The 57671-nt window shown below is 49.2% G+C and carries 42 protein-coding genes, 1 rRNA gene, 6 pseudogenes and 1 riboswitch (1 of these 50 running past the window's edge); of the genes and pseudogenes, 35 read left to right on the forward strand and 14 right to left on the reverse strand.

Features of this window, described 5'->3' with window-relative positions:
* The 6 genes from DWZ16_RS10070 to DWZ16_RS10095 form a co-directional block, all read right to left on the reverse strand.
* Positions 1-212: ribosomal RNA gene (locus DWZ16_RS10070) — 16S ribosomal RNA — on the reverse strand; the annotation flags it as partial.
* Positions 213-749: 537 nt separating this feature from the next.
* Entirely contained in the window at positions 750-1664 is a 915-nt protein-coding gene (gene sdaAA, locus DWZ16_RS10075) for an L-serine ammonia-lyase, iron-sulfur-dependent, subunit alpha (RefSeq protein ID WP_118522740.1), read from the reverse strand.
* Positions 1665-1706: 42 nt separating this feature from the next.
* On the reverse strand, positions 1707-2366 hold the full coding sequence (sdaAB, locus tag DWZ16_RS10080; RefSeq protein ID WP_118494238.1) for an L-serine ammonia-lyase, iron-sulfur-dependent subunit beta: 660 nt from the start codon (positions 2364-2366) through the stop codon (positions 1707-1709).
* Positions 2367-2387: 21 nt separating this feature from the next.
* Entirely contained in the window at positions 2388-3164 is a 777-nt protein-coding gene (locus tag DWZ16_RS10085; RefSeq protein ID WP_118293862.1) for an SDR family oxidoreductase, read from the reverse strand.
* Between the two features lie 200 nt (positions 3165-3364).
* On the reverse strand, positions 3365-4237 hold the full coding sequence (locus DWZ16_RS10090) for a phosphoribosylaminoimidazolesuccinocarboxamide synthase (RefSeq protein ID WP_022359439.1): 873 nt from the start codon (positions 4235-4237) through the stop codon (positions 3365-3367).
* A 348-nt stretch (positions 4238-4585) separates the two neighbouring features.
* Entirely contained in the window at positions 4586-5869 is a 1284-nt protein-coding gene (locus tag DWZ16_RS10095) for an O-acetylhomoserine aminocarboxypropyltransferase/cysteine synthase family protein (protein ID WP_107000465.1), read from the reverse strand.
* A 549-nt stretch (positions 5870-6418) separates the two neighbouring features.
* Here DWZ16_RS10095 and DWZ16_RS10100 point away from each other — a divergent pair.
* Positions 6419-6847 (forward strand): RrF2 family transcriptional regulator, encoded by a 429-nt coding sequence (locus DWZ16_RS10100; protein WP_118293863.1) that lies wholly within the window; start codon positions 6419-6421, stop codon positions 6845-6847.
* A gap of 173 nt (positions 6848-7020) precedes the next feature.
* On the opposite strand, the gene DWZ16_RS10105 is transcribed toward DWZ16_RS10100, so the two are convergent.
* Positions 7021-7539, reverse strand: coding sequence for a MazG nucleotide pyrophosphohydrolase domain-containing protein (locus DWZ16_RS10105; RefSeq protein ID WP_182426224.1), 519 nt, complete (start codon positions 7537-7539; stop codon positions 7021-7023).
* 536 nt (positions 7540-8075) lie between these two features.
* Here DWZ16_RS10105 and DWZ16_RS10110 point away from each other — a divergent pair.
* Positions 8076-9014 (forward strand): DUF4392 domain-containing protein, encoded by a 939-nt coding sequence (locus tag DWZ16_RS10110; protein ID WP_118494235.1) that lies wholly within the window; start codon positions 8076-8078, stop codon positions 9012-9014.
* Between the two features lie 290 nt (positions 9015-9304).
* Here the strand turns inward: DWZ16_RS10110 and DWZ16_RS10115 are convergent, their stop codons facing one another.
* The 6 genes from DWZ16_RS10115 to DWZ16_RS10140 all read right to left on the reverse strand — a co-directional run bounded on the left by DWZ16_RS10115 (position 9305) and on the right by DWZ16_RS10140 (position 30432).
* Positions 9305-10708 (reverse strand): alanine/glycine:cation symporter family protein, encoded by a 1404-nt coding sequence (locus DWZ16_RS10115; RefSeq protein ID WP_022359445.1) that lies wholly within the window; start codon positions 10706-10708, stop codon positions 9305-9307.
* 149 nt (positions 10709-10857) lie between these two features.
* A riboswitch (glycine riboswitch) is annotated at positions 10858-10962 on the reverse strand.
* 120 nt (positions 10963-11082) lie between these two features.
* A complete protein-coding gene (locus tag DWZ16_RS10120) occupies positions 11083-12066 on the reverse strand; it encodes a hypothetical protein (RefSeq protein WP_118494232.1) in 984 nt (327 codons plus the stop codon).
* Positions 12067-12125: 59 nt separating this feature from the next.
* The gene (locus DWZ16_RS10125; protein WP_118522730.1) at positions 12126-19238 is read right to left on the reverse strand and encodes a prealbumin-like fold domain-containing protein; all 7113 of its coding nucleotides are present in this window, start codon (positions 19236-19238) and stop codon (positions 12126-12128) included.
* The gene (locus DWZ16_RS10130) at positions 19181-25603 is read right to left on the reverse strand and encodes a hypothetical protein (RefSeq protein ID WP_118522731.1); all 6423 of its coding nucleotides are present in this window, start codon (positions 25601-25603) and stop codon (positions 19181-19183) included. Before DWZ16_RS10130 ends, DWZ16_RS10125 begins: the two co-directional genes overlap by 58 nt.
* A gap of 60 nt (positions 25604-25663) precedes the next feature.
* Positions 25664-26608: a hypothetical protein gene (locus tag DWZ16_RS10135; protein ID WP_147353415.1), complete on the reverse strand. Its 945-nt coding sequence runs from the start codon at positions 26606-26608 to the stop codon at positions 25664-25666.
* Between the two features lie 83 nt (positions 26609-26691).
* Positions 26692-30432 carry a peptidase A26 gene (locus DWZ16_RS10140; protein ID WP_147353416.1) on the reverse strand — a complete coding sequence of 1247 codons (3741 nt, stop codon included), beginning with the start codon at positions 30430-30432 and terminating at the stop codon, positions 26692-26694.
* 187 nt (positions 30433-30619) lie between these two features.
* On the opposite strand from DWZ16_RS10140, the pseudogene DWZ16_RS10150 reads away from it, so the two are divergent.
* The 24 genes and pseudogenes from DWZ16_RS10150 (at position 30620) to DWZ16_RS10255 (ending at position 50143) form a co-directional block, all read left to right on the forward strand.
* A pseudogene (locus tag DWZ16_RS10150) lies at positions 30620-31998 on the forward strand (ParB/RepB/Spo0J family partition protein).
* Between the two features lie 306 nt (positions 31999-32304).
* Positions 32305-32661, forward strand: coding sequence for a hypothetical protein (locus DWZ16_RS10155; protein ID WP_009901612.1), 357 nt, complete (start codon positions 32305-32307; stop codon positions 32659-32661).
* A pseudogene (locus DWZ16_RS16865) lies at positions 32648-33010 on the forward strand (DNA cytosine methyltransferase); the annotation flags it as partial. The gene DWZ16_RS10155 and the pseudogene DWZ16_RS16865, both read left to right, overlap by 14 nt.
* 16 nt (positions 33011-33026) lie before the next feature.
* On the forward strand, positions 33027-33473 hold the full coding sequence (locus DWZ16_RS16870; RefSeq protein WP_182434588.1) for a hypothetical protein: 447 nt from the start codon (positions 33027-33029) through the stop codon (positions 33471-33473).
* Between the two features lie 8 nt (positions 33474-33481).
* The gene (locus DWZ16_RS16875; protein ID WP_243035821.1) at positions 33482-33730 is read left to right on the forward strand and encodes a DNA cytosine methyltransferase; all 249 of its coding nucleotides are present in this window, start codon (positions 33482-33484) and stop codon (positions 33728-33730) included.
* Between the two features lie 4 nt (positions 33731-33734).
* Entirely contained in the window at positions 33735-34448 is a 714-nt protein-coding gene (locus DWZ16_RS10165; RefSeq protein WP_107001184.1) for an antirestriction protein ArdA, read from the forward strand.
* Between the two features lie 14 nt (positions 34449-34462).
* Positions 34463-35511 (forward strand): annotated as a pseudogene (locus DWZ16_RS10170) (hypothetical protein).
* 91 nt (positions 35512-35602) lie between these two features.
* A complete protein-coding gene (locus tag DWZ16_RS10175; RefSeq protein ID WP_107001182.1) occupies positions 35603-36073 on the forward strand; it encodes a PcfB family protein in 471 nt (156 codons plus the stop codon).
* Positions 36070-37892 (forward strand): annotated as a pseudogene (locus tag DWZ16_RS10180) (type IV secretory system conjugative DNA transfer family protein). Before DWZ16_RS10175 ends, DWZ16_RS10180 begins: the two are co-directional and overlap by 4 nt.
* A gap of 89 nt (positions 37893-37981) precedes the next feature.
* Positions 37982-38110: pseudogene (locus tag DWZ16_RS10185) on the forward strand (Maff2 family protein); the annotation flags it as partial.
* 151 nt (positions 38111-38261) lie between these two features.
* A complete protein-coding gene (locus tag DWZ16_RS10190; protein WP_118522735.1) occupies positions 38262-38636 on the forward strand; it encodes a hypothetical protein in 375 nt (124 codons plus the stop codon).
* 694 nt (positions 38637-39330) lie between these two features.
* Entirely contained in the window at positions 39331-40398 is a 1068-nt protein-coding gene (locus DWZ16_RS16880) for a hypothetical protein (RefSeq protein ID WP_412694330.1), read from the forward strand.
* Positions 40395-41492 (forward strand): 3'-5' exonuclease, encoded by a 1098-nt coding sequence (locus DWZ16_RS16885; RefSeq protein WP_412694331.1) that lies wholly within the window; start codon positions 40395-40397, stop codon positions 41490-41492. The genes DWZ16_RS16880 and DWZ16_RS16885 overlap by 4 nt, the downstream gene beginning before the upstream one ends.
* A 200-nt stretch (positions 41493-41692) precedes the next feature.
* Positions 41693-42118, forward strand: a complete 426-nt coding sequence (locus tag DWZ16_RS10200; protein WP_330423022.1) for a response regulator transcription factor — start codon at positions 41693-41695, stop codon at positions 42116-42118.
* Between the two features lie 420 nt (positions 42119-42538).
* The gene (locus DWZ16_RS10205) at positions 42539-42934 is read left to right on the forward strand and encodes a plasmid mobilization protein (protein WP_109215851.1); all 396 of its coding nucleotides are present in this window, start codon (positions 42539-42541) and stop codon (positions 42932-42934) included.
* Complete coding sequence (locus DWZ16_RS10210; protein WP_109215852.1) at positions 42906-44528, forward strand: relaxase/mobilization nuclease domain-containing protein; 1623 nt, start codon at positions 42906-42908, stop codon at positions 44526-44528. The genes DWZ16_RS10205 and DWZ16_RS10210 overlap by 29 nt, the downstream gene beginning before the upstream one ends.
* Positions 44529-44712: 184 nt before the next feature.
* Positions 44713-44925, forward strand: coding sequence for a hypothetical protein (locus DWZ16_RS10220; RefSeq protein WP_005927784.1), 213 nt, complete (start codon positions 44713-44715; stop codon positions 44923-44925).
* Complete coding sequence (locus DWZ16_RS10225; protein WP_109215853.1) at positions 44915-45658, forward strand: phage replisome organizer N-terminal domain-containing protein; 744 nt, start codon at positions 44915-44917, stop codon at positions 45656-45658. Before DWZ16_RS10220 ends, DWZ16_RS10225 begins: the two co-directional genes overlap by 11 nt.
* A complete protein-coding gene (locus tag DWZ16_RS10230) occupies positions 45655-46512 on the forward strand; it encodes an ATP-binding protein (protein ID WP_098924872.1) in 858 nt (285 codons plus the stop codon). Before DWZ16_RS10225 ends, DWZ16_RS10230 begins: the two co-directional genes overlap by 4 nt.
* Positions 46509-46697 carry a transposon-encoded TnpW family protein gene (locus tag DWZ16_RS10235; protein ID WP_002569233.1) on the forward strand — a complete coding sequence of 63 codons (189 nt, stop codon included), beginning with the start codon at positions 46509-46511 and terminating at the stop codon, positions 46695-46697. The genes DWZ16_RS10230 and DWZ16_RS10235 overlap by 4 nt, the downstream gene beginning before the upstream one ends.
* A 111-nt stretch (positions 46698-46808) precedes the next feature.
* On the forward strand, positions 46809-48419 hold the full coding sequence (locus DWZ16_RS10240; protein WP_098924870.1) for a recombinase family protein: 1611 nt from the start codon (positions 46809-46811) through the stop codon (positions 48417-48419).
* Between the two features lie 262 nt (positions 48420-48681).
* The gene (locus tag DWZ16_RS10245; RefSeq protein WP_015540949.1) at positions 48682-48906 is read left to right on the forward strand and encodes a helix-turn-helix domain-containing protein; all 225 of its coding nucleotides are present in this window, start codon (positions 48682-48684) and stop codon (positions 48904-48906) included.
* 18 nt (positions 48907-48924) lie between these two features.
* Entirely contained in the window at positions 48925-49344 is a 420-nt protein-coding gene (locus DWZ16_RS10250; protein WP_015540950.1) for a nuclear transport factor 2 family protein, read from the forward strand.
* A gap of 34 nt (positions 49345-49378) precedes the next feature.
* Positions 49379-50143: an MBL fold metallo-hydrolase gene (locus DWZ16_RS10255; RefSeq protein WP_015540951.1), complete on the forward strand. Its 765-nt coding sequence runs from the start codon at positions 49379-49381 to the stop codon at positions 50141-50143.
* Between the two features lie 45 nt (positions 50144-50188).
* Here DWZ16_RS10255 and DWZ16_RS10260 read toward each other — a convergent pair whose 3' ends face one another.
* Complete coding sequence (locus DWZ16_RS10260; protein WP_118522736.1) at positions 50189-51010, reverse strand: helix-turn-helix domain-containing protein; 822 nt, start codon at positions 51008-51010, stop codon at positions 50189-50191.
* A gap of 249 nt (positions 51011-51259) precedes the next feature.
* Between DWZ16_RS10260 and DWZ16_RS15485 the strand changes: the two genes are divergently transcribed.
* From DWZ16_RS15485 to DWZ16_RS10305, 9 genes and pseudogenes are all read left to right on the forward strand, one after another.
* Positions 51260-51406 (forward strand): hypothetical protein, encoded by a 147-nt coding sequence (locus DWZ16_RS15485; protein WP_157908598.1) that lies wholly within the window; start codon positions 51260-51262, stop codon positions 51404-51406.
* A 136-nt stretch (positions 51407-51542) separates the two neighbouring features.
* Entirely contained in the window at positions 51543-51734 is a 192-nt protein-coding gene (locus DWZ16_RS15490; protein ID WP_172455309.1) for a hypothetical protein, read from the forward strand.
* Entirely contained in the window at positions 51735-52073 is a 339-nt protein-coding gene (locus DWZ16_RS10275) for a DeoR family transcriptional regulator (RefSeq protein WP_025579728.1), read from the forward strand.
* The gene (locus DWZ16_RS10280) at positions 52070-52384 is read left to right on the forward strand and encodes a DUF3847 domain-containing protein (protein WP_118522737.1); all 315 of its coding nucleotides are present in this window, start codon (positions 52070-52072) and stop codon (positions 52382-52384) included. The genes DWZ16_RS10275 and DWZ16_RS10280 overlap by 4 nt, the downstream gene beginning before the upstream one ends.
* Positions 52385-52755: 371 nt before the next feature.
* Positions 52756-53244, forward strand: a complete 489-nt coding sequence (locus tag DWZ16_RS10285; RefSeq protein WP_118522738.1) for a hypothetical protein — start codon at positions 52756-52758, stop codon at positions 53242-53244.
* A gap of 304 nt (positions 53245-53548) precedes the next feature.
* Positions 53549-54400, forward strand: a complete 852-nt coding sequence (locus DWZ16_RS10290) for a MerR family transcriptional regulator (protein ID WP_117472630.1) — start codon at positions 53549-53551, stop codon at positions 54398-54400.
* Between the two features lie 110 nt (positions 54401-54510).
* A complete protein-coding gene (gene mobQ / locus DWZ16_RS10295) occupies positions 54511-56100 on the forward strand; it encodes a MobQ family relaxase (RefSeq protein ID WP_117472648.1) in 1590 nt (529 codons plus the stop codon).
* A 64-nt stretch (positions 56101-56164) separates the two neighbouring features.
* Positions 56165-56812 (forward strand): CHC2 zinc finger domain-containing protein, encoded by a 648-nt coding sequence (locus tag DWZ16_RS10300; RefSeq protein ID WP_181968568.1) that lies wholly within the window; start codon positions 56165-56167, stop codon positions 56810-56812.
* Positions 56813-56825: 13 nt separating this feature from the next.
* Positions 56826-57671 (forward strand): annotated as a pseudogene (locus DWZ16_RS10305) (virulence-associated E family protein) (it continues 449 nt past the right edge of the window).

Below are 57671 nucleotides of genomic sequence, written 5' to 3' on the forward strand. Positions count from 1 at the left end.
CCATGCGGTCCTGTGCGCTTATGCGGTATTAGCAGTCATTTCTAACTGTTGTCCCCCAGTGTGAGGCAGGTTACCCACGCGTTACTCACCCGTCCGCCACTCAGTCAATTTAACTTCCATCCGAAAACTTCCGCTAAATTGCTTCGTTCGACTTGCATGTGTTAAGCACGCCGCCAGCGTTCATCCTGAGCCAGGATCAAACTCTCATGTTAAAGTTTTGATTCCAGTCAAAATTTCGCTTGGCTAATTTTAACCGTTATTACTGTTGTTTTGGTTTTGTTCTGAATGTTCTCTTAAACTTCAAGGCTTAACCAAAAGCCTTTGTTCTTAGAATTTTCAGGGTTTTACATACTGTTCAGTTTTCAAGGTTCTTTGTTGTTGCCTCAGCAGCAACTTTTATAGTTTATCAAAAAGTTTTTGCTTTTGTCAACACTTTTTTATTTTTTTACAAATCCACGTTTTTTGAAATTTTTCTGACTTCATCAAGAATCTTCAAATCATTTCTTTCGTTTCGTGTTTTGTTTTTGTCCTTGTCTCAAGGACGTATGTTATGATACCAGAGCATTCCCAGAAAGTCAAGCATTTTTCTAAATTTGCTATTTTATATATTTTTTTGTGATTTTTAAGAATATTCTGGTATCATTTAAACAGAGCTTTTTCTATATTGCTGCTCTTTCTTCTACAATTTTATCTTCTCATCAGCAGCCGGAACAGTTCTGACAGGTTCTGCAATCGCGTGCTGTCTGGTTCTATTGATTTTCATTGCTTTCCCGGGTTTTCTTAGCAATGTGTTCCTTCTTTCCCATCCGTTCCGCTATCTTTCTGGCACTCTCGGTCACTGCCAGACCGCCTTCACTCGTCTCGCGTAAAGCAGCCGGAAGCGCATTGCCGATCCGACGCATGGAATCGATGACCTCGTCTGCCGGGATTGCACTCTTGATTCCCGCCATTGCCATCTGCGCACTGACCGCCGCATTGACGGCGCCGGCGGAATTCCGCTTGATACACGGAACTTCAACCAGACCACAGACCGGATCACAGGTTAGTCCCAACATATTTTTGAGGGCAAATGCCGCTGCATTCGCGATACACTCCGCATCGCCGCCCTGCAGATATGCCAGCCCCCCTGCTGCCATCGCACTTGCTGAACCAATCTCCGCCTGGCATCCACCCGATGCACCGGCGATGCTCGCATTTTCTGCAATAACCGCACCGATTCCTGCACTGACAAAGAGTGCCTCGACCATCCGGTTCTCCGTTTCCTTACAATATTCCTCATACGACAAAAATACCGCCGGAATCACCCCGCATGCGCCCGCCGTCGGAGCCGCCACGATTCGTTTCATACAGGCGTTGGACTCTCCCATTTTCACCGCTTTTTCCATCACAAGCCCCATGTATCCGCCCGCCAGGCTGCGACCGGAGGCATTGTATGCGTGCAGTTTTTCTCCGTCGCCGCCCGCCATTCCACTTGCCGAGACGATCGAGCCGTCGTATTCCTGATCTGCCTGGCGCATCGCCTGATACATCTGCCGCATTGTTTCAAACGATTCTTCCACCGTCACCTGGCGTTCCTGCACATCCGCCAGAAGAACCACCTTCCAAAGCGGAATCTGATATTCGTTCGCTAAGCGGATTAGATCATTCACTGAATGATATAACATTTCCATTTTCCCGTTCCATTCCTTTTCTTATATGAACCCTTCCTATCGAAGACTTAAATACGTTACCTTCCTGATGCCCTCCTGGCGGCGCAGCCACACAAGCCCTTCTTCCGGAATCTCTTGATCACACTCAATAACCATCACTGCCATGCCGCCGCGCGCCGCACGGTAGAGCTGCATCGTCGCAATGTTGATCGATTTGTGCGCCAGCATCGCCGTCACATCCGCCACATGTCCCGGCTGATCGTCATTGTGGACAACCAAGGTTGGATAACTGCCGGAAAAATTAGCATCGATCCCATCAACCTTCGCAATATTGATCCGGGAACCGCCCAGTGATTCACCTACTACCGTCAGACTGCGCCCGGAAATGCCCTCAAGCTCCAGTTCCGCCGAATTTGGATGCGCCTCTTTTAAATTGGCTTCATCAAAGGAAAACTCAATCCCCTTCTCCTCTGCCAGGTGGAAGCTGTCCGGAATCCGCATGTCATCCGGCGCCATCCCTAAAAGTCCCGCAATCAGTGCTTTCTGGGTTCCGTGTCCGGTTCCCGTTGCCAGAAATGAGCCGTACAGACCAATCCGTGCCCGCTTAACCGGTTCCCCAAGAAGCTTCTGCGCCACAAATCCAATCCGAACCGCGCCCGCTGTGTGGGAACTGGACGGTCCGACCATCACCGGACCTACTATATCAAATAGATTCATATTTCTTTCCTTTTCTCTCGTTTACTTCGCCAGGTAGCCGCCATCCACCGGGATTACCGCTCCCGTTATATATTCTGCCGCGTCACTCGCTAAAAACACGGTAATTCCTGCCAGATCCTCCGCCTTCCCCCAGCGGTGCATCGGGATCCGCGCCGTTACCTCTTCATACTGACCCGGATTTTTGGCTTTCATATCCGATGTGAGCTTTGTCTCCATATAACCAGGTGCGATCGCATTGACGGTCACACCACGCGACGACCATTCATTAGAGCAGGCTTTCGTGAGCTGCGCCACGCCACCCTTACTTGCCGCGTATGCCGGTATCATCACACTTCCGAAAAAGGATGTCATCGATGCCACATTAATAATTCTGCCGTATCCACGCTGCAGCATATCCCGCGCCGCCAGCTGAGACATCTGGAACATAGCACCTAAATTTACTCGCAGAACCCGATTCCACTCTTCCATCGGAAAATCTTCTGCCACGCACCGGTGCTGAACTCCCGCACAGTTTACCAATATATCCGCCTGACCGTCAAGGCTTTCCACCAGATGATTATAGATATCCGGAACCTCCTCTTCTCTTACCAGATCTCCCACTATTCCGTGAACCACCGCCCCGGTTATCCGTGCAAGCGCATCTGCGCTCTCCCGCACCTTCTCACTTGTTCCCAAAATGGCAACCTCCGCCCCCGCTCTGCACAGTCCCTCTGCCATGCCATAGCCGAGCCCTCTGGTTCCACCCGTGACGATCGCTTTCTTCCCCTTTAAGCTAAACAAATCCATAAAATCGCGCATCTTTCATTTCCCCTTTCAAAAGCACCCATCTGTAAACAGTCCCCCTGCTGCTGAGCGCGAACTATCGATACATTTGTTTTCTATTTTCTATATATAAAAGCTGCCGCGAAACAAGAATTTCATCCTTTTCACAGCAGCTTTTTTTCTTTTATTCAATGCATTTTCTTCCGCTACCTGACCGGCTGCATCGAGCGATCCGCTTATGCCAGCTTTTCGCCGGTCAGCATCTCATAGCTCTGAAGATATTTTTCAATAGTCTTGTCCACAATCTCCTGCGGGAGTGTCCAGTCATTGCCCGGATGAGCGGTCAGCCAATCGCGTGCAAACTGCTTGTCGAAGGACGGCTGGGAATGTCCTGCCTCGTAGCCCTGTGCCGGCCAGAAACGGGAGCTGTCCGGAGTCAGCATCTCATCACCAAGAACGATGTTGCCATTCTCATCCAGACCGAACTCAAACTTGGTATCTGCGATAATGATACCTTTTTCCAGTGCGTACTCCGCACATTTTTTGTAAAGTGCAATCGTGTATTCACGCAGCTTATCTGCATACTCTTTTCCCTTGCCCGGGAAGTATTTTTCCAGATGATCTACGCTCTGCTCATAGGAGATGTTTTCATCATGATCGCCAATCTCTGCCTTAGTGGACGGTGTGTAGATCGGCTCCGGCAGTTTGTCAGACTCTTTTAAGCCTTCCGGCAGTTCAATTCCACAAACCTTTCCGGTCTTCTGGTAGCTTGCCCAGCCGCTTCCTGTGATATAACCGCGGACGATGCACTCAATCGGAAGCATCTCAAGCTTACGGCACATCATGCTCTTTCCTTCGAATTTCTCCTGCTGGAAGAATTCCGGCATGTCTTTTACATCTACGGAAATCATGTGATTCGGGATAATGTCTTTCGTCAGGTCAAACCAGAACTTGGACATCTGTGTCAGTACTTTGCCTTTGTTTGTCACTTCATTATGTAAGATAACATCAAAGCAACTGATACGATCCGTTGCAACCATAATCAGGCTGTCTCCATTGTCATAAATTTCACGGACTTTTCCTTCTTTAATCGGTTTCATCTCCTGCATTTTTTGCACCTCATTCTTAAATTTTATGGTGGAATCCAGAGCCCCCCTATATCACAAATGTACAGCTCTGTATCCTTCTATCTGATAAATTACCACTTACCCGCCCTTATTGTCAAGACTCGCCTCCCCGTTTCCTCCTTAAATCCCAACAATTCAGCATTTTACCCTGTAAAGGGCAGTTTGGCATGAATTTTTCTACGCCGTTTTCTTCCAAAATGGAATAGTAAAAATGCAGCGTTATCTGCCGTTCTTCCCTGCTTAAAGAAGAGTTGGCAGATGACACCGCATTTTATCAATTTACCATTTATTATGTATATGCCTCGGATTCTCAGCCCGACACACTCTTACTTATTTCAGAGCTGCAAATCCACGCTCCAGATCCTCGATGATATCGTCGATATGCTCGGTACCAATGGACAGACGGATGGTGTTCTGCTTAATGCCCTGATCTGCCAGCTCCTCGTCGGTCAGCTGGGAGTGGGTTGTTGTTGCTGGATGGATAACCAGGCTCTTTACATCTGCTACGTTTGCTAACAGGGAAAAGAGCTGCAGGTTGTCGATGAACTTATGAGCTTCTGCCTGTCCGCCCTTGATCTCAAAGGTGAATATAGAAGCGCCGCCGTTCGGGAAATATTTCTCATACAGGGCATGATCCGGATGATTCGGCAGAGACGGATGATTTACGTGCTCTACTAACGGATGTTTGGACAGGTACTCAACAACCTTCTTGGTATTTTCCACATGACGGTCGATACGCAGAGACAATGTCTCAGTTCCCTGAAGAAGCAGGAATGCGTTGAACGGGGAAATCGTAGCGCCCATATCACGCAGAAGGATCGCACGGATGTAGGTAACGAATGCTGCCGGACCTGCTGCCTCTACGAAAGATACGCCGTGGTAGCTCGGATTCGGATCTGCGATTGCCGGATATTTGCCGCTTGCTTTCCAGTCAAATTTACCGGAATCTACGATGATGCCGCCCAGAGTGGTTCCGTGTCCGCCGATGAACTTGGTAGCGGAATGTACGACAATGTCTGCGCCATGCTCGATCGGGCGAATCAGGTACGGTGTACCAAATGTATTGTCAATGACTAACGGAAGTCCGTGTTTGTGTGCAATCTCAGCGATCGCGTCGATGTCCGGGATATCACTATTCGGATTTCCGAGAGTCTCCAGATAGATAGCACGGGTATTTTCCTGAATTGCACCTTCTACCGCTTCCAGATTATGAGCATCTACGAAAGTTGTAGATACACCGAAATGGGAAAGTGTATGCTCTAAAAGGTTATAGCTGCCGCCGTAGATGGTCTTCTGTGCTACGATGTGACCGCCGTCTGCTGCCAGTGCCTCGATTGTATATGTAATAGCAGCTGCGCCGGATGCGGTTGCCAGTGCTGCAACGCCGCCCTCCAGTGCTGCGATTCTCTTCTCAAATACATCCTGTGTGGAGTTGGTCAGACGTCCGTAAATGTTACCGGCATCTGCCAGACCAAAACGTGCTGCCGCATGGGCGGAATTTTTAAATACATAAGAAGTGGTCTGATAAATCGGAACGGCTCTAGAATCGGTTGCCGGATCCGGCTGCTCCTGACCTACGTGTAACTGAAGAGTCTCAAATCTATAGTTTCCCATCTCAAAATACCTCTCTTTCTTTTTCTGGAAGTTTATTTCCTAGTATGTAAATTCGTTTTTATTTTATATTCATTTTTTTATTTGAGCAAGCGTTTTTCCATTTATTTTCAAGCTTTCTATAAAATAATTGCTTTTTCCGCAATATTATATTTGCTTATGCAAATGTATATTTGGCTTTTTGGGTAAATAAAAAGCCGGACCGCTTAATCTTCTTTAAGCTCCCGGGCAAATGGCTTGCATCTTAAATCGTTGTCATTCTCTTGAACGGCAGATATGCAAATTTACCTGACCATATAAAATGCCCGGGAATTACACATTCGACAACAACACATCAGATTTCCGTTCCATAAAATATTCTGTCTTGCCATTGTATCTGCCTCCTTTTCATTTTCATGTTCTTTCCGAACTCGATGGCTTAATGATACTCTTATAAACCAACTTTGTCAATAGGTATTAGGAAAAAACTTTTTTTCTTTGTTTTCCACGCTTTTCTCCTTGAAAGTCCTATTACCTTGCGTTATAATTGGTTAATAGTAAGGAGGTTACCGAATGATATCAACAAAAGGAAGATACGCCCTGCGCGTTATGATCGATCTGGCGGAACAAAATTCTGCTGGATATATACCACTGAATGAAATTGCCACCCGTCAGCAGATTTCTGAAAAGTATCTGGAAATCATCTTGAAGGTTCTGGTCAAAAATAAATTACTGGAAGGACAGCGCGGCAAAGGCGGCGGTTACCGTCTGACCCGTCCGATGAATGAATATACCGCCGGAGAGATTCTGGAACTGACCGAAGGCTCTCTCTCTTCCGTTGCCTGCCTTGCACCGGATGCGCCGCCGTGCGAACGTCAGACAAGCTGTGTGACCCTGCCGATGTGGAAACGCTTTGATCAGGTTGTACACAATTTCTTCTATAATATTACTTTAGAGGATCTCGTAAAGGAAAGTCAGTCTTTGCCGAAAAGTACGAATTAGCATTTATAAATGAACGGGAAATCTTATCATTCATATTGGCATCGTTTGAAAATCCCATCACTTCGCGCTTTACAAGTTTACAAGGATTCAAAAAAGGCATTCCATTTTGACCGAATGCCTTTTTATTATATATAGATTTTTCTATTTATTTCAGATTGAAGGCACCTCAAACATTATTTTTTGATGCCTTTCCGCTCCTCTGCCCGCTCGAGCAGTTTCTCCGCCTCTTCCAGCGCTCCCGGAAGATACGCTTCCGTCCACTCTTTTCCGGCTTTTTCCTGCTTCTTGATTGCATCCCAATCCGTGACCGGTTCTCCCTGTTCGGACAGCATCGACTTACCAAACACGTGCGGATGGCGGCGGATCATTTTTTCACTGGCGCCATCCATGACCTCCCGTATCGTAAACAGTCCTTCTTCCTCCGCGATCTGCGCGTGAAGAAGAATCTGCAGCATTAAATCCCCCAGTTCTTCTTTCAGGTTCTCCGCATCGCCGGTCGCCTCCCAGATATTGATACCGCCAATCACCTCTGCCGCTTCTTCAATGCAGTACGGTTTCAGCGATGTATGCGTCTGCGCCCGATCCCACGGACAGCCGTCCTCGGCACGGAGATGGCGGACTACCTCGCAGAAGCGCATGAACGATGCGGCGCGGTCATTTTCTTTTTTTCTCTCATTTGATTCTCGTTTCATTCTCTCTATCCATTTTCTTGTCTGCTTTTATTTCTGAGCTTGTTTATATGCCTATTTTGTAGCTGTTCAGTACCTTCACAGCCACAAGCAAAAATCCATTAAAAATTGCCTACGGCAATGGGATTTTTGCCTGCTGACCCATATTTTCGTACGGTCAGCGCAGTAAATGCGCTGACCTACTGAACAGTTACCCCATTTTTTTATTATATTCCAAATTTTGCTTTCTGTCAGCCGTAAAATGAATTTGGAATTGACAGTCTGATATTTTTCATTTACAATACAATTATAATAAAATAGATTCTTTTATTTATCGGGACTCCTGCCCGGATGCTCCCTTCGTAAATAAGAGCCATGAATCTTACAGGATACGTGGGTCTTTTTTTATTGCACATGATTCCGATACAGCTACCATACCGGATTGCTGCCAATCTTTTTTGATTTGGAAATTATCCAGTAAATAAGCGCTCGAATCATCCAGATAGAAAATCCCCTGTCAATTTCTGCACAATGCAGTATATACCTGGAGGATTGATACCATGACTTTTTATGAAACTTTAGATTCAATTATGAAACAGGATTTTGGCGGTCGCGGACTTTTAGCATCTCTGCCTGCTTCCCCACTTGCGGCTGTGTCTGCTTCTCTCGCCCATGCGAAAAGAGCCGTTCTTCTGACCGGTTTCCCGGTTCGAATGCCAGACGGTTCTATTACCGGCGAGACGGATGGACCTTCCGGAACTGCCAACCTCGCAGCAGCGCTGACGGCAGCTGGCTGCGGCGTGTCAGTCGTAACCGACTGGTCTTCTTATCCGCATCTGGAAGCGGCTCTCCGCTTCCGCGCTCCGCAGGCAACCTTGATCCGTCTGCCGGAACAGAATACGGATAACTTTATCCGCACCTTTATCCGTGATGCAAAACCGACCCATCTGATCAGCCTGGAGCGCCCAGGCAAAGCTGAAAATGGACATTATCACAGCATGCGCGGTGAACAGCTCGACGACATGATCACGGATTCGGCTCTTTTCCTGTCTGCTGCCAGAGAAGCTGGTGCCACGGTCATTTCCATCGGAGATGGCGGCAACGAGATGGGAATGGGGACCTTCCGCCGTGAAATTCTCTCAGGAGTTCCACATGGCGAACTTATCTGCACCGCAGAAGCAGCAGACCTGACGCTGGCAAGCGGTGTTTCCAACTGGTGGGGCTGGGGCATTGCCTCCCTGCTCTCCCTGAAATTAGGACGAAATCTTCTCCCGTCTGACCGCACCGAGACAGAATTGCTCCGCCGGGTTGTGGCAGCAGGCGGTGTGGATGGATGCACGAAAAAAGCGGAACTGACCGTTGATGCACTCCCTCTGGAGACACATCTGAGAATTTTGCAGTCTGTCCGTAAATTGACTGATGAAATGCTTGAAAAGCAGACAGCAACGAGGGAGACTCCTTGTTTTTGCAGAGAGCGGAAGGTAATGGCAGCTGTTTAGGGACTTTTGGTTTTTTATTTGTTTTCATTTTCATAAAAAAGACCCGCCTATGTATTTCACTACATAAGCAGGTCTTTTTTGAATGATTGTTTAATGCTCGCTTTTTACGCTTACAATTCACTTTTATCGTAACTGTTCAGTACCTTCACAGTCACGCGCAAAAATCCATTAAAAATTGCCTACAGCAATGGGATTTTTGCCTGCTGCCCCATGTTTTCGTACGGTCAGCGCAGTAAATGCGCAGACCTACTGAACAGTTACCTTTTATCTTCTCTTTTTTTTATTTGCTCTTACTTTTCTTCTGCAGCCCGATATGCCTGTGTCACATTTTTCGTGATCGCTTCCGCTTTCCGGTCAGCCGCCACAACCACATGACTCAATGCAAGTAATGCCAAAACGTTCGGAATAACCATCAGCGCGTTGAAGAAATCTGCCAAAGCCCATACTAAATTTACCTTTAACATAGAACCAATGACAATACAAATCACAACGATGAAGGAATAAACCTTTGCCGCGCCCTCGCCGAACAGATATTTCGCATTCGTCAGGCCAAAGAAATGCCATCCCAGAATCGTCGAAAATGCGAAGAACAGCAGGCAGATCGCAATAAAAATAGAACCAAAGTTTCCAAAACTCTGCATGAATGCCGCCTGTGTCAGCGCTGTACCATCCTTGCCGGAGCTCATCGCATCCGTTGTCAGGACTGCAAATACAGTCAGATTTAAAATAACAAATGTATCAATAAAGACACTGATCATCGCACAAAGCCCCTGATGATGCGGGCTTTCTGCTTTCGCACGTGCGTGAGCATGCGGTGTGGAACCCATACCTGCCTCATTGGAGAAAAGTCCTCTCGCTACACCAAAACGGATTGCTTCGCGGACGGTGATACCAGCACCAGCGCCCATTACCGCTTTCGGATCAAATGCGCCCTTGATGATCATCATAAATGCTGTCGGCACGTGATTGATATGAAGACCAATCAGAATCAGGCTTCCTACAATGTAAACGCCTGCCATAACTGGCACAACCTTCTCTACCACAGCTGCCAGACGTTTGGTTCCACCAATGAAAATGAATCCTGCCAGTACTGCCAGCACAAGACCGATCGTGATCGGCGGAATATTGATTCCATATACCTGAAATACCTCTGTAAACGCAGCACCGATCGAGTTGGACTGTACCATATTGCCCATAAACCCAAGTGCTAAAACAATAAAAATAGCAAACAGAGTGGATAATACCTTTCCAAAATTACCTTTAAATGCCGCCTTGATGTAGTAGACAGGTCCGCCTGTCACCTCACCATTTACCTCTGTCTTGTAGGTCTGTGCCAGAACCGCCTCGGAGTAGATGGTCGCCATTCCGAAGAACGCGCTCAGCCACATCCAGAAGATTGCACCCGGACCGCCGCCAAACAGCGCTGTCGCCGCACCTGCCAGGTTACCAGTACCAACCTGTGCTGCGATCGCCGTCATGATCGACTGAAACGGGCTCATTTCCCCTTTTTCATGTTTTTCTCCGTTCAGGCTGAAATGTCCAAACACATGCTTGCAGCCCTCGCCAAATTTTCTTACCTGGATGAATTTGAGACGAATCGTGTAATAGATGCCCGTTCCACACAGCAGAATCAGCAGAAGAAAACTCCACAGAAAATCATTGCCTTTGTTTACCAGTGTCAAAATCGTGTCCATTTTTTATCCTCCTCTATGTTTTCGTTACGATTCCGGCTCTTTTATAAATCCGGGATCGAGTAATAAAATAAGAGCTGATACAAATCAGCTCTCCAAAGAGTAGAACATATGCATACAATAGAACTCATCCCCTGGTTCCATTGTGATTGGTTGTATGCCCTGTCCTTTTGCCTGAGAGATCAACGAATACCATGGACGTGCATCCGTCTTACACCTTCGGCGCTCCTTTTTGGAGACTCTCCAGAGTGTCCCTGCCTGACTGACCTTCGATCACTCGTCAGGACGGTTCAGTAAACAGGAACGAACTTATGTGAGGTATGCTATCACATTTCTTCTGCTTTTTCAACTGATTTTTATAAATTATACGAAAATCCTCAAAATATTACGGTTCGCGACATGGTTTCTCCCTTTTCATTAAACTGCTCATACTTTTCCCCAACCAAAAGAGAATCCATCTGCGGGTATGCACCATCTTTTAAAATATACGATGGAATTTCCCCTTCTGGCTGCCATCCCGGCTTTTTCCCTCCCCATTCTTCCCGGTTTTGAGCTGCCTCTGCCTCCGTCACTTTCCTCCATGCCGATTCTGCTGCCTGACCGCGCTTTCCCTTCTTTGTCAGAGGAATCACTTTAAAATGATATACGCCCGCGGTCTGCATCAACGGTACAAAATCATACTGTTCAGCACTCGTCCGATGCGGATGTCCGACACGCTTTGCATCTCGGTAAAGCATCACCAAATATGCCGAAGCCCCCGGCGCTTTCTTCCACCTGCCAATTCCCCTTTCCGCCCAGTCTGCTGCATCCACCGTTCCTATTATCTCTCCGGCATCCTGTAATTCGATCGTCAAAAGCAATGTAGTGCCATTATCTTTCCGAACTGCCTTGCTGCATACCGCGCCAAGCCCTGAAAACCGGATGTCCTCCTGGCGAAGGACGGAAAACGGATTATCTGCGTCGGATTCCAGTTCTATTTCGTATAGAATTTCCGGGGCAGCTTCTTCTGCATGGATTTCTGCTATCTTTCGTTCTTCTAAAGAAACTTCTTTGGTACCTATGTTTTCAGAGTCGGCTTGTATGCTCCCTTTATATTGTTCATTTTCTTTTTTTCCCACCTCTGCCCCATCCATCGCCGGTCCGCTTGCCGGATCACCGGAGATTCGTTCCACACCAGTGACGCTATATGCCCTGTCCCGGCTTTCCGCCTCCAAAACAGGCATTCCCATTTCATCCAGCTCTTCTGCTGCCAGCCGAATCCTGACCCGATCGATGGATGCCGCGGCAGCGGGGAAACATCCCGCAGCCGCCTGGCTCAGTACGGCTGCTCCGAAGAGCAGCCCTTTCGCCATCTGATCCATAAAATCCCTCCCTTCCCTTTTTCTGCCATCTGATCGATTTTGATTTTTCTCTTATTTTTTTACTCCTCCTTGCCCTTATCATTCCTCTCCATATTCTTTTTTATATTTTCCTCCTTTCTTCGCCGTTCTGCGAGCGCCAGCCCTGCCCCAGCGCTCATACATATCAGTCCAATCACCAGTTTCCACTTCCAAATCAGTGAAATTGCTTCATTCAGACGCTCTTTTTCGTCCTCGACCTGATAAGCACCTTCTACTTCCCAGGTGGCTGATTCTCCATATCCCATCTTCGGAAGCGGCTTCATCTGTCTGCCGTCGAGAACAATTTTCCCCTCTCCACAGATCGACTCTGGCACGTGAACTGTTAAATAGCCCTCTTTCAGCTCTTCTATCACTTTCTTTGGATATTCCGGCTGACCATGTCCCGGTCGCCCTGGCTTCTCCGGCTTCAAACGGTCATACATCCGCACAACCGTCACCGTTCCGTCCTCTGAAACCGTAAATGAAACTGGTTCGGCTTTTTCGTAGCCCTCCGGCGCTTCCAGCTCTTCCAGAATATAGCGGCAGCCCTCCTTTAAAATGCCCTGTATACATTTCTCCTTTTCTTCAGAAATCCATTCCAATATTACCTTTCCAGTCTCATCAGAAATCCTCAGGAGGGCACCTTTTACAAATTCGCTATCTCCTTTCTGCTCCCTCCATTTCCGCTTCTCCACCTGCACTTCCGTCGGTCTGTCATACATCTTCACCTGATCGACTCGACCGTCCAGTGATACCGTAAATGTCACTTTTTCTGCTTTCCAGTACCCATCCGGCGCTGTTTTTTCTACCAGCACATAGTTTTTTCCAGCGTTTAACTTTCCTTTTATCACATGGGCGCCCCGATCAGATACCCACGAATCAACCAAGGTTCCGCCTTCCTTCTCCTCCCAGAGTTCCATCCGCGCCCCCGGCAGTTCCTTTTCTCCCGTCACACTGTATTTTGTGATTTCCACGTGCGTCGGCTTATCCTGCATGGAAATCCGCTCGACCGTTCCATCCTCGGAAACAGTAAACGGAATCTCTTCCGCATACGCAAATCCATCCGGCGCTCCCGTCTCGCGCATTATATAACTCTTTCCCGGTGTCAACGTTCCAATAATCTCATGAGGATGATCCGCAGAAATCCATGATTCGATTACATTTCCAGACTGATCCAGAATCTCTATCTGAGCACCCGGAAGCTCCGTTCCGCCCAGATCTGTCTTTGAAAAGACCAGCTTTGTCGGGGAATCTATCATTCCAATTCCATCTATCTGTGCATCGTCCCCCAGAGAAAAAATCATCTGATTCGACTCCACCTCTTCCGTTTTTCCACCGTCCAGTTCCAGCAGTTCAACCAGGCGGTATCTATTCCCACGTTTGAGCACTTCGCGCACCGACCGATCATTCTGATGAAATTCCCAGAGCACTGTATTTCCCTGCCGGGAGGTCCGTCCCGTGCTTCCTGTACTCTTCCACTCGATCGGCAGTCCATCCGGAGTCTGTGCCGGAACTTGTGCCCGAACCTCATAGTTTGTTCCCCACGGCATTCCTGTCAAAACAACCGATTCGCCACAAGAAAGCGTCAGGCTTCCTCCACTTCGCAGCGTTCCCGATTTAGAACCTGTGTACGAAATCAAGCCTGGAAGCTCTTTTCCCTCCGCATTCTTTAAGTATAACGTATATGTTATATCTACCTGCCTTAACAACGCCGCAGCAGTTCCCGTCACCCGCCCGGCGATAACAATTGCGCCCGGAGATAGAATTGGATGGAAGGATTCATAGCTTTTGCCCGTTTTTCCCCATATCGTTGCCGTTACCGTCATACCAGAATGATTTTCCTGTCCGTTTTCATTTATATGCTCTCCAACCAGAACAGCCACCCGCAAAATGCCTCCTGATCCGGCTGCCACATTCTCTATATTCCAATACCAGGATTCACCTATTTGTTCCGCTCCGCCCATCGAAGCCGCTGTCATTAGTTCACACCCAGCTGGAATTTCCAGTCCAATCTTCATATTTTCTTTTTTATCTGACTGGTTCCGATATGTAATTTCATATACAATTACACTTCCCGGCAGCACCGCTGCTCCGTCTTTTCCAATCGGGGAAACGGCGCGGATGCCACATGGGTCGCTGTATTCCGGATTTCGTATTTCATGGATATATCCCAGGCCATCTCTGTTTTCCGGGATCCAGCTTTCCACTTCCCTGCCATCTGTCTCTTTCTGATGATATTCTTCCAGACGATACCTCGTTCCTTTTAATGTTCGAAGCGTCAGCGGATAATGTCCGTTCTCATCCCAATTCAGACGGAATGTATTTTTTCCTATCGTCCGACGGCTGCCGTCACTGAACTCAATGATCTCCCGCAGTTCGAAACGATGTCCTTCCGCCACCCCCTCTTTTTCACATTTTTCTCGTTCCAGATAAGGCGCAGAAGCTTCCATCAGTGAAGAAAGTACAAATTCTTCCCCACTGTCCAAATCCCACAGTGTTCTCACCAGACGAAGTGCTTTTCTTCCCTGCACCCGCAGAGACGTTATGCTGTCAAATAAACCGTCTGCTGTCTCTGTCTCCAGCGCATTTGCACCATCTCTGGCTGCGTTAATCCCCCTGCCTGTATCTGACACCGTGAAAATCATCGGTTTCTGCACAGTGTATCCATCCGGCGCTTCCAGTTCTTTCAGAAGATACGTGTGCCCGGCAATCAGCTTTCCTTCTATCACGTGTGTTTTCCCATCGCAGATCCAGGATTCCAATGCCTCACCCGCTTCAGCGTACACACCATCCAAAAATCCAGCTTCATACACTGCCAGCTTTGCTCCTGACACAAAGAGACCCGTATCGAAATCCATCTTGGAAATTTTGATTTTCGTTGTTTCATTCGGCACCGTCAGATTATACGTTAGCACCTCGCATTCCTTCTGATCTTCCATCAGCACCTCGTACACGCGCGGAATAAGTTGATATCCATCCGGCGGCATCGTCTCACGGACTTCGTAATGGTACGGAATCCAGCTTCCATTCTCCCCTATCGTTCCGATTGGCAGAAACGGGCTTTCCGCCTGACCGCTCTCGTCTGTCTCCATCTGAACCTTTTCTCCCGTCTCTCTGTTTTTCACTTCAAACACCGCACCTGCCAGTTTTTCCTCTGGCTTTCTCTCATCCACCTTTTCAACCCGAACCCGCCCCTGTTTCAGCGTATTAACCGCTTCGATTATCTCCTCCGAAGCAGCCGCCACAATAAATTTCTTAGGTTCCATGAGGCGATAACCTGCCGGTGCCGAAAATTCCACCAAATAATAAGCTCCATAGGCAATCGGAGAAATCCGATGCGGCTTCCAGTCCCCTGCCTTCCAGCCTGCCGGAATCTCCTGTTTTTCTGCTTCTTCCTCTGTAAACTTTCCATCCGATCCAGAAATCCAGCGTTCCACTAAATATTCTTTTTCCTGCACCAGGCTTCCATCCTGTGCCGCCCGGAAAACAGCAAGTTCTGCGCCTGCCAGATAAATTGCCTCTTCGGATGCCTCTCCTGAGCTTCCCAGCTTGGAAATATAGACAGACTTTGCCCTATTTTCCAGCCCGTAAAGCTGAATTTCAGCAGTTTCTTCGACAATCACCGGCTTCGGTGCTGCTTTCTGATAGCCGCTTGGTGTTTTCGTCTCCACCAGAACGTAATAGCCTTTCTTTCTGTTCGAAGCCAAATCATTTTTCGTCGGATTCAGCGGTAAATAATCAATCCGGTGAATCCCATCGGAGGTATCATAGCTGACCAGAGTTCCCTCCGCCTGGTAATTCCATCGGAAATCATAGCTGTAGCCTGCTTTTCCATCTAACTGCAGATTTTTCGTCGCCTGAACAAGCACCTGTGAACCATTTCCCAGATTCCAGAGCTGACGCACTGATTCGCCCTGTTCTGTCGCTGTTTCTTCCTGTTTTTCAGCGGTATATCCACACCATGTAACCGTGTTGAACCTTGTATGATATTCTGCATACAGCTTCTGATAGCGGGCTGCAAAGCTGTCGCTTCCTTGGCTGTAGGCTTTCGCATCTTCGGTCTTCCATCTCGTCACCTGTTTTTCCCGGTCATAGCGCGGTGTTCCATCCGCCTCCATGACAATTCCATTTTCATCTGTCACTGCCTCATACAGGGTCAGCTCCGCCGCATATGCATTCGGCAGACATTCTTTTTTTCCATCCTTCTTCTCATATTTGAAAAAGGCGGTTTTTATATGATCTTCCTGCATCGTGATGAGCTGCAGCTTAGAAGTTTCCTGGATTTCCACCTCCATTTGATTTGTCAGATATCCCAGAGGCGTCTCTATCTCCTCGAGAATATAATCGCCTGCCGGAATCCCCTCCCATGCCATCGGCGTCTTTCCGACGGTCCATTTGGCAGTCACTGTCTTTTTCTGGTTTCTCTCATCTAGTACCGTCCAGTTCGCCGGAAGTTCCCCTTTCTTTTCCAGATAATACCCGGACGGATGTGTTTCCAAATCATCACTCGCAACTCTTTTTGCTGGATAGAGCGCTAACACGGCTCCTTCCACACTTGAAAACGTATACCCCCCTTTTCCTTCCTCCCAGGTCTTAGAATCCGATTCGTTCAAAATGTGATCATAGTCCCGGACTGGCTGCTGATATTGTTCTGGCGCGTCGATCTTTTCGATCTGCACCGTGATCGGGCGGTTAGTAAGGCGCAGCTCCTGTACCTCACAGGTTTCCTCTACCGTAAGCCCTGTCGGCATCCGTTTCGCATAGCCGGATGGGGCGCGTGTCTCCTCTAAAATATACGTTCCCGCCGGGACGCGTTTTAAAACATCCACCTGCCCATCTCTGATCCGTGTATGGAACGGATCGTTTGGCGTTTCATCCCCGGTTATCCAGCTGTTTTCCATCAGATACGCCTCACCCTGACGGTGGTACAGCGGTCGATCATCTTCCCGTTTTTCCGGATCATTTCCAATATCATAGAGTGCTGCCTTCAACTGCAGATCCCATGCATTGGCATTGTAAGCTCTGAGAAGATCGCTGTATCGGTAACGCACATAATCGCCATCCCGATCATAAACGGGATATCCTTTAATATAGGTCTGAGCGGAACGCTGGTAATAAACCGGCAGCCCATTTTCATTCAAAACCGGATTGACATGGGGCTGCAGCAGACCTCCGTCATATGTTCCAATCGTGTACTCCTGTTCCGTATCAGCATACATCGTTGCCACACGGCCGGTCTTTATCTTATCCCTGGCAATCACATTTCCATAGTGATCCTTAGATACCTGGATCGCCCACACCAATGTTTTGCCGGTTTTTTCCTCCGTCACATATGCCATTCCCGTGTACGGTTCTACCTCGCTGTCCCGGCTTCCGTCTGATGCCAGATGATAGAATTTTGTCCCGGAAGGAACGTATTCAAACCGCCTTTCTTTCCGGCTGTACACCATTTCTTCATAGCTGGGGCTTACAATTTCCAGAAATGGAACGCCGTCTTTCATCGCATAGATCGGTTCGCTGTCTTTCGGACGCACTGGTTCGCCTTTTTCGTTATAGGCATACCGCACGCCCCGGAGTGTCGTAAATACCTCCAGAGCCCCGAGATCGTAATATAAAATGTCTGTATCTTCGCGTTCAACCCGCTTGAGAATCCATCTGCCTTTCCCCTGGTCGTTGAACCGGTCATCCTGCGTATATCGTTTATAATTGTTATTTTCTCCTTTGCTATCTTCCTCCTCTTGATCTTTATCCCTCACATACAGAAGCCGGTTTCCCGAATAGCCTTTCTGCACATACATCCGGGTCACATTTCCAAACGAATCGCGCACCACATTGACACCGGCATACGCCCGGTCCTCACTGTCCCCGTTCTTCTTTACCTCGATCGCATCATACAGGCGCATCGATGCACCTGGAAGATATCGGTTGAATGCGTGCGCTATATCTGGAACACGATGCCAGATCGCCTTTCCAGTAAAAACCTGATCCTCATAAATCAGGTCAATCCTCTCCCCGGCTTCCTGTTTTGCCCTCAGACTATCCAGCCAGCCCTTTGACCACCCATACCCAAGGAACGTTCCCGACGCATTGTACGCCAGTTCCAGATTTTCAAGACCATAACGGTTCGAAAGCTCGGTCAAAGTTCCCTCTCGCCGATCGCTCAACTTAAACAAAATCTCCGTTTCCTCCTGTTTTACTTTCGCGATTTCCAGCCGGATCGGCGTATTTCCTACATAAATCCGCGCCACATCCCCCCGGTCCTGCGGCTTATTGCCATTTGACTTCGTTCCATCCGGGTTCTGGACTGCTTCTCCGTTGCTGCTTATCCGGGTTACCATTTCTCCATACACGGCAGCTGCCACCCGCTGACCGCGCTCTCCGTCCCGATAATACGTCACTTCATCCGAATACACTTCCACCGCTATCGGTTTCGTTCTCACGTATCCTTCCGGTGCAGATAATTCACACAACACATAGGCTCCTGCTCCCAGCGGCTGCGGCGTGATCAGATATCCTGTATTCTGGTTGGACGGCAGAGTTTCCCCCAAACCACCAAAATCCTGCAGCGTCGAATAAACCTGGAATGTGCCCGTCCGCGTCCCAAAGGCATCCCGCATCACCACCTGATCGGTTTCACTGCAAATCGGAGTTCCTGCCGGGATTATGCCTGTATATTTTCCTGTATAAGGTGCTTTCCAGGGGTATTTTGACGGAATTAGCGTTTTCAAATCAACCGGCGCGATTTTCTTTGCCCCCATTGCCTCCAAAAATTCCCGGCTGGCTGTCACCTGTGTATCTTTTTCATAAAACTGCACCTCCCCCTCGCTGTACTTCGACGTGTCCCGGCTGGCGGCATAAATAGCGAACACCGCATCATCATGCAGAATATTCTCTCCCGTCTCCGAATCTAGTTTTTCAATCCGAAGCTTTGCAGCATAAAACGTATTCCGGTATTTTCCATCCGCGTAGCCGGTAAATCCCAACGCATCATAGGCGGACTCCGCCGCCGGTTCTGTCACACTGTAAGGCACCAATCCCTGAAAATACCGCCCGTCAAACCCGGTCAGCGCCCCGGTGATTGTCCTGACATGATCTTTCAGATAAAATCCCGCCGGATTGTTATCATCCGTCTTCTCTCCATACGGATATTCCACTGAATCTGCCCACCCTGCCTGCTCTGAGATCGACCATAGCGGTAATAGCTTTCTACCTTCTCGTTGCTCCGGTACCGGCTGTTTGCATTTTCAGACCGATAAATGTCCTTGTACGGTGCCATTTCCCTCTGAGCGGGCGAAAATCCGCTGTAGTCATAGCTTCCGCCTGGATAGGAGATCGTTCCCTGCCGTTTATCCGCATCCAGACCATACTTATAAATCTCATAATTTCCATCCTGTCCATGTGCGCGGATCACATATTTCCTCAAATCCGCCTGATTTGTATCTCCCCACTCTTCATTCATCCGGATCTGATAGTTCGCCGCCAGCGTTTCCGGCGATGCCGAAGCGTCATATCGGTAATCCGCTGACTTTTTTTCCGGAGATACGAGGTTTCCACCTGCCTCATAAACCGACGGGACTTCTATTTCTTTCGGCTGGTCGATCCGATAATGCTGGTTTTTGAAATCTTCCAGTGCTCCCGAATACGGCTGCTGCTCGACTGCCACATAGGTACCGTAAGGAAGGTATTTCGAAACGCCATAATAATAACCTTCCTCGGATTTTTTTAATTTTTCTGCTGACAACGTTGTTTTGTCCCGATCGGAACCTCCATTTTCCGCGCTGTCCCACTCAATCGCGTATAAATCGTCCAAATCATAGGAGAAAAACGGCTTCAAATATTCCTCTGCTTTTAAAATTGCCTGATGTAATGCTTCATCATAGATATAATCCGGGTAGCCTTCCTGTCCGCCCAATGCTTGAATGTTCTGCTTCTTTACCTCATTCTTCAAATACCAGTCAATCGCAAACTGACGGACAGCATCCGACCGTTTTGCATTTTCTACGGCTGCTTCTGACGTACGGCTCTGATTCTGTATCGCCGCATTGTTATGATGCACCGGATCTTTTGTTTCTCCGCCGCTGCTTCCAAAAATACCCGTACGGATCCATGCAAACGGCTTAAAGGATGTATCTGCTGCATCTGCCCGCTGCCATTTATCCCGGTTCGCCACCGCCATCGCATCGAAAAATTTCTCATACTGATAGCCTGGAACTTCCCGTACCGCTCCCGCTCCATCTTCCTTGATCCGCATGACTGTCTCAAGAAGTCTTGTATATCCCTGATTGACCTCTTTCGAATCCGCGATCTGCCCGTCTTTTCCATATTCGTACAGACGATCATTTGCCGTCACTGCGCTGTCCCAGACATTGTTATTGACGGAACCAGCCGTCTGGGAATCTTTTTTATGAGTTACCTGCGTGAAAATTTTCTGAACCGGAGCAAAGGATTCTCTAAGCAGCGGAAAATTCTTTTTTACCTCCGGCAACGAGACAACTTCTCCATCCCGATTCATCCACACGATTTCGCCATCCGTATTCCGGTACAGACGTTCCAGATTGGATTTCAAATAGAGCTTAAAACGGAAATTTGGCAGTGCCGAAGCGACATTTTCCTTCCCTCCCTCTTTTTCCGTAAACAGATCGGTATGTCCACTTTCCGCATAAGTGTTATGTGCATAGGTGGTCTCCGGTGTCGTCGCTATATCTTTGATGATTTTTATCTTTTGGCGGATCACACGCTCCAGTACACCCAGCGGTTCTTTTCTTGTCCCGGCATCCTGATAGGTGGTCTCCTGCCCAGGGTATGCCAGTGCCACCGGGACCACATAAGAATCATCCCCTATCAAGCCGGAACGTCCAGAATCGATATATGCCTTTGCCCGCGCCTGTTTTACCCACGTGTAATAGCTGGAACTGTTCATCTGGTGGCCGGCAAAGAAACCATTTCCCAGCATTGCGGCTTCTTCCTCGTTCAGTGTAACCTTCTTCTCTTTCAATACCGCCTTAAATCCCAGCTCTTCCAGCACACCTGCATTTGTTTTTTTTACACCAAAACTATCGGTAAAATTCGCGTTGATCTGCAGTATGTATTTTCCGTCTGCATTCCAGTCTGCTGCCTGATGAACCCATTTTGTCTCCGTCACCTCCCGCTGCTGTGTTTCTGTCTTTTCCTGGTAAATAAATACCCGGATCGGCTGCCCATCCGCATCGTGCGGAATTTCCCCGGTTTTGTAATAGACATTTACCTCATTTTCCTTCGGAACAATCGTACCATCTCCCTCAATCACAGCATCGGTCTGCAAAAGTGCCGACGCCATCACCTGATTTCCAGCAGTTGTTTCCCTGTAATCGGTATACGTTCCAAATGCGTCCCGCTCGCGATTATTTGAATATGGTATATACACATAACGCGGACACATTTCCATATTATCCGGCAGCCACTCTGCCCGGTGAAAAATCAAGCTGTCTTTCTCCGGATCACTTCCCAGTACCATAAAATTTTCCGGTATTCCTAAAATTCCTGCATATACCGTAAATTCAAACGAATCCGAATACTCATGCACCGCGTCCAGACCGCCATAGCTGATATATGGATGGGTCTGATAAAAATCCAGAATGGAAGTGATCGCGTCTCCCACTGTCATTGAGATTCCATCTTTTGTTTTCGGCACCGCAATCGTCTGAACCGGAGAACCATACACTGTTTTTTCTGCCTTTTCTCCCGGCGTCACACCGCTGACGCCGTACACGTCCCGCTCTCCTTCCCGGACACCCCGGTCAAATACGCCGGTATAGATACTGGAATATGCATTTCCTCCTGCTCCCGGTATTCTCGGCGTTGTTTTCGCATGTCTGCGGAGTACCCGCTCGGCTTTCCCTTTCAGATAACAAAAGTCATCCACATCAAATGTCTTTACCAGCCTGTCCGCATTTTCTTCCTCTGTCATTCCCGTTTCTGCCTGCAAAAGAACTGCTTCCACTGTCTCCGGCACAAGTTCCTGCACCCGGACCTGGCGCATCCACCCCGCCGCATAATCAATCGGAACCTTTTTACTCATCGGCGTGCCATCCGCATTGTACTTTGGATACTGATAGTCGTTTTCTGCCGCTGCCAGTTCCCCGGTATAAACTTTTTCATACTCACCTGTCCCGGCTTCCACCGAAACCGTACCTTTTCCCTCATCTTTTCGATAAAAGCTCACGCCCTCCGGCAGCCCTGACACCACAATCTCATAAACTCCATCTTTCGTGTTCTTCGACTCTGCCGAAAAGAAAATTTCATTCGTATCAGCGCCGCCATCGCCTGCCTGCTCTTCCCCGTACATCTGCATGGAAATATGGGCATATCCTTCTCCCGGTTCCAGGACCGCTGCCTCCAGATCCTGTCCCAGGTTTGTAACTGCGTGAAGTTTATTTCCAACCGAAAGTTCAAAGCCCTCGGATCGGCTTAATTCCTTGACATAATATTCCCCCATCAGAAGCGGGCGTCCAATCCAGGCATTTCCATTCTTTGACGTATTGTTATAATAAATCCGCTCCCAGGCTTTATCTGCCGTATAATCATCGATCGCCGCATCTTGTGTATACAGATTTCCCGGCGCTTTCTTTCGCCATCCATCCGCTGCATCCGCAATTGTCCCTTTCGAATAATCATAGGTTCGCCCCGGCGCCTCTGTACATGCCAGAAACGAGGCATCGCCATTTTTGTCTGTCGTCGCCACCGCCACCAGATGATTTGCCCGGTAAACTACCCCTGTTTTCCCATCCGGATGTAGCAGATCTTCTGCTGCAAACAAGCCATACACTGCGCCTTCCAGCGTCGCATCCCCCTGTGCGTCTCCAAGGGCATTGTAAGACTCATTTTCGCCCTTTTTCAGATCCAAATCCTTTTTATTGATATGTACCTCGCCCTCTGTCCGATGATCGTAGATCCTCCAGGCATCTTTCTCGCCGTCTGCACCATTGCAATGGCTGAAATTGCCAGCACTTCCCGGCTCTATCGCTGAACCCACACTCGCGGAAACAAGCGCCGCTTCATAGGCAGGGAAAAATAGTGACTCTGCTGCCGCCCCCGCCAGTGTTTCCGTTCTTTGTGACAACTGAGGATTTCGATACAACAAAGAAGGTGAATGCCAGCTTGTATAAAAATCCGCCTCGGTTGTCAATAAATCTGATCCGGTTGCCGTATATCGCCGAATACTTTCACGTTCCGCTTTTTCTGCTTCTTCTAAATCATCATCCGCTTCATCAATAAACACAAACCCTTTCTGGACACGATTTACCAGATGGTCCGAAATAGATACTTTCATCTCCGAGGCAGTTGCTTCCTCCTCCGACGGTGTCGCTTCCCTCAGAAGCGCTGCATCCAATGCTGTAAACAAAACGATCTGCTGCGGCAAAACACGCATTTTTAAAGACTCTGGAAATACCGCATCCTCGCCTGGTAAATTCGTTAGATTCATCCAAATCGTCCCACCAGGCGCACTTTGAGCGTCTAAGCCAATTCTTCCAAAAAATCCTGTCTTCCCCGCACTTTCTTCATTCCGATTTTCTAAAGCCTCTCCGATGCCCTGACTCCTTCTCACACTCTTCGTTCCCAGCACCACATCACGTGAATATCCGCCTCCAAAGGCTGCATTTGCCCCATGCTCAGATGCATCGGTTGTGATAATCTCAATTGGCAGGTCATCTGCATGTTCATCATGCAGAATATATCCATCCCGCGCTTTAAATTCTTTCCAGGTATAACTGTACTTCATGGAAATGAACTTCTCATACGTCTGCCCACAGTCCTCCTGGCAGCCAGACTTTGCATACGAAGTTTCCCCGTCTGCCCCTGTCATCGGTCCCGCATCGGGTGTTTCTCCCTCGGAGCCGCCGTCTGACGCGATACCTTCTATCTCCCCTGCATCGACCTCCTCCATTATCCAGTGGAAATGGACGCCCTCAAAGTCTCCGCCCGCCTTTCTTTCACATTCCTCTTCGCACAAAAGCCAGCTATTTGCCAGGCGGATATTTTCTGCCTGCGCCGCCTCAATCTCATCCTCATTGATGACTTCTCCCTCTTCATCCTCCTCTTCCTCTGGAACAGGTACAAAGACCGGTGCCGGATGACCGTCACAGAACGTCTTATCATAGTGATAACCGTGTTCCACCGTCTGGGAGGCGTAGCCATCGCCATCTGTTACCGCCGAACCCACTTGTCTGAAACCATCCCAGAGAACCGGCTCATCCTGATAATGACTGGCATATGGTTCTCCGCCCTCATACAATTCGGCAGCTCCGTCCCGCTCAGTATTTACCCTGTTCTTATCGTCAAAGCGCTCAAAGAAGCCAAACCGCGCCCCTTCCAGCGCTTTCCCTGTCTCATGATCGTATTTATACATCTGTAGATTATAGGTGGAAGTAAAATCCTCTTCATGCCTAAATACCTCAAACTGAATGCCTCCCTGCTCCGGTACCGGGGTTGGATCGCCCGCCAATGCAGCAAAATAATTGACCGGAACCATTCCGAGCTCCATCCATGCCATCCGCTGATGAATCCACGGATCACTTTTGGCAGGCGTTCCGCCTCCGTGTGTCCCCGAACAGGTCACACACTCCCAGATTTGAAGCGACTGGTCAATCGCCTCCTCCGCCGAAGCATATCCCCCGCCGCCCGAAGCGTATGGGGTTCCTTCCACCCGGAAACGAATCAGGGCTTTCGACGGTTTTGGATTTGGATTTTTAAATACAATCTGCGAGTCGGTTTTTATATATGTCCATCCATCGGTCGGAACCGGACTGAATGAAACACCGTCATTGTTTGAAAATTCAAGCGGTACAGAACGGATAAAATCCCAATCCGAGCCATCCGGCGCAAACGACAGCGTCAGAGTCGCCGCATCTACCTGTTTTGCCGTTCCCAGCGAGGTGCTGGAAGCTATCACATTTGGAATCTTTCCGCCGCCGACACCGGTATTTTCCTTTCCGCTGCCTCCGCCAGACAGCATTCCTCCCATTTGCATGTACGCCTCACTATTTGACGCAGCTGCCTCCAGCCACGGATATTTTGCCCGCACAGCTGGAACATAGAGGATTGTTTTCAGATCTTCCTCGGACACCATCTTGATAATTTCCGGTTTTCCCTGTGCTTTTGCTGCCACATTGATCGCCCGGATAAATGTATTTGCCTTTTCATCCCCCAGCGCGGCTTTGAGCGAGAGCATCGCCCAAAATACATATTTCTGTTCCTGACTGCTCAGCGGAACGGATGCCTGGGAGGGACGGTGTGCTTCATAGAGATCCCCTTTTTCTGCAATTCCCCAGATCGCATAACCGCCCTTATCGATACAATAAAGCTTGTGTCCCAGCAGCGTATCGCCATGGGCTGTCGTCAGTGTTGTCTGCTGACCACTCGCAGGTGCCGCTTTCGCCGGAAAAACCGGGAATCCTGGCAAAAAAGCCATTCCTCCCAATATAATTGCCAGTACAAACGCCATCCCCCGTTTCACATTCTCTCTGTACCGATACTCCCCCATAAACTTCCTCCTCGTTTTTACTGCCCCGCGCCCCTTAACACCGGCAGTCCCTCGTTTTCTTTATTTTTCAGTTCCCCAAACTGATTTCAGCAGCGAGATAATCCCCTTTTCATACTCCTGTCTTGATATTTCCTGTCGTCCCCACTGTTCTTCTATCTGCCCCATCGGTGCCTGTATTTTCTCCCAGGCAGACTCGGAAATCGTCCCTTCTCCCCGCATACTCAAGGTCAGCGCCAGCACATTGGCAAGACTGTCTGGATCCGCTTCATAGTCCTTTCTTCTCTGCTCCCGCTCCTTATTCTCATAGCGGTAAAACTCCGTCTCAAAGTCAACCGGATATGTTTTCGCATTTGAAAATAGCGGCAGGCTGGAGGTCGGATCCGTCGCATACCACTGCGTGCCGATCCGCACCAGGCACGCATCATGGAGATACTCCGGCGTGTAGGTCACACACTCCAGCCCTACGATCTGGCATAGGAACTGAAATTCTTCCGCGAAATCCCGGCAGACGCCAACGCCTCCTTCCAAAACCGGGAAATCCTTTGCCTCTTCCGGCGAACCGTAATGATTCTGGTTAAAACCTCCCTCTCCGTTTGCAATCCGGTTATGCACATACAGAAGACGCATTTTTTCATCCAAATGAATCCAGTCAAAACTATTGACAAATTTCTGCAGTTCTTCGACCGAAGCCCAGCTATAATTTGCTTTCGGTTCTCCCTTCGTATTCCACCCTGGATTTGCTTCCCCCGGATAACGGACTGCCTCTTTCAGGTAATATTCTGGATCGCTGATCTCTGGGTGCTGCTCTGAAAAAATACTTCCATTTCCATAAAAACTCATCTCTCCATTCTGCCACTCCCATCTCAGACTCTCTGTGTCCTTCCATTCACCGCCATGCGTCCCCTGATTGCCCGCATAAGCGCTGAAACCTCCGGCTGCGATCATGGCTGCTGCCAGTACGGCTGTACATCCCGATTTATTGGTTGTTTTCTTATCCTGTTTCATTTTTTTTACCCCCATTTTTTATTCTTTCCGTGTCATTCCACTTCATTTTCCTGTTTACCTCTGTTTTCTTCTCTCCTCCTCTCTCAGCTTCTCGTCTGTACTATTCCGTCCAGCACCCAGGCACCATCCGCATTGACTAAATTTCCATCGGGGGTGTGCGTATTTTGATACAAACGTCCCCTCATTCCATCGGATTTTTCCTGAAAATAGTAGCAATGAAACACTCCATCGCTTCCCGGCAGCCAGTTCCAGCCAGTCAGCATACGCCCCTGTGTTCCATCCATTTCTGTCCAGAGATAATACGTGTTTCCATCCACATCCGTATACCAGCCGTTCACCATCCTGCCATCTGCATCAAATCGGAACCAGTCAAACGTACTCTGCCCCTTTGCCGGATCGGCATATGGATTGTAGACAGCCGCCCACTCAGAAGCATAGCTTCTACCGCCCGCTTCAAACTGCCAGGTTCCATCTGCATTCTTCCGCCAGTTTCCAGCTACTACATATTCCGGTATGGCTGCCGCATCCGCATTCTGCCCGGGGCCTGCCTGTCCTTCTGTCAGATTTCCAATACCCGCTCCTGTCAAATCACTGAACCCCGATGCCGGTCCAGTTGCATTCGCTGCACTGCTTCCTGCCGCTGCCCCCTTTCCAGAAGAAGAGCCTCCACCTGAGCCGCTGCCCGAATGGGAACCTCCGCTGTATGTCTGATCGACTGCCTCATACTGAATTGTGACTGCCGCCCGGTCCGTGAAGCCACCATCCTCGGTTTTCACGGTCACATATGCCGTATGGCTGCCTGATTTTAAGTATTGACGGTCAAGCTCCTGTATCCAGGAAGCCGTCGTATTGACCGTCACGGTTCCATCCGATGATACATACAGCGAATCATCACTTGCCTGATATGTCACTTTCTGGTTAAACGCCTGCGCCGGAAATACCGACGCTGCCAGCTTTTTCGCACCGGTTCCCGTCCATGCCTCCACCGAACGATAACCCGCCCCCGTCCGGGTGCGTTTGATCTCGTATTGCAGCGTTTTCGGTATAAGGCTGATGCCTTCCACACAAATCTTCGATTCGTCCACTGTCCGGAAATCCACCTGTACTCTGCACGATGCCGTCTGCCGGTTTCCAAGCATATCATCGCCGATCACTGTCACCTTCGTCGTGCGGCTGCCGGAAGCTGTCTGTATTTCATATGGTGTATTCACATGTCTGCCCTGATCTGCCGCGATCAGATCCCGGATCCATTTTGCATCCTTTTTCGCCTGCACACTGGCAGACTTGTCCTCGCCATCCACCGAAATCAGTGCTGCATCACCGACAGTCCACGATATCTCTTTCCGGTCAAAATAATCCGGTGTAAAAGACGCACTCAGCGCCTGCGGTGCCGTGACCTGAATCGTTTCATCTGGATGTTTCCGATTTCCGGTTAATGTCCGCACCACCTCAAATTTCAACTGTTCCTGATCCAGTGCCGCCTCCTCATTGGCTACATAGGTCTGATCCTTGATCTGGAACGTAACCTCAATCCGCGCATTTCCCCGGCACGGCTTTCCATCAAAGCTCGCCGCCGGTTTCGTCTCTGCCGTCAGCACCGCCACGCCGCCGTTCTGATGCCCCGCTCCGTATATGTCGCTTCCGATCGCATACTGGTATCCGCGGTCTGCCTGCTCTTTTTCCAGTTTCCGGACTATATCAGTGATAAACGAACTATTTAAATTTACCTGGACTGACGCGCTCTTTTTCGTATAACCACTTTCCTCATCGTCATTTGGAAGTAACGTAATCAAATCTGAATCGTCGATACTCCAGCGCACCGATGCATCCGCCACATCATTATTCCGATCCACAATCGCCTGCACCGTCACCGGCTGCACCTGTGTTCCCGCCTGCAGATTTCCATGGATGTACGTCGCAATTAATTTTCCATTTCCATCCATCACGCGTGTGACTTTCGTCGGATGTTTCCGGTTTCCGGTCCGCTCCTGCACCACCTGGAATTTCGTCACGCCCGGCGTCAGACCGACCGAAACTGCCACCTTTTTATAAACCGCCGACACCTGCGTATTTTCCTCCGGCATCGTAAAACAATACTCGCCGCCATTTACATAAGTAGTATCTTTCCGGCTCTTCCCACGCGTGTACGTCGGAACTCCCTCCATCTGAAAGCGCGCTTTTTCCGCCTGCTTTGCCGAGGTGCTGACCGTCACCGTCTTTCCCGGTGCCACCGCACCGCGGCGTTTTTTATCGAGTGTCCGGTAATACGCGCCATTTCCCCGTGCTTCCAGCACTGCCACATCGTAATAATTCGTTCCATTGGAGACGGTATCGATCTGCGGAATCGTAATCAGATAACCACGGACCGGGCGTCCCGCATCATTTGGTGCAAAATGGTCAAGATCATACCCCACCGACTCCGCATCCATCTCCCCGCCCAGCTCTTCATCCACAATCGAGAGAATCCCCTGTTCCAGTTCTTCATAAAAATATCGCTCGTCCACATCCCGCGTGACACCGCCGGATACCAGCGTGAAGAAATTGTCCCTCGCGTGGGAATATCCGATGTGCGCCGCGTATGTATACTGGTTATCATCTGAAATGCCGCTTCCACAGACATTGTTTGCGATTTTCGCCTCCGTATCCGCAAACAGGTACGCGATGTCATCCCCATATTTAAAATAATTAGCTGGTGCGCGGTATCCGATGAAGGTTCCTCTGTGTCCGGCAGCCCCAGTTCCCGACTGACCGATCGTTCCCTCAAACCGCCCCACTTTCAAGTCTCCGCTGATTCGTTCTCCAACGAGTCCTCCGACATTCTGGCTGCCAGAACCGCCGATCGTGCCATTTACATAGGTATTGTAGAGAGCCGCCCCATTCTGAAGCCCTACGATTCCGCCGACAGTCGCATCCGTTCCCTGAATCCGCGAGGTGCTGTTATCCCCGGTGCGGACCTGGCAGTCAATGATACGAGAATCATCCGCCGCTTCCCCGGCGATTCCGCCCGCAAGCGCCTGCGCTCCGGCTGCACGTCCCGTCGTTCGGACGGTTACCTGTGCCATTCCGTTTTCCACCGTGCTGCCTTCCATGCGCCCGATCATTCCACCGACCGCTCCGGTTCCTTCCACATCGCCTTTTACCTGACAATTAAAAATCTTGGAATTCTTCGCATTTCCTGCCAAAATTCCCACCTGACGCACTCCTTTGACCGGCTTTCCTGGTTCCAGCGTCAGATTTCGGATCTCCGCCCCATCCAGCGCACCAAAGAATCCAACATTCGGCGAACTGCCTCCTGCAAACCGGAAATTTGAAATCTTATAACCGTTTCCATCCAGATTTGCCGTAAACGGGTGCGTCACCTCCCCTGAAAATTCCGAATCATCCCGGTAATAACCGATCGGATTCCAGTCCATTCCTCCCAGATCGATGTTCGCCGTCAGCTCAAACCATGCGCCCCGGTAATCCCCCACGATCTCTTCTTCCACCTCGCCGTAATCCGGCTGCATGCCAAACGCCGCCAGGAAGCTAAGTCCCATCAGCTGATGTTTCGTGCGTATCTGATACGGTTTTTGTTTCGTTCCAAGTCCATGTGTTCCATCCAGAAAGCTCAAATCCGCCACATCCCAGTTTTCCCAGAGATTTCCGAGGCTGGCGCTGACGCTAACGCGCGACATGATTAATTGTGAAGGAGTTGCCTCTATGACTTTGGAAGAACGTAATTCAGAGGAAGTTGCCCTCACATCCGCATTCATAAGCTCACTGGACGATGCAGCCAGTTTCTGCCATTCTTTCCGCCTTTTTATGGCATCGTCTGTATCATCCAACTTTTGCAACGGTGTACAAAGGGAACATAATAAAAAACTTAATAATGGACTGCCAATCTTACACAAAGTACCGCCCAAACGAGACTACGGGCGGTATTTTTGTATCATGGCGGAGAAAGGAGGAACTTCCCACGGGGGCTTGACTGAAAAGTTGAGCCCCTTTTTCATGCCAAAAAACAGGAGGTAAATGCTTATGGCAGATGATAAAACCACAAAAACGCCGGAACAGCCGGTAACGGATAGCGGGCCGGGCAAGGAAACACCGCCTAATCCCCCAAAAGAGTCGGAGAAGGTTTCCGTTTCCCCGGAGCCGGAAAAAAAGACGGAACCAGAGGTAAAGACCCCACAGGTTTCTGTCTATAACTTCGCTGAAATTATGAAGGAAAAGAAAGCCGAGGAACGAGCGGCAGCTCCCGGCGTGGAAAAGCCTGACCCGGCAAAAGCGGAGAAACCGGAAAAGCAGCCGGAGGCTCCGAAAAAAGCAGAGGAAAAACCCAAAGAGCCGGAACAGCCGAAGCGCCGGGGCCGTCCCCCGAAAGCAGATAAGGACAAGGACGCAGCCTCGAAATCCAAAGCTCCCGCACAGAAAACGGAAAAGGCGGTCAAAAAGGAACCGGAGAAAAAAACGGCTCCAACGGTACAGGCCGCTCCCGCTCCGAAGGAACCCGAAAAACCGAAGGATGCTCCACGCCGGGGCAAGGAGCAGATCGTCTATATCAAGCTGAACGAACTCCACGCCTTCAAGAACCATCCCTTTGAAGTCCGGGACGATGAAGAAATGCGGGCTATGGTGTCCAGCGTTAAGGACAAGGGCGTGACCCAGCCCGCTATCGTCCGTCCCCGTGAGGATGGCGGCTATGAGATCGTGTCCGGCCACCGCCGCCAGAAAGCCAGCGAGCTTGCCGGATATGCGGATATGCCCTGTATCGTCCGAAACCTGACAGACGATGAAGCCATCACGCAGATGGTCGAGGATAATCTCAACCAGCGTGAAGAAATCCTCCCCAGTGAGCGGGCCAAAGCCTTGAAAATGCAGCTTGAGGCTATCAAGCACCAGGCTCCCGCACTTCGGGCCAGATTGACCCGAAGGACGCAGGAAAACGCTCCAACGAAATTGTGGCCGAGCGTAATAAGATGGCGGTCAAACAGGTGCAGCGGTATATCCGGCTCAATGAGCTGGTTCCCGACTTGATGAAGCTGATGGATGAAAAAAAACTGGGCTTTACTACGGCGGTGGAGCTTTCCTATATCGGCAAGAAGAACCAGAACTATATCGCCGTTGCCATTGACAGCCAGCAGTCCTCGCCTTCACAGGCGCAGGCAAAGCGTATGCGGGAACTGGACGAAAAGAAGCTGCTCAACGGGGATGTGATCGACGGCATTATGATGGAGGACAAAAAGGAGGTAGACAAAGTGATTTTGACAGGTGCGGAACTGAGCAAGTATTTCGGCAAGGAAACTACGCCGAGGGAAATGAAGGACCAGATCATCAAGCTGCTGGACGACTGGAAGGGTCAGCAGAAGGAACACGAAAAACCGGAGAAGAAAACCGAACAGGAAAAGTAAGCTAAAACTTCGGGTCAGCATGGCCCGAGGATTGCGCTCTGCCCCGCGCCCCGAAGCTCTGGAGATATAAATGATTCCCCGTCGCCAGTTATTCCGTAGCATAGCCGGGAAAATCAGTCAAGGGCAGCGCCGCCGCAGGCGGTGCCAGAGGCACCCTTGACGGATTTCTCCCGGTTATGCTTTTTCCCGGTCAAGCGACGGGGATATAAATTCTCCAGAGCCGTTCCCCTTCCCGGGGGAAGGGGCGGAGGGATTGGGCGAACTCTTGCTTTTCCCTAAACCAAAACAGAAATGGAGGCTCAACCAATGAAACGACCTTTAGCGTACCTGACCGCCGCATGGAGCGGCGAGCCGGATGTTGATATGGAGCTGGCGGCTCACTACTGCCGCCTTGCTTATGAGGCGGGCTTTTCCCCGATCTGCCCGCTCTTGTACCTGCCGCTGTTTTTGAATGACAGCGTTCCCGAGGAACATAAGGCCGGGATTGATATGCGCCGGGATATGCTGCGGCGTTCTCATACCCTGATCGTCTGCGGCAGCGTTGTGGACGAGGATGTGAAAAACGATATTGCGGTTGCCGGACGGCTGGGCATTGCGGCGACAACGCTGGAAGGGGTGCTTGCCGTGAAGGGACACGGCACCCCGGGCCATGCCGGACATTAAGCTGGGGAGCCTTTTCGACGGGATCGGCGTGTTCCCTCTGGCTGCTTCCCGGTGCGGTATCCGTCCGGTCTGGGCCAGCGAGATTGAAAAAGCGCCCATCTCCATAACCAAAAGGCACTTTCCCGATATGGCGCATTTGGGAGATATTACGAAGGTGGACGCGGGAAAATCCCGCCGGTCCATGTGATACCTCGGTTCCCCCTGTCAGAACCTTTCTCTGATCGGCAACCGCTCCGGCCTTGCCGGGGCAAAATCAAGCCTGTTCTATCAGGCGTTTCGTATCATACAGGAAATGAGGGATGCTACTGATAACCTATATCCAGCTATCGCTGTTTGGGAAAACGTCATGGGAGCGTTTTCTACAAATGACCGGATGGACTTTAGAGCCGTCCTATCCGCCTTCTCGGACACCGAAGTTCCAATGCCTCCTTCGGGAAGATGGGGAAATGCCGGAATGGTGCGAGGGGGAACGCCTGATGTGTGCTGGCGGCTCATGGACGCCCAGTATTGGGCAGGCACCCGAAGGCTGGCACGAAGGCAGCGGATTTTCGTCGTGGCGGATTTTGGAGGCAGACGTGCCGCAGACATACTATTTAAGCCCCGTCCAATGCTCCCACTTCCTCCGCCTTGCGGAGAGGGCGGGCGGGCCGCCGCCGAAGGAGATCGAACAGCTTCTTTTGAAACAGGGCGGCAGATACCAGTCATCCACCCCTTTCAGTGCTTCCGTATGCGGGGAGCGGCAAAAAGGCAGGAAGAAACGGCCTTCCGAAACAGCTTCGGATTACCAACTGACCCTTTTCCCACTCTTTTAGCCAGTGACGTGACGCCCTTCGCCTTCTGGTATGAGGGCGACCCGGAGGGCGGCTGTATCCGTTTTCTGACGGAAACGGAAAGCGAACGGCTGATGGGGCTGCCAGAGGGCTGGACAAAGTACGGGGCGGACGGCGTGGAGATCCGGCCTCTGCAACGCTACAAGGCGCTGGGGAACGCGATTGCCCTCCCTTGCGCCGATTACATTATGGCCGGGATCTATGAGGTGCTGGCTGACCGGGCCGGAAAGGAGGAATGAGCCCATGTTTGAAGCCTATATAACCAACACCGCCCTGTACCCCTTGATGGGGATTGAGGTAGGGACAACGGTACATTTCCCCACGACGACACAGGAGTTGCAGGCCGCCCTTGCCAAAATCGGGATAGACGGGAAACGGTACAGCGAAGTGTTCTTTACCAGCTTTGACAGCGATGTGCTGGGGCTCTACGATCATCTCTACGAATGTGAGAACATCGACGAGCTGAACGAGCTGGGCCACGCCCTGCTGGAAGTACGGGATAAGGGCGGACTGGAAACCTTTGAAGCCGCTCTTGTCTTGGGAAACCACACACGGAGCGTGAAGGATTTGATAAACCTGACGCAGAACCTTGACCTTTACCGCTTTTACCCGGATATTTCCGATGATGAAGGGCTGGGCCGCCTTTACGCCGACGAGCTTGGGACCATCGACATACCGGAGCACATTCAGAACTACTTCGATTATGAAGCATACGGGCGGGATGTGCGTATCAACGAGGGCGGCGTATTCGCTCCCGGTGGATATGTGTCGGCAGTCCCGGAGGGCTTCAAGGAGTATTACCACGGGCCGCAGGACATTCCGCCGGAACACCGGATATTTGCCTATCCTGAAAAGGCCGAACCTGTCCACTCCATTCTCGTTGCACTCAAACGGTTTCAAGAAGCCCCGCCCGCTCCGAAAAAGGACAAGGCGGGGCCTTCCCATGAAGAACGGTAGGACTTCGGGCCAGCATGGCCCGAAGCATGAAGGAGGTGCATACCATCAACTATTACCCTATCAATGAAGGAGCCGCCCGCCGGGCAAAGGAAATGAACAGCTTTTCCGACTACAAGGAAGGGAGCGCAACGGCGGAATACCGGGCAATGGTGGACAAGGCCGCCGCCATAGCGGAAAAGCAGAAATCCCGGGTGGCCCCCATGTACCATGAGAAGATCGACCATTTGTTAGACACCTATGCCCGAAAGCTGGCTGAAAACATGAACCAGGGCTTTGCCATTGACGCAAGGGTTCCCTCTGTGATGATCGCCGGACCTGCCAATTTCCCGGTGGGGAAGAAGGAAAAACAGAACCGGGCCCGGGACAGCAACATGGAGGAATGGCAGTATATTCAAGGGCTGCTGGATAAGATACGCAGTACCGGCATGGGCGGGATCAGCGCCGATGACCCGGCAGCGATTGAAAAGCTCCAGAAGAAGCTGGACGGGCTGGAACGCTCCCAGCTCATTATGAAGGAGGTCAACGCCTATTACCGCAAGCATGGCAAACTGGATGGCTGTGCGCTGCTGTCGCCGGACCAGATCGAAAAGCTGAAAGCAAGCATGGCGTCAAGCTGGCGGAGCGACCCGAGGCCCTTTGAAAGCTACCAGCTTACCAACAACAACGCGGAGATCCGCCGGGTAAAGGCCCGTATCGAACAGCTTTCCAAACAGGCACAGCAGGAATTTTCCGGCTGGGAGTTCGATGGGGGTCGTGTGGAAATGAACCGGGAGGACAACCGCTTGCAGGTGTTCTTTGACGGAAAGCCTGACGCGGACACCCGGGCCGAGCTGAAAAGCAGCGGCTTTCGTTGGGCTCCCAGCGTGGGTGCATGGCAGAGGCAGCTCACGGACAACGCCATCCGGGCGGCTGACCGGCTGGAATGTATCAAGCCGCTGTCCGGCGAAAAGCCTCCCAGCTTCAAAAGAAGCCCTCTATCTTGCAGACCATGCGGGAACAGGGCGAAAAAGTCCAGACGGAGCCGGAAAAGAAAGCTCCGTCCGGCAGGGATGCCGAGCGGTAAGCCTCGGGCCACATTGGCCCGAGGCTTTCTGTTCGCCGAGATTGTACGGGGGCCTCCCGGATAGCGGGAACCCCGACGGAAAGGAGGTTTTATGCAGGAAGAAGTAAACCAAAAAACGGTTGCCCTTTCGATCAGGACAACGAAGCTCACGGGAAAAGTGCTGGCTGCCGCTCTTGGGAAGGTGGTGCGGACGCTGCAAAAGCACCACCGGAAGGCGCTGACCCCACAGGGACGCCAGAGTGTGAAAAAGCTGATGAACCACTATGGCGGCAAAAGCGCCATGCCCTATGTGGGAGCCCCGAAGGATTTTGACCGGATCGCGAAGGAGTTCCATGTGGACTACGCTTTCCATAAAGTGAGCCCCGGCCATTACCTGCTGTTTTTCAAAGCCAATCAGGCGGACGCTATCACGGCGGCCTTCCAGAAGTACAGTGCAAAGGTGCTGGACAAAGAGCAGGACAAGCCTTCTATCCTCGGCCAGCTTCGGAAATTCACGGAGCAGATCAGGACGCAGGCAAAGGAGAAGCAGCGGACCAGAGAGGCGGTGAAGGACGGACGTTGAGTGACAAGATCAGAAAATATGTGCTCCCCAACCTGCCGTACCTCTTTGTGTTCTGGTTTTTTTCCAAAATCGGGACGGCCTACCGGACTGCACCCGGCACAGACTTCGGGACAAAGCTCATGGGGATGCTCGACACCTTCCCGAAAGCCTTTGAAACCTACTGGCCGGGGCTGGGCGGTATTGACCTGCTGGTGGGCCTTGCCGGTGCGGCTGGGATGTATCTGCTGATACAGTCAAAGATCAGGAAGGCAAAAAAATTCCGGCGGGATGCGGAGTACGGCACCGCCCGCTTTGGAACAAAGGAGGATATAAAGCCGTTTGTAGACCCTAAATTTCAGAACAATGTCATTTTAACCGGGACGGAGTTCCTTACCATGAACACCCGTCCGAAGGTACCTGCCAATGCCCGGAACCTAAACGCCTGTGTCATCGGCTCGTCCGGCTCGGGAAAGACAAGGTTCTGGCTGACCCCGCAGCTCCTTCAAGCCCATTCCTCGTATGTGGTGGTAGACCCGAAGGGCGGCACCCTCGACCAGTGCGGGCGGTTCCTGCAAAGGGAAAAATACAGGGTGCGGGTGTTCAACAGTATCGACTTCTCCAAATCCATGCACTACAATCCGCTGGCCTATATCAAGACGGAAAGCGATGTTTTGAAATTCGTTACCGCCCTGATTGCCAATACCAAAGGCGATGGCAAGGAGGGCGACGAGTTCTGGACAAAAGCCGAAACCCTTTTGTACTGCGCCCTTGTGGCCTATATCGTCTTTGAGGGGCCGGAGGAAGAACGCAACATGAATACGCTGGTGGAAATGATAAACAGCATGGAAGTCCGGGAAGATGACGAACCTTCAAAAATGCGGTTGACTATATGTTCGATGGGCTGGAACGCCGCAGTCCCCAGCACTTCGCTGTGAGACAGTATAAGAAATACAAGCTGGCCAGCGGCAAGACAGCTAAAAGCATACTGATTAGCTGCGGAGCCAGACTTGCCCCCTTTGACATTCCCCAGCTTCGGGAGATCATGTCCTATGACGAACTGGAGCTTGATAAGCTGGGGGATGAAAAATCAGCGCTGTTCTTCCTTATCAGCGACACGGACACCACCTACAACTTTTTGGTTGCCCTCGCTTTTTCGCAGATGTTCAACCTTCTGTGTGAACGGGCTGACAATACCTATGGCGGGCGTCTGCCCTACCATGTGCGGGTGCTGTGGGACGAGGCTGCCAACACCGGGCAGGTGCCGGGGCTGGAGAAAATTGTGGCTGTCATCCGTTCCCGTGAGATCAGCCTGACACTCTTTTATCAGGCTATGAGCCAGTGCAAGGCATTGTACAAGGACCATTCTGAAACCATCATGGGCAACATGGACAGTATCGTGTTCCTCGGAGGCCGGGAGGCTTCCACCCTAAAGGATATTTCGGAAAACTGGCTGGGCAAGGCCACCATCTCCATGCAGACCGAAGGCCGGAGCCGGGGGCAGTCTGAAAGTTACAGCCAGAATATGCAGCGGCTTGGCCGGGAGCTGATGACTACCAGCGAGATCACCACCATGCCCGGGGATAAATGTATCTTGCAGCTTCGGGGGCTCCCGCCCTTCCTGTCCCCGAAGTATGACTTGAAAAAGCACCCGAATTACAAGTACACAGCCGAATTTGATAAAAAGAAAAACGCCTTCCGCTTGGAAAGCCTGTTCCGCCACCGGCCATTGAGACTAAAGCCGGAGGACGAATACACGGTGTACGAAGTGGACGGCTCCGACACGGACGAAGAAGCTGACCTGTTGAACTTCGATGATCTGGACAGCGACGAGTTCGTGTAACTTCGGGCCATGATGACCCGAAGCGCCGCCGATGTGGGCGGCTTTTTTTGTACCCAAAACCATCAAACAAACAAAATGGAGGAACGTATATGGAATTTTTCAATCAGGCAATCGACATTCTTAAAATTCTGGTCATGGCTCTTGGCGCCGGTCTGGCGGTGTGGGGTGTCATCAACCTTCTGGAAGGTTACGGGTCGGACAACCCTGCGGCAAATGCTCATGTGCCATAAAGTAACACACCGATAAATGCAGACAGCCAACCTCTATTCCGTATAAAATGGCGTATGTGGCATTTCAAATATGTGGTTTAGAAGTAGAAGAAAACTGAAAACCGTATTCCACGATTTGAAAGGATAGAGGTAAATGAGCATGGAAAAAACAGTATATATCACAGAGAAAGAACGGGAAATGTGCTACAAAGTAATTGGTGCGTTTGCGGAACTGTACGAAATGGAAGATGAAGATATTTTAGTGGTTGATGTTGGTAGGTACGGTTTTGTTAAATTGCAGTGCTATACACCGTCATATGGCTTTGAAGGACTTGACACCTATACAGACAGCCATAGTTTATTTGAAGGGCTTTGGGAGGAATGGCTTAGTCTAAATGTGTTTTTACTTGCTAGGGAAATGCAGTTAGACGATATTCTTTATGAGGATTTATTCAATAATCTGCCAAAGGAAAAACAGTCGGAACTTACCGGGAGAAAAGGCTATTTTGCAAAAAAAGCGGGTATCATTCTGTAAAATGAATTTTGCAGAAAGAAAACGCTCTATGTAGAGGGTAAAAAGATTAGAATGGCTCTGTATATGATAATATGCAGGGCTTTTCTTAATAACCAATATGCTCATTTTGATAAAGACCAAAAGACAAGCATTATGGAAATGTGCATAACTGGCTATGGAATCATGGATAACTCTATTCACAGCACATGGAAAAGCTAAAGTGCAGCTTTCCCACGTCCTGCAAACAGAGTTACCCACAATTCCATGATACAGCCAGTTATACACATTACGCACAATGCCGACTACTACGGAATCCAAATCATTTTTTCACAGAACAAGATTTGCTTTTACAGAAAGAGATTATAGGTTGGAATGGAGATAAGGGAACCTGCATAGAGCACAGCGGAAAAGTTGAAGAAACTGATTGAGGAAGAATTTGCCGGGCTTGTGTTTCTGTCTGCTGAAGATATGGAGTAATAACAAATTGGGACATAATGGTATAACTCTTTGTCCCAATTTGTTTATTGTTTAAATTACCCGTATTAGAATTGATATGCTTGCAGAAATCAAATATCTAACATAATTCCTCCCACTGTAATAATACCATACAAATTTTATGAATACAAGACTGTTTATATAAGCTGACACATGCTAAACTAGCCTAGCAATGTTTCAGTAAAACTTTCTTTCATTTTTCAAGGAGGTCATAATCATTATGGGGAATAATCAGACAGAAAAAGCGTTTGAAGAAAAAAGATTAGCACAAACAATCTCTTTAGCCGAGGAACAATTAAAGCAGGCAAAAGAAGCGGCAGACAAAAAAAAATCAGAAATTATCGAAGCCAAAAAAGATGTGCGTGAAAATACAGAACACGGCATTACATCACTGTACACATCAGACGGTTTCGAGGCACTTGTTGAATTAAGCCAATATATCAATCCTGTTACAGACAAAATTATAGATTATGAAGAAGAAGAACATAAAATACTTCTGTTAGAAAAGATGATAAAATCGCCCTATTTTGCCCGAATTGATTTTAAATTTGATGATGAGGACGAATTTGAAAAAATATACATTGGACGTTCTTCTCTACGAAAAAACAGCTATCAAGAGATGTATGTTTATGATTGGAGATCGCCGATTGCCAGTGTTTTCTATCGTTTTATGACAGGCGAAGCGTTTTATGACGCTCCATGTGGACGAGTAACAGGCGAACTCAATTTGAAACGCCAATATGAAATAAAAAACGGAACACTGGAATATTTTTTTGATTCAGATGTTCAGATTGTTGATGAATTTTTAAGGCAATTACTGTCACAAAACACTACTGCTAAAATGAAAGCTATTGTTGAAACAATTCAGCATGAACAGGACGTGGTTATTAGAGATATGGAAAATGACCTGCTAATGGTACAGGGTGTAGCGGGAAGTGGAAAAACCTCTATTGCTCTCCACCGGGCTGCTTATCTTATGTATCAAGGTTTACAAACAAAGCTGTCCGCAAATAACATTATGATTATTTCCCCAAATTCTATATTTGAGCAATATATTTCAAATGTATTGCCCGAATTGGGAGAAGATAATGTTATTTCTTCCGTGTTTGAAGATATACTTAGTGAGTTATTAAATGGCAGGAAAATTCAGTCAAGAAATGATTTTTTAGAAAACTTGATTGTCAATTCAAAATACAAGGAAATTTCAAGAAATAGTATAGAATTTAAAACGTCAAGTTTTTTTAGGGAAATTTTAGACCAATTTCTCATTGATATACCCCGCCAGTGATAGAATTTGAAGATGTTTATTATGAGGGAAAATGCGTTGTAAGCGGGCAAATTCTAAAAGACAAGATATTAGGAAGACCAGAAACACCATTAGGCATAAAATTAGAACAATTAGAAGATTATATTTTAGAACAAATATTTGGAACAGGAAAAGGGCGGGGGCATAAAGAAGAAAAAAATCTAATCAAGCAGGAAATACAGAAATTTATAAAAATTGACATTGTTGAATTATATAAAATATTATTTAGCAATGAAGCCTATTTTTATAGCCTGCTGCAAAATAGCAATCCGTCACAAAACATAAAAAATATTTGGAAATATACTAAGGAAAATTTGGAAGCAGACAGCTTGTATTATGATGACGCAATAGCAATCGCTTATTTGTATTTAAAAATATACGGAACAAATAAATATAAAAATATTAAGCAGGTAGTCATTGATGAAGCACAGGACTACTACCCTCTCCAATATGAAATATTTAATTTTCTTTTTTCTAATGCCAAATTTACTATTTTAGGAGATATGAAACAGACTCTTGCCAAAAAAGAAGATATTTCTTTCTACGAACAAATTCAAAAAATATTGAACAAGAAAAAATCTTCTCTTATTATGTTGGATAAAAGTTTCCGTTGTACGAATGAAATTTTAAATTTTAGTTTAAAGTTCATTGAACAAAGTTCACAGATAAAAAGTTTTAATCGGAATGGCGATAGCCCAAAAGTATATATTGCTGATAATTCCGAAATCTTCATTGATGAAATTGTTAAGGAAATAAAATTATGCCAAGAGAAAGGGTTTCAGTCGATATGCTTAATTTGTAAAACCGAAAAAAATTCAACCTATCTATTTAATAAAATTAAACACAAACTTGATATTCAATTAATTAAAAATGGGAGCGTATCAGATTTACAAGGCGTGTTTATCTTACCAGTATATATGTCAAAGGGATTAGAATTTGATACTGTCTTAATTTGTGATGCAGATAGCCAAAACTACCATGATGAAGATGATAAAAACCTCTTATATGTTGCCTGCACAAGAGCGCTTCACAAACTTAGCTTATTTTGTGAAAATGAGGTTAGCCCGCTGATATAGATAAATTTACAATATATTGAATTGCCTAAATGCCAAACGCAGCGTAAGTGCATATGAACAAAATGATAATAATTAGACAGACCATCTTTCTCTTTTAATGGCATTAAATTGACATTACGCTCTCTATCATATATATTTGTTGCTTACTGTCAAAAACACGACAGAAAAATATAGTTTAAATTCAACGGATAAAAGAGGTAATGAACATGGGGAAATTACTACTGCTGACACTTAACGAACAAGAGGAAACAGCGATTGACAAAATCATATCGGCAATATCTGATTATATACAGATTGAACCCATGCAGATCACAACCGCTTCCGTGTTATCTTTTCCGGGACTGGAAATAAAGCAGAACCAACGCCAGGTATTTCAAGACGGGGAGGAAGTAAGCCTTACCCGCCTTGAATACAGTACCCTTGTATATCTTGCTTCCAACCCCGGCATTGTCCTCACACGGACACAAATATTTGAAGCCGTTTGGAACATGGAAAGTGAAAGCTGCCAGTCAAGCGTTGCAAATGTGATTTACAACCTGCGGAAAAAAATAGAGTCGGACAGCCGCAAGCCCATTTACATAAAAACCGTTTTAGGTATGGGCTACAAGTTTGCTTCCGGGGAATGACAACAGAATAACCGCCGCCCGTTACAGCGGCATACCATGACAGGAAATCAGAAAAGGTTTCCTGTTTTTTTGCACCAAAAACCGCGCTGATTTTCCAGCTTTGTCGAAAAGTTTTATCAAAAAGTTTTTCAAAACTTTGCCATATTTGCATTTCTCTGCGTAGTAAGGAGTAAAGGGGGAGTTTCGCCGTTTTCTTAGAGCAAGATTCTACCGAGGTGCCAAAATTCGCTTTTCGCTCATTTTGCCCCTGCGGGAATCTTGTTGGGGAGTGCCTTCCCCAAACCCTGCTTATGCGGCTTGCGCCGCTTAAAAATCCCTCAAAATATTTTTTCGGATTTTTTCAAAAACAGTTCCGTTTTACCCCCTGTTTTTCTCCTATTAGTGAGAGAACACCACGCACAGAAAGGAGGTCTGCCGACCATGAAAAGATACAACACACCGCACCGCAGCCGGGTAGTCAAGACACGCATGACCGAGGAAGAATACGCCGAGTTTGCGGAAAGGCTTTCTGCTTACCACATGAGCCAAGCCGAGTTTATCCGGCAAGCCATAACCGGGGCAGCCATACGCCCCATCATAACCGTTTCCCCCGTCAATGACGAGCTGCTTGCCGCTGTCGGGAAGCTGACCGCCGAATACGGCAGGATCGGCGGCAACTTAAACCAGATAGCCCGGACGCTGAATGAGTGGCACAGCCCCTACCCGCAGCTTGCCGGGGAGGTACGGGCGGCGATTTCCGACCTTGCTGCCCTAAAGTTTGAAGTCTTGCAGAAAGTGGGTGACGCTGTTGGCAACATTCAAACATATCAGCTCTAAAAATGCCGACTATGGCGCAGCGGAAGCCTACCTCACATTTGAGCATGACGAGTTTACCATGAAGCCCACCCTTGATGAAAACGGGCGGCTGATACCGAGGGAGGATTACCGCATTTCTTCCCTCAACTGCGGGGGCGAGGATTTCGCCGTTGCCTGTATGCGAGCCAATCTCCGCTATGAGAAAAACCAAAAACGGGAAGATGTGAAAAGCCACCACTATATCATCAGTTTTGACCCACGGGACGGGACAGACAACGGCTTGACCGTAGACCGGGCGCAGGAGCTGGGCGAGCAGTTCTGCAAAGAGCATTTCCCCGGACACCAAGCCCTTGTATGCACCCACCCGGACGGGCATAACCACAGCGGCAATATCCATGTGCATATCGTCATCAACTCCCTGCGGATTTACGAAGTCCCGCTTCTGCCCTACATGGACAGACCAGCCGACACACGGGCGGGCTGCAAGCACCGCTGCACCAACGCCGCTATGGAATATTTCAAGAGTGAAGTCATGGAGATGTGCCACCGGGAGGGGCTTTACCAAATCGACCTCTTGAACGGCAGCAAGGAACGGATAACGGAACGGGAATACTGGGCGGCAAAGAAAGGGCAGCTTGCCCTTGATAAAGAGAACGCTGTCAGAGAAGCCGCAGGACAGCCGACCAAGCCCACCAAGTTTGAAACGGACAAGGCGAAGCTGCGCCGGACGATACGGCAGGCACTTTCCCAAGCTGGCAGCTTTGACGAGTTTTCTTCCCTTTTGCTGCGGGAGGGCGTAACTGTCAAGGAGAGCCGGGGGCGGCTTTCCTACCTCACGCCGGACAGGACAAAGCCTATCACAGCCCGGAAGCTGGGGGACGATTTTGACAAGGCTGCTGTCCTTGCCCTGCTCACGCAGAACGCCCACAGAGCCGCCGAACAGACCAAAGCCATACCCGAATACCCCCACACCCAAAAGGGACGCTTGCGGGAGGAAAAAGCCGCAAAAACCACCCCGGCAGACAACACCTTGCAGCGCATGGTTGACCGGGAAGCCAAGCGAGCCGAGGGCAAGGGCGTGGGCTATGACCGCTGGGCGGCAAAGCACAACCTAAAGCAAATGGCAGCTACTGTTACCGCCTATCAACAGTACGGCTTTTCTTCCCCGGAGGAACTGGACGAAGCCTGTTCTGCCGCTTATGCCGCCATGCAGGAAAGCCTTACAGAGCTGAAGCAGGTGGAAAAGACGCTGAACGGGAAAAAGGAGCTGCAACGGCAGGTGCTTGCCTATTCCAAGACCCGCCCTGTCCGGGACGGGCTGAAACAGCAGAAAAACGCCAAAGCAAAAGCAGCCTACCGACAGAAGCACGAAAGCGACTTTATCATAGCAGACGCAGCCGCCCGTTATTTCAAGGAGAACGGCATTTCCAAGCTGCCGAGCTATAAAGCCCTGCAAGCAGAGATTGAAGCCCTTATCAAAGAGAAAAACAGCGGCTACAACGATTACCGGGCAAAACGGGAGGAATACCGCCGCTTACAGACTGTCAAGGGCAATATCGACCAGATTTTACGCCGGGAGCGCAAGCCTGTGAAAAGGCAGGAACAGGAACGATAAAAACCACCCCAAAATGTACCCGAACCCATACAGAACAAGGGGGCTGCCCCGTACTCTACCCGCAATACCAAAGGATTTTTTAACGGGCTTACAGGGCAGAAAAACCCCGAAAATGATACCGAGATGATACAGAATTACCGTCGATACCGCCACACCAGCGGAAACGGCAGAAAGGAGCGCACCCATGCCAAGAATGAGCAAGAAACGGCGGCTGGAATGGTCTTTTTTCCTGCGGCAAGTAAAAGTCGGGAATACCACCTGCGACCGTATCACATACAACGACCTCTGCCGGGGCTGTACCCATAGCTGTAAGCAGAGCTTCCGGGCGGTTATCATACTTTGCCCCCGCTACTACTCCAAACGCCGGAAAAAGGAGGACAGGGACAATGGCAGATAACCGCAAGTATTACTACCTCAAGCTGAAAGAGAATTTTTTTGACAGCGACTCCATTGTGCTGCTGGAAGATATGAAAGACGGGATTTTATATTCCAATATCCTCTTGAAGCTGTACTTAAAATCTCTGAAAAACGGCGGGAAGTTGCAGCTTGACGAGCATATCCCCTACACAGCGCAGATGATAGCGACACTGACCCGCCACCAGATAGGGACGGTTGAAAGGGCTTTAGAGATTTTCCGGCAGTTGGGGCTTGTGGAGCAGCTTGACAGCGGGGCTTTTTATATGACCGATATTGAGCTGATGATAGGACAGTCCTCTACCGAAGCCGAGAGAAAACGGGCTGCAAGGCTGGAAAACAAGGCACTTTTACCGCCCCGGACAAAAGGCGGACATTTGTCCGACATTCGTCCACCAGAGATAGAGATAGAGTTAGAGAAAGAGATAGAAAAAGAGAGAGAGGGAGAAACGGGACACCCCGCCCCCGCCGCTTATGGCAGATACAACAATGTGATACTGACCGATACAGAGCTTTCCGGGCTGAAAACAGAGCTGCCCGACAAGTGGGAGTATTATATTGACCGGCTTTCCTGCCATATCGCTTCCACCGGGAAGCAGTACCAGAGCCATGCAGCCACCATTTACAAGTGGGCGCAGGAGGACGCTGCCAAAGGCAAGGCTGCCCCGAAACAGGGCATACCCGATTATTCATGTAAGGAGGGCGAGAGCTTATGAAAAACGAGATTGAAGCTATGATTACGGATATTACAACCACTACCGCCGAAGCGGAGGACTACACAGGCGAGGACGGGCTTTTATACTGCGGCAAGTGCCATACGCCCAAAGAAGCCTACTTTTCAAAAGAAACCGCCCAATGGTTAGGGCATGACCGACACCCAACAGACTGCGACTGCCAGCGGGCAGCCCGTGAAAAGCAGCAAGCCGCCGAAAGCCGACAGAAGCACCTTGAAACAGTGGAGGACTTGAAACGCCGGGGCTTTGCCGACCCCGCTATGCGGAACTGGACATTTGAGCATGACAACGGCAGAAACCCACAGACCGAAACCGCCCGCTTTTATGTGGAGAGCTGGGAAACCATGCAGGCTGAAAATATCGGCTACCTGTTTTGGGGAGGCGTGGGGACAGGAAAAAGCTACCTTGCCGCCTGTATCGCCAACGCCCTTATGGAAAAAGAGGTTGCCGTTCGCATGACAAACTTTGCAACGATACTCAATGACCTTGCTGCCAGCTTTGAGGGCAGGAACGAATATATTTCCCGCCTTTGCAGCTACCCCCTGCTGATACTTGATGATTTCGGTATGGAGCGAGGGACAGAATACGGGCTGGAACAGGTTTACAGCGTGATTGACAGCCGTTACCGAAGCGGCAAGCCGCTGATCGCCACGACCAACCTCACGCTGGAGGAATTGCAGCACCCGCAGGACACACCCCACGCCCGTATCTATGACAGGCTGACTTCCATGTGCGCCCCTGTCCGCTTCACGGGCAGCAACTTCCGAAAGGAAACCGCACAGGAAAAGCTGGAACGCTTAAAGCAGCTGATGAAGCAGCGAAAGGAGAGCCTATGACAGAAACGAAACAGACAAGCACCACCAAAACAGACCGCCGCCCGGACTGTGTAACGGAAATCCGCATGGGCAACTCCGTCCTTACCGTTTCCGGCTTCTTCAAGCAGGGCGCAACCGACACCGCAGCCGACAAGATGATGAAAGTGCTGGAAGCGGAAGCTGCTACACAAAAAACGGCGATTTGACCGACCATAAAGAAGCAGATTTGACGCTTTTGCCGCTATACAGACAGCCGCCCCATGTGGTACAATCAAGGTACGGAATAGTGGGGCTGGCTGTCGGAAACGGAGGATTTTATGTTAAGACAGACCAACCAACAACCAATTACCGCCCTTTACCCAAGACTTTCCCATGAGGACGAGCTGCAAGGCGAGAGCAATTCCATTTCCAATCAGAAGCGTATCCTTGAAACCTATGCAAAGCAGAACGGCTTTTCCAATCTGCGCTGGTACACGGACGACGGTTATTCTGGTGCGAACTTTCAAAGACCCGGTTTTCAAGCCATGCTTGCGGACATTGAAGCCGGAAAAGTCGGGACAGTTATCGTAAAGGATATGTCGAGGTTAGGGCGAAACTACCTGCAAGTGGGAATGTACACAGAAATGATTTTCCCACAGAAAGGTGTCCGCTTCATCGCTATCAATGACGGAGTGGACAGCGCACAGGGCGACAATGACTTTGCCCCGTTGCGGAATATATTTAACGAATGGCTGGTGAGAGATACGAGCAAGAAAATCAAAGCAGTAAAACGCTCAAAAGGTATGAGTGGCAAGCCCATCACAAGCAAGCCTGTGTATGGCTACCTCATGGACGAGGACGAAAATTTTATTATTGACGAGGAAGCTGCACCCGTAGTCAAGCAGATATACAACCTCTGCCTTGCTGGGAATGGTCCGACTAAGATAGCCCGTATGCTCACAGAGCAGCAAATCCCCACGCCGGGGACGCTGGAATACCGCAGGACGGGCAGCACCCGCCGCTACCACCCCGGCTATGAGTGCAAGTGGGCGACTAATACCGTAGTGCATATCCTTGAAAACCGGGAATACACAGGCTGTCTGGTAAATTTCAAGACAGAAAAACTTTCTTACAAAGTCAAGCACAGTGTAGAAAATCCCCTGGAAAAGCAAGTGATTTTCGAGAACCACCACGAGCCTATCATAGACACCCAAACATGGGAACGGGTGCAGGAGCTTCGCAAACAGCGCAAACGCCCCAACCGCTATGATGAAGTGGGTTTGTTCTCCGGCATACTGTTCTGTGCGGACTGCGGCAGCGTGATGTATCAGCAGCGATACCAGACGGACAAGCGCAAGCAGGACTGTTATATCTGCGGCAACTACAAGAAGCGCACCCATGACTGTACGGCGCACTTTATCCGCACCGACCTCTTGACCGCTGGTGTACTCTCCAATCTGCGGAAAGTGACAAGCTATGCGGCAAAGCATGAAGCCCGGTTTATGAAGCTCTTGATTGAGCAGAACGAGGACGGGGGCAAGCGCAGGAACGCCGCCAAGAAAAAGGAACTGGAAGCCGCCGAGAAACGCATAGCCGAGTTATCCGCTATCTTCAAGCGGCTGTATGAGGACAGCGTGACCGGGCGCATATCAGACGAGCGTTTCACAGAGCTGTCGGCAGACTATGAAGCAGAACAACGGGAGCTGAAAGAAAGAGCCGCCGCTATCCAAGCGGAGCTTTCCAAAGCACAGGAAGCCACCGTGAACGCAGAAAAGTTTATGAATGTTGTCCGGCGGCATACCAGCTTTGAAGAACTTACCCCTACTCTGCTGCGGGAGTTTGTAGAGAAAATCGTTGTGCATGAGTGCAGCTATGACGAGAACAAGACCCGCAGACAGGACATTGAGATTTATTATTCTTTTGTTGGCAAGGTGGACTTGCCCGAATAACCGCCCGACCTATCCGACACAATGCGCAAGTGCCGGATAGGAACGGCAAAATTTTTTACACTTCTTTTACTTCTTTATCTCACTTGAGCAAAATCACAGGGCATTAAGCAGCTTATGGCTAAGTAGATGTAATCAAGAGAAGAAAGGAAAAGCACAATCCAGACGGAACCGGCGGTTGTGTCAAGAAATGTTTGTGAGTTAGCAAGAATTTTGATATAATGGGAACAGGAACCCCGAAACCGGGAGAAAGGCAGGAGGATAAATGCACATAAGCTATAAACCCCTCTGGCACACGCTGGTTGAGCGCAACATGAGGAAAGAGGACTTGCGGATTGCCGCCGGTCTTACCACAAATATGATTGCCAACATGGGTAAAGGCAAAAACATCAGCATGGAAACGCTGGTTCGTATCTGCGAAGCCCTGAATTGTGGCATTTTGGATGTAATTGAATTAGAGCAGGACAAAGACGCTGAAAAATTAAATTGACAAGGAAGGCGCTGCGAAATGGACAATAGAGAAAGAATTATCAGACTTTGGTTTGATATGTGGCTTGCAAAAAAAGATTTGGGTATATTTAATGTATTTTCTGATAATGCCGTATATATTGAAAGTTGGGGGCCAGAGTACCACGGCTCCAAGAAAATAAAACTTTGGTTTGAGGAATGGAATACCCGTGGAACTGTCTTGCAATGGGACATCAAGCAATTTTTCCATAAAGGCAATCAAACCATTGTTGAATGGTATTTCAAAAATAAGATGGACGCCGGTAACGTAGAAGCGTTTGATGGAATGTCACTGATAGAATGGACGCCAGATGGCAAGATTGCTCTCTTAAAAGAATTTGGTTGTAACGAAAATCGGTATGACCCTTATAAAGATGGCAATATACCACATTTCAGAGATGAAAATGCAAAGTGGTTTTAACTGGAAATTCAGTTGCTGGAGGTAATTATGCGGAATGGATAATTGGTTTACCATTGAGCAAATAGACCGTGATACATTCTCTATTAGCGAATACAAGCACTGGGAAGAAACACATTGTTATCTATTATGTGGGGAAAAATATGCTATTCTCATTGATACAGGTTTAGGCGTTTCCAACATCAGAAAAATTGTGGACTCTCTGACAAAGCTGCCTGTTATGACAGTTACAACTCATGTTCATTGGGATCACATTGGCGGGCATAAGTATTTTGATAATATCGCCGTACATGAAGCGGAAAAGGACTGGCTATCGGTCAGGTTTCCGATACCATTGCAAGTTGTGAAGAATAATTTGACAAGGCTTCCTTGTGATTTTCCAAGAGATTTTGATATTAACGCTTATCAGATTTTTCAAGGTATCCCACAAAGAATTTTACACGATGGCGATTTTCTAAATTTAGGCGGGCGGGAAATTCAAGTTGTTCACACGCCGGGACATTCTCCCGGACATTGTTGCTTTTACGAACCAGAACGAAACTATTTGTATTCCGGGGATTTGATATACAAGGGAAGCCTGGACGCATTTTACCCAACTACCGACCCGAAGCTATTCTATCAATCTATAAGGCGAATACGGAAATACAATATAAAAAAAGTTCTGCCCGGACACCATCAGTTGGATATTCCCGTTTCTTTGATAGCCGATATTGAAGCCGGATTTGCACAATTAGAGAGAGCCGGAAAACTCAAACAGGGAAATGGATTGTTTAAGTTTCAGGATTTCCAAATTCATATATAATCAAAGCTGCCGTTGCAGGAACAATCATTCCCACAACGGCAGTTTTCATTTCCACGGCCTGCGCCGGAAGTTCATACCGGACTGTTTTATCAGCGGGGATTTCTTGAACAGCTTCTTCAAAAGGCTTCGTTCCTCTTGTGAGAGCCGCTTATATTTAAGCTGAAACGCCTTGCAGAATATCTCCGTGAATTGCTGAACCCTGTCCCCCGGCGATTGCATGGCCTTTTGTACTTCCCGTATCAGTTCATCGGCGGGCGTGGTATCCGGCGCACTTTCACTGTCATTTTCGTGCGCCTTGCGTATGTCGTGGAGAATGGCATCCCATGTTTTGTGCGTCACATGGCAGAAGAAATCTTCTTCCTCTATCTGACAGGCTTCCAATACTTTGATTGCCCGGTCTGCCGTAGCTTCGGGATGTTCTTCCAGTATCATAGCCCGTAAAGCAGCCAGTGAGCTATTTGTGTCATGGAAGTGCATGGTTGCTATCCCGTCCACATAGATTTCTGCGTCTGCCAGCAGTTCCTTGAATTTTTCATGGGAGATAATCTCACACAGCAGCCGGTTGTTGAAGCGTTCACTTTTCAGCAGTTCTACGACTTCATCACTCAAATGTAATTCTTCTATCGGCGTGTTTTCATATTTCCGATTGTTGGTAAGGCCGAGCAGATAGTCAACGGACACCTGATAAAAGTCTGCCAGCTTCAACAGGCTGCCGTGATTGATTTCCTTGTATTCATCGTTGTCGTTTTCATAGCTGCCGAGGGCTGATTTTGAAATGCCGGTTTCCTGCGCCAGTTCTTCCAGATTTAAGCCCCGTTCCACCCGTAAATCTTTCAGGCGTTCCTGTACGGAAATGCGGGTTTTCATAGATACATCGCTCCTTCCTGCGGCTGGCTGCCGCCGTCCATCCCATTATACCATACCCGTTCCGCAATCGTGGAAATTTTCGTTTTTGGGACGGTTTTCCTACTTTGTGGATATACGGGAGAAGGCTCAAAAATGTGCCATAATGGGCTTAGTTCATCGATGGATTATTCCAATCGAATGACCGGCCTGTATGGGATATGCTCCTCGGCGATGTAGCGCAACGACTTGCGGCAGGAAAATGGAGGAACCATGACCGCAACGAGCGTACCAAAGGGAGCGAAACGCCGTTGTGAGAGCCAGGGGCAGGAACGACATCAGGGAGAACCGGCGAAAATGAACACCGAATTGATACCGAAACACAACAATCCGATAGGGCATAGTCTACCCTATCCGTAATACTACGGGGGATTTCCGGGCGGCTCTATGGCCGCTTTTCCCTTGAAAATCGCCCCGAAACACAACACTAAAATCTGTTATCCGTCTATTGCGGCTGTTACGGCTGAAATGGGCGGATTTTTGTTTAAGGAGCACCATGCCGAGAATGCCGAAAAAGAGGAAGCTGGAACTGTCTTTCTTCCTCAATGAACGGGGGCGGGTAACGTACAACGACCTTTGCCGGAAATGCCAGCGTACTTGCAAGCAGAGTTTCCGGGCGGTCATTGTGGACTGCCCCCATTATCTTTCCAAACGCTCAAAACGAAAAGTAAAGGAGGACACCGATTGAATGGAAGTTGAATTTATGACCGCAGACACCCCCTTGCCGCCCTGTATGCCGCTGCCGAGAGCCATGCTGCGGCTCCCGATCAGCAGCACCGCCAAGGTCATGTACGCCCGGATGTTGGATATTGTTTTTGTATCCGGCATAGAGGACACCAATGGGATTTTATTTATCCATTTCCCCATCGTGGAACTGGCGGCGGCACTTGCCCGCAGCACCATGACCGTGAAGCGTTCCCTGAATGAATTGGAGGACGCCGGACTGATACTGCGAGTGCGTCAGGGCTTCGGGGAACCCAACAAGATATATGTACTCATTCCGAAAAAGGAGGACAGCCGCCTATGAATGAAAAGCTGGAAGCACTCAATCAGGAGATAGAGAAAACGGAAAAGAAGCTGCAGAGGGCGCAGCATGAAGAAAAGATATTGGAACACCAGATAAAGACGCTGACACGGAAGGAACGGACGCACCGGCTTTGCACCAGAGCCGCCATGTTGGAAAGCTACCTTCCCCACCCGGAAGCCATCACGGATGAACAGGTCAGTTTGTTCTTGAAGCTGCTGTTCCGGCAGGACAGCACCCGTCAGCTTATGGAAAAAGTGTTCGCCGGAAACGACGATTTTCAGGGAGAGGACGTAGGCCGGAAACGGCCATGATTGCTTCCAGAGCCGCAGCCCGTGGACTGCCCCTCTGAAAGAGGGCGCAACTATACACCGGTCAAGCCGGTGCGTTGCGCCCTGCCGGGGGCTTCCTGCGGAAAGCAGATGATTTCCAGCAGATTTGCAATCAGCTCCATTCCTCACAGGGGACGCTACACTTCCCCTGCGCTGGCTGCGCCAGCTACCCTTTTGTGGACTTGCCGCCCAGAAACAACGTGCTTTGCAAGTCGATAAGAAAACCGTAATAAAAAGAACATTGTAGGTTGTCTATGGATATGCTAAACTTAATTCAAGCACAAGTCATGTACAAACAATTTTAGATAATGGGCGTTAGTCTATAGGAAAAATTAGAGTTAGGAGGAATGAATATGAAAGTAAAAGTAATAGCTATAATGTTGATGTTGTGTTCCATGTTATTATGTGCGTGCTCTACAAACAACACAACTGCAAATGAAAAGAAAGAAGTTGTTGAATCTGCTCAAGAATCAACAATAGCTTCAGAAAGAGAAACTCAATCCATTGAGACGGGTTCTGAAGAACTTGAAACAGTCAAAGTAACCGAAGCTACAGAGGAGTCTTTACCGTTTAAAGTGCAAATTGATAAGCCTGCATTACAAAATGGTAGAGAAAAAGAAACAACTGTAGTTATTACTACTGAAATAGAAGATTGGGAGTATACTGCCTCAGTAGTTAATGGAAAAATATCTAATTATTCTTCCACATCTTTTACTTATACGGTTCCTAAAGATGAAGAAATAAGAGAAGATACACTTACCATTTATTATCCGATTATGAAAATGGTAAACAATACGAATACAGTATTCCCCTTATCTTTTCAAAAATTACTGAACAAATGATACAGGATAATTAAAAACTAAATATCAGCCGCCCGCTCATCGGCAGCATCTAAGCAGGAAATCAGAAACGGTTCCCTGCTTTTTTCATGTCCGGAACCGGGAGAAAGGAGTACGCAGACTTGCCGCCCGGAAACACCTTGCCTTGCAAGCTATTCCCGGTCAGCAAGTTTTATATTAGCTTTTGTTGTTTCTACCGATGTGAAGAAAAAATGATATACTCAAAGAAAAATTTGAAATTAACTATTGACCCTAACGGAGCGTCATAGACTAAAGTGAGTATATCAGGAACAGGAGGTCAACAGCTATGAGGACAGTAAAAGAAATATCAGATTTAACAGGTATCAGCGTTCGCACGCTTCATTACTATGATGAAATCGGGTTGCTAAAGCCGACAGAAAAAAGTGAAGCGGGATACCGGCTTTATGACGATAAGGCACTGGAAACATTACAGCAGATTTTGTTTTTCCGTGAATTTGATATTCCTCTTAAAGAAATCAAAGCTGTCATAGAAAATCCAGTTCTTGAAAAAAACCAGATTCTGCAAATGCAGAGAAAAATGCTGGTGGCAAAGAAAGAACGCATGGAGCGTCTGATTACCAGTATTGACAGGATTTTGAAAGGAGATAACACAATGGATTTTGAAGTATTTAGCAAAACTGAATTAGAGGATATGTACAACTCTATGGCAGCTAATATGAGCGAGGAACAGAAAGCTATTTTTATTGAGCATTATGGCAGTATGGAGGAATGGAAGAAAAAATTCCTTGAAGATGCTTCTACCGAAGCCGTTCAGAAAAATTTCCAGAAGATTGTGGAGTGGTATGGCAGCAAAGATAAGGCACTGGAAGCGTCTAAAAATCCGGGAAATACTGAAAGCTTTCCGGTTTATCAAAAACGGCTGGGAGAGATTATTCAGACATTGGCAGGAAAGAAAGGTCAGGATATAAATTCTCCAGAAGTGAAAGAATTAGTTGGAGAATACGATTTCTTGACAAAGCAGATGTTCCAACTGCCAGATGCTACTTCTATGGTGATGGAAATAGCTACTGCCTATCGTACAAACAAGGAAATTCAAACGGCACAGGATAGCGTTTATGGGGAAGGCACTACGGAGTTTATTGGACAGGCAATGGAAGCCTTTTACCAGAATAAATGATTTGTAACAATCAAATACCAGCCGCCCACCGGCGGCACACCTAAGCAGGAAATCAGAAACGGTTCCCTGCTTTTTTCATGCTCGGAACCGGGAGAAAGGAGAACGCAGACTTGCCATGTCCACACTATGACATCAACATCATTCAGCGCAGCAACCGCCAGTCAGCCGTTGCCGCCGCAGCCTACCAAAGCGGAGAACGGCTGTTTTCGGAATATGATGGGGAACAGAAATACTATTCCAACAAGAGCGAAATCGTTCACAAGGAAATCATGCTGCCGCCCCATGCCCCGCAGTCATATGCAGACCGCAACACCCTATGGAACGCCGCCGAAGCCATTGAGAAACAATGGAATTCCCAGCTTGCCCGCAGAATCGTGCTTGCCATACCGAGGGAAATCCCCCCGGGGCAGCACGCTGATCTGCTTCGGGACTACTGCCGGGAGTTTTTTGTTTCCAAAGGCATGATTGCCGATTTTGCCATTCACGACAAAGGGGACGGCAATCCCCATGCCCATATCCTTTTAACCATGCGGGCAATGGACGAAACCGGCAGATGGCTTCCCAAGTCCCGGAAGGTCTATGACCTTGACGAAAACGGGGAGCGAATCCGGCTTCCCTCCGGCAACTGGAAAAGCCATAAGGAGGACACCGTAGACTGGAACGACCAGACCAAAGCGGAACTCTGGCGGCAGGGCTGGGCAGACACTTCCAACCGCTATCTGGAAGCCAACGCCCTACCGGAACGCCTTGACCTTCGCTCCTACGCCCGGCAGGGCATTGATAAAATCCCCACCGTCCACATGGGGGCTGCGGTCAGCCACATGGAGAAACAGGGAATACCGACCAACATCGGAAACCTAAACCGGGATATTAAAGCTGCCAACGCCATTATGCAGTCTATCCGGCAGATGGTACGCAGCTTAAAGGGCTGGCTTGCCGACCTGAAAGAAAAGAAGCAGACTGTCCTTGCGGCGCTGGAAGAAAAGCGGGAACCCACCCTGCCGGAACTGCTTTCCCGGTATCTGGATTTGCGGAGTGGAGAACGCTCCGGCTGGACTTCTAAGGGGAAGTTAAAAGGAACGGTTTCTGATTTTAACAAAGTCATGGAAGCCCTTGACTTCCTGCGGCAGAAAGAGATTTCCACCGTGGCGAGCCTTGACACCTATCTGGATAAGGTCAGCGAAACAGCCGTTTCTATCCGGGCAGAGATGAAGCCGAAGGAAAAGCGTATCCGGGAGATTGATACCCTGCTTTCCCATATCGAAAACTTTGAAGCCGGGAAGCCGGTTCATGCCGAGTATGCCGCTATCCGATGGAAGAAACCAAAGGAACAGTTTGCCACCGCCCACCGGGAGGAACTGGACGCTTACTATGCCGCTGTTCGCTATTTCAAAGCCCATTTGGAGGGAAAACGGTACAACCCCAAGAAGCTGACAGAGGAAAAGGGACAGCTTACCGAGGAAGTGGCTTCCCATAAGGCGGCACTGGAAGCGGTTCAGGCTGATGTGCGGATTTTAAGGGACGTGCGGCACTGGCTGAATCAGGTCTTACCGTCCGACCAGTACCGACAGACCGCCGAACCGGGCAAAAAGAAATCCACCATCGGGGAACTGAAAGGACGGGAACAGAGAATCCGGGAGGAACGGGCAGAGAAGAAGCTGCCGCCCCGGACACAGAAACAACAGGATATGGAACACTAAGCGTCTGCATTTTCAACCGGGAATGTCAGGCGCTTTTTCTATGCAGACGAAAGGAGGGCTGCACATGAATGTATTTGAAGCCGTGAAGCAGTCTGTCACCGCAAGACAGGCTGTAGAGCATTATGGAATCCGTGTGGGGAGGAACGGGATGGTGTGCTGCCCCTTCCATGAGGACAGAACCCCCAGCATGAAGGCAGACCGCCGCTATCACTGTTTCGGCTGTCAGGCAGATGGGGACGTGATTGACTTTGTTTCCCGGCTGGAAGGAATCCCGGCAAAGGAAGCCGCCCTGCGGCTGGCAGCGGATTTTTCCATTCCCTATGAGGACAGGGAGCCGCCGAACAGAAGCCGGAGCCGCCCCAAGATACCGCAGGAATCCCCGGAGCAGCAATTCCGGCGCATGGAGCGCCACTGTTTCCGGGTACTGTCCGACTACTATCATTTACTGCGCCGATGGGAACGGGACTATGCCCCCAAGACCCCGGAGGACGCATGGAACCCTTTGTTTGTGGAAGCCTTGCAGAACAAATCCCATGTGGAATATCTGCTGGACGTGCTGCTGTTTTCGGATATGCAGGAACGGGCTTTCCTTGTTATCGAATACGGAGAGGAAGTGAGGAACCTTGAACGGAGAATGGCAGACCTTGCCGCCAGAGATACGGCAGGCTGTAACCGACACCATAGAAGCCGCCCCGCCGCCCCGGAGCGTTGAGGAAGTAAAATCCATGCTGGAAACCACAGAAAAAGGTGGCTTCCGCAACAGTATCAAGAACTGCCTGACCGTGTTCCGGTATGACCCGCTGCTTTCCGGGGCGGTTGCCAAGAACCTGCTGACCGAGCGCACCGACATGATGAAGCCCATCGGACACCGGCGGGCGTTTGGGAAGTCCATGACCGACATGGACATGAAATATATCCGGCTCTATCTGGAAGAAACCTATGGGCTGACAAGCGAGAAAAAGATAGCGGACGCCGCCGACCTTGCCGCCAATGAGAACAGCTACCACCCAATCCGGGACTATCTAAGCCGCCTGACATGGGACGGGACAGAGCGAATCCGCTTTTGTCTGCGGCGCTTTCTAGGAGCCGGTGCAGATGAATATACCATCAGGCATTGCGGCTGTTCCTTCTGGGAGCCATTCACCGGGTATTCTCCCCCGGCTGCAAGTTTGAAGTCATGCTCTGTCTGGTGGGCGGTCAGGGAGCCGGGAAGTCCACCTTTTTCCGGCTGCTGGCTGTGAGGGACGAGTGGTTTTCCGATGACCTTAGAAAGCTGGACGATGACAACGTATACCGCAAGCTGCAAGGGCACTGGATTATCGAAATGTCAGAGATGATTGCCACCGCAAACGCCAAGAGCATTGAGGAAATCAAGTCTTTTTTAAGCCGCCAGAAGGAGGTCTACAAGATACCCTATGAAACCCACCCGGCAGACCGCCCCCGTCAATGCGTGTTCGGCGGCACGTCCAACGCCCCGGACTTCCTGCCCCTTGACCGTTCCGGCAACCGGCGTTTCCTGCCGGTCATGGTAAACCCGGAACAGGCGGAGGTTCACATTTTGGAGGACGAAG

Origin of the sequence: Clostridium sp. AF29-8BH (assembly GCF_003478145.1) — a bacterium.
Lineage (GTDB): Bacteria > Bacillota > Clostridia > Lachnospirales > Lachnospiraceae > Otoolea > Otoolea fessa.

Excerpts from the sequence above, each read along its gene's own strand:
- sdaAA (WP_118522740.1), bottom strand. The coding sequence starts at position 1,664 with ATGTTATATCATTCAGTGAATGATCTAATCCGCTTAGCGAACGAATAT.
- sdaAB (WP_118494238.1), bottom strand. The coding sequence starts at position 2,366 with ATGAATCTATTTGATATAGTAGGTCCGGTGATGGTCGGACCGTCCAGT.
- DWZ16_RS10085 (WP_118293862.1), bottom strand. The coding sequence starts at position 3,164 with ATGCGCGATTTTATGGATTTGTTTAGCTTAAAGGGGAAGAAAGCGATC.
- DWZ16_RS10090 (WP_022359439.1), bottom strand. The coding sequence starts at position 4,237 with ATGCAGGAGATGAAACCGATTAAAGAAGGAAAAGTCCGTGAAATTTAT.
- DWZ16_RS10095 (WP_107000465.1), bottom strand. The coding sequence starts at position 5,869 with ATGGGAAACTATAGATTTGAGACTCTTCAGTTACACGTAGGTCAGGAG.
- DWZ16_RS10100 (WP_118293863.1), top strand. The coding sequence starts at position 6,419 with ATGATATCAACAAAAGGAAGATACGCCCTGCGCGTTATGATCGATCTG.
- DWZ16_RS10105 (WP_182426224.1), bottom strand. The coding sequence starts at position 7,539 with ATGAAACGAGAATCAAATGAGAGAAAAAAAGAAAATGACCGCGCCGCA.
- DWZ16_RS10110 (WP_118494235.1), top strand. The coding sequence starts at position 8,076 with ATGACTTTTTATGAAACTTTAGATTCAATTATGAAACAGGATTTTGGC.
- DWZ16_RS10115 (WP_022359445.1), bottom strand. The coding sequence starts at position 10,708 with ATGGACACGATTTTGACACTGGTAAACAAAGGCAATGATTTTCTGTGG.
- DWZ16_RS10120 (WP_118494232.1), bottom strand. The coding sequence starts at position 12,066 with ATGGATCAGATGGCGAAAGGGCTGCTCTTCGGAGCAGCCGTACTGAGC.
- DWZ16_RS10130 (WP_118522731.1), bottom strand. The coding sequence starts at position 25,603 with ATGGGGGAGTATCGGTACAGAGAGAATGTGAAACGGGGGATGGCGTTT.
- DWZ16_RS10135 (WP_147353415.1), bottom strand. The coding sequence starts at position 26,608 with ATGAAACAGGATAAGAAAACAACCAATAAATCGGGATGTACAGCCGTA.
- DWZ16_RS10155 (WP_009901612.1), top strand. The coding sequence starts at position 32,305 with ATGAAACGACCTTTAGCGTACCTGACCGCCGCATGGAGCGGCGAGCCG.
- DWZ16_RS16870 (WP_182434588.1), top strand. The coding sequence starts at position 33,027 with ATGACCGGATGGACTTTAGAGCCGTCCTATCCGCCTTCTCGGACACCG.
- DWZ16_RS10165 (WP_107001184.1), top strand. The coding sequence starts at position 33,735 with ATGTTTGAAGCCTATATAACCAACACCGCCCTGTACCCCTTGATGGGG.
- DWZ16_RS10175 (WP_107001182.1), top strand. The coding sequence starts at position 35,603 with ATGCAGGAAGAAGTAAACCAAAAAACGGTTGCCCTTTCGATCAGGACA.
- DWZ16_RS10190 (WP_118522735.1), top strand. The coding sequence starts at position 38,262 with ATGGAAAAAACAGTATATATCACAGAGAAAGAACGGGAAATGTGCTAC.
- DWZ16_RS16880 (WP_412694330.1), top strand. The coding sequence starts at position 39,331 with ATGGGGAATAATCAGACAGAAAAAGCGTTTGAAGAAAAAAGATTAGCA.
- DWZ16_RS10200 (WP_330423022.1), top strand. The coding sequence starts at position 41,693 with ATGAACATGGGGAAATTACTACTGCTGACACTTAACGAACAAGAGGAA.
- DWZ16_RS10205 (WP_109215851.1), top strand. The coding sequence starts at position 42,539 with ATGAAAAGATACAACACACCGCACCGCAGCCGGGTAGTCAAGACACGC.
- DWZ16_RS10220 (WP_005927784.1), top strand. The coding sequence starts at position 44,713 with ATGCCAAGAATGAGCAAGAAACGGCGGCTGGAATGGTCTTTTTTCCTG.
- DWZ16_RS10225 (WP_109215853.1), top strand. The coding sequence starts at position 44,915 with ATGGCAGATAACCGCAAGTATTACTACCTCAAGCTGAAAGAGAATTTT.
- DWZ16_RS10230 (WP_098924872.1), top strand. The coding sequence starts at position 45,655 with ATGAAAAACGAGATTGAAGCTATGATTACGGATATTACAACCACTACC.
- DWZ16_RS10235 (WP_002569233.1), top strand. The coding sequence starts at position 46,509 with ATGACAGAAACGAAACAGACAAGCACCACCAAAACAGACCGCCGCCCG.
- DWZ16_RS10240 (WP_098924870.1), top strand. The coding sequence starts at position 46,809 with ATGTTAAGACAGACCAACCAACAACCAATTACCGCCCTTTACCCAAGA.
- DWZ16_RS10245 (WP_015540949.1), top strand. The coding sequence starts at position 48,682 with ATGCACATAAGCTATAAACCCCTCTGGCACACGCTGGTTGAGCGCAAC.
- DWZ16_RS10250 (WP_015540950.1), top strand. The coding sequence starts at position 48,925 with ATGGACAATAGAGAAAGAATTATCAGACTTTGGTTTGATATGTGGCTT.
- DWZ16_RS10255 (WP_015540951.1), top strand. The coding sequence starts at position 49,379 with ATGGATAATTGGTTTACCATTGAGCAAATAGACCGTGATACATTCTCT.
- DWZ16_RS10260 (WP_118522736.1), bottom strand. The coding sequence starts at position 51,010 with ATGAAAACCCGCATTTCCGTACAGGAACGCCTGAAAGATTTACGGGTG.
- DWZ16_RS15485 (WP_157908598.1), top strand. The coding sequence starts at position 51,260 with ATGACCGCAACGAGCGTACCAAAGGGAGCGAAACGCCGTTGTGAGAGC.
- DWZ16_RS15490 (WP_172455309.1), top strand. The coding sequence starts at position 51,543 with ATGCCGAGAATGCCGAAAAAGAGGAAGCTGGAACTGTCTTTCTTCCTC.
- DWZ16_RS10275 (WP_025579728.1), top strand. The coding sequence starts at position 51,735 with ATGGAAGTTGAATTTATGACCGCAGACACCCCCTTGCCGCCCTGTATG.
- DWZ16_RS10280 (WP_118522737.1), top strand. The coding sequence starts at position 52,070 with ATGAATGAAAAGCTGGAAGCACTCAATCAGGAGATAGAGAAAACGGAA.
- DWZ16_RS10285 (WP_118522738.1), top strand. The coding sequence starts at position 52,756 with ATGAAAGTAAAAGTAATAGCTATAATGTTGATGTTGTGTTCCATGTTA.
- DWZ16_RS10290 (WP_117472630.1), top strand. The coding sequence starts at position 53,549 with ATGAGGACAGTAAAAGAAATATCAGATTTAACAGGTATCAGCGTTCGC.
- DWZ16_RS10300 (WP_181968568.1), top strand. The coding sequence starts at position 56,165 with ATGAATGTATTTGAAGCCGTGAAGCAGTCTGTCACCGCAAGACAGGCT.